Genomic DNA, 57671 nt, shown 5'->3' with positions numbered 1-57671 from the left:
GCCCACATGATCAGCTTTCGCCGCAGGAACAACCACATCGTGTCCGCCTCCTAGGGTCCCGTAAGCGATGTAGCTTGAACGATAGCGGTGTCCAGGTGCGTGCATCGCGGTGCTTGAGCAGTGGCCTCGATGCGGAGCATCGTGGGCGCTGGGCAAGTGCCGCGAGGTGCGTGTCTGTGCGCCGATAGCGTCAAGTTACATCGCTTACGGGACCCTAGGTCCGTATCTCTCGAAGACTAGTGCCCTCGGGGCAAACGGGATCAGAGCCAGCCGCGGCGTTTGAAGATCAGGTGTAGACCACCACACACCATCGCCATCAGGCCGATCGCGAAGGGATAGCCGAACTGCCAGTGCAGTTCGGGCATCGAGTCGAAGTTCATCCCGTAGACGGTGCCGATCAACGTCGGCGCGAACAGAATGGCGGCCCAGGCGGAGATCCGCTTCACCTCTTCGTTCTGGTCGTTGCTGGCGACCGTGAGGCTCTTCATCTCCTCGTTCTGCTGCTGGGCGACCAGCGTCGCGTTCACCGTCAGAATGTCGCGCAGCAGTTCGCGGAACGCGTCCACCCGCTCGACCACCTGGGTGACGTGGTCGGCAACGTCGCGCAGGGAGCGCTGCAGTTCCTCGTCCACGCCGTACTTGTCGAAGCCGGCCCGCAGCGAGTCGAGCATGCCGATCAACGGCCGGGTCGCGCGCTGGAACTCGATCACCTCGCGGGACAGTTCGTAGATGCGCCGCGACACCTTCGGGTCGCCGCGGAACACCTCGGTCTCGATCTCGTCGATGTCGTTCTCGAGCCCGGCGACCACCGGCGCGTACCCGTCGACGACCTTGTCCATGATCGCGTAGAGGACCGCCTCGGTACCCCGGCGGAGCAGCTCGGGATCGCGTTCCACCCGGCGTCGTACGGCGGCCAGGTTCGGCGCCTCGGCATGCCGGACCGTCACCACGAAGTCCGGGCCGACGAACAGGTGCACCTCGCCGAACTCGACCTCCTCGGTCGCGTCCCGGTACCGCGCGGCCTTCAGGACCACGAACAGGGTGTCGCCGTACCGCTCGAGCTTCGGCCGCTGGTGGGCCTGGATCGCGTCCTCGATGGCCAGCTCGTGCAGGTCGAACTCCTGCGCCAGCGAGTTGAGCTCACGCCGGTCCGGCCGGTACAGGCCGATCCAGGCAAGGCTTTGCGGTGACTCGTGCAGCACCTGGTAGGTGTCGGCCAGCGACTCCGGCGACGCGACCCGGCTGCCGTCGCAGTAGATCGCGCTGTCCACCACGCTGTGGCCCTTGGGTTTCGGACCCGCGGGCAGCGACGGCAGCTGCTCGGCGGAGACGGGAACGGCCGGCCCACCGGCGTACCGGCGCGCGGCGGCGCGAAGCGAAGGGGTGCGGCTGAACGCACGAAGAGTGCGCAGGCGAAGGTCGGACATGACGAGTCCTCCAAGTGCGAGGTGCGGAAGAAGTGGGCGTCAGCTGCCCGACCTCCGCGACTCGTACGTCGCGCACCGCGCTGCAGGTCGTCCGACGCGATCCGCGCGGGAAGACCTGACCTGACAGAGGATTCAGCGCCTCAAGGTCGAGCGAGATCGGTATGTCTGGAGGGTTCGCCGGTCATCGCGCGCCTCACCTCCCAGATCTCGCAAGCCTTGTTCTGACAACTTCAGAAGGATAACACTGGAGTTATCGCCGATGATGTGCGATTCGTTACGCCGAGGTTTCTCCCACCCGTCCACCGGGTACTGCGCCACCCCCGGTCGCTGCCGCGATCAAGCGCCACAACAGAACGTCCGAAGAACCGAGGGCTATGACCCTCGGTTCTTCGGACGCAAGCCAAGGTGTGGGGTCAGGCTTTCGCGGGCAGAGTGGCCGGCTTGAAGGACGGACGGGTGGCCTCGTAGGCGGTGATGTCGTCGGCGTGCGACAAGGTGATGCCGACGTCGTCGAGGCCGTTCAGCAGCCGGTAGCGGGTGTAGTCGTCGATCTCGAAGGGCGCCGAGACGTCACCGGCCGAGATCGTCTTGTGCTCCAGGTCCACCGTGACCTTGGTGCCCGGGTCGTTCTCGACCTCGGTCCACAACTGCTCGACCACGTCCTGCTCCACTAGCGCCGCCAGCAGTCCGGCCTTGCCGGAGTTGCCCCGGAAGATGTCGCCGAACCGCGACGACACGACCACCCGGAACCCGTAGTCCAGCAGGGCCCAGACCGCGTGCTCACGCGAGGACCCGGTGCCGAAGTCCGGCCCGGCCACGAGCACCGAGACGCCCTCGTACTGCGGCTGGTTCAGGACGAAGGCGGGATCGTTGCGCCAGGCGGCGAACAGGCCGTCCTCGAAGCCGGTGCGGGTGACCCGCTTCAGGTAGACCGCCGGGATGATCTGGTCGGTGTCGACGTTGCTGCGCCGCAGCGGGGCCGCGGTGCCGATGTGCTGGGTGAAGGCTTCCATGATTCCTTTGTCCTCAGACGTTCTCGGGTACGGCGACCGTGCTGGTGTCACGGACCGGCGGCAGATCGGCCGGCGCAGCGAGGGTTCCGGTGACGGCAGTGGCGGCGGCGACCAGAGGCGACACCAGGTGGGTGCGGCCACCCTTGCCCTGGCGGCCTTCGAAGTTCCGGTTGGAGGTCGAGGCACTGCGCTCCCCCGGGGCCAGCTGGTCCGGGTTCATCCCCAGGCACATCGAGCACCCGGCGCCACGCCACTCGGCGCCCGCGTCCTTGAAGATCACGTCCAGGCCCTCGGCCTCGGCCTGCAGCAGGACCCGGCCCGAGCCCGGCACCACGAGCATCCTGGTGCCGTCGGCAACCTTCCGGCCGGCCAGCACTCCGGCGGCCGCGCGCAGGTCCTCGATCCGGCCGTTGGTGCAGGAGCCGAGGAACACCGTGTCGACGCGCACCTCGCGCAGCGGCGTACCGGCGGTGAGGCCCATGTACTCCAGTGCGCGCGCCGCGGCGATCTTGTCGTTCTCGTTGTCGAAGTCGTCTGGCGAGGGGACGTTCGCGGACAGCGGCACACCCTGGCCCGGGTTGGTTCCCCAGGTGACGAACGGCGCGACGTCCTCGGCCCGCAGTACGACCTCACGGTCGAAGGTGGCGTCCTCGTCGGTCGCCAGGCTCTTCCAGTACTCGACCGCGGCCTCCCAGTCGACGCCCTGCGGCGCGTGCGGCTTGTCCTTCAGGTACGTGAAGGTCGTCTCGTCCGGCGCGATCATGCCGGCCTTCGCGCCCCACTCGATCGACATGTTGCAGATCGTCATCCGGGCTTCCATCGACAGCGCGCGGATCGCCTCACCGCGGTACTCCACGATGTAGCCCTGGCCGCCACCGGTGCCGACCTGTGCGATCAGCGAGAGCACCAGGTCCTTGGCCGAGACACCATCGGGCAGTACTCCGTCGACGGTGACGGCCATCGTCTTCGGCCGGGCCTGCATCAGCGTCTGGGTGGCGAGCACGTGCTCGACCTCGCTGGTGCCGATGCCGAAGGCGATCGCGCCGAACGCGCCGTGGGTGGAGGTGTGGCTGTCACCGCAGACCACGGTCATCCCGGGCTGGGTCAGGCCGAGCTGCGGGCCGATCACGTGCACGACGCCCTGGTCCGGGTCGCCGAGGGTGTGGATCCGGATGCCGAACTCCTCGGCGTTCTTGCGCAGCGTGTCCACCTGGGTCCGTGACACCAGGTCGGCGATCGGCTTGTCGACGTCAAGGGTCGGGACGTTGTGGTCCTCGGTGGCGATCGTCAGGTCCGGGCGGCGCACCTGCCGTCCGGCCAGCCGGAGGCCGTCGAACGCTTGCGGGCTGGTCACCTCGTGCACCAGGTGAAGATCGATGTAGAGGAGGTCGGGCTCTCCGTCGGCATGGCGCACGACGTGCGCATCCCAGACCTTTTCCGACAACGTCCTACCCATCAGACTTCTCCTCCTTGAGACTTGTCCTCGCCCCACCGGCCCCGGTCAGGGGTTTGTGGTGTGCTTCACTCTCGCCAACATTGCGCCGGAACCTGCCCGATCAGCGACTTGCGTTCCACGATTCGAGACGGCAATATCGTCTCATGGACAACTCTAGCGGAGTCGGCGTTCTCGACAAAGCAGCTCTCGTTCTGTCCGCACTCGAGTCCGGGCCGGCGACCCTGGCCGGACTCGTGGCGGCGACGGGACTGGCCCGGCCGACGGCTCACCGGCTCGCCGTCGCGCTCGAGCACCACCGGCTGGTGGGACGCGACATGCAGGGCCGGTTCGTGCTCGGCCCCCGCCTGAGCGAGTTGGCCTCCGCGGCCGGTGAGGACCGGCTGCTGGCAACCGCCGGTCCGGTGCTGGCCCGGCTGCGCGACATCACAGGCGAATCGGCCCAGTTGTTCCGGCGCCAGGGCGAGTACCGCGTCTGCGTGGCTGCCGCCGAGCGTCCGTCCGGTCTGCGCGACACCGTGCCCGTCGGCAGCCAGCTCACCATGGCCGCCGGGTCGGCAGCGCAGATACTGCTGGCCTGGGAGGACCCGGAGCGGATGCACCGCGGCCTCCACAACGCGACCTTCAACGCGGCAGCCCTGGCCGGCGTACGGCGCCGCGGCTGGGCGCACTCGGTCGGCGAACGGGAGCAGGGCGTCGCCTCGGTCTCCGCGCCGGTCCGCTCCCCCTCCGGCAAGGTGATTGCCGCCGTCTCCGTCTCCGGCCCGATCGAGCGCCTCTCCCGCCAGCCCGGCCGGATGCACGCCCCGGCCGTGATGGCCGCCGCCGAGCGCCTCTCCGAAGCCCTCCGCCGCGCTTCCGAGTAGTCAGGGCAAATGGGTCAGCGGCCACAGCCGACCCGTACTGCTGTCGATCAGGGCCGCATGGTCGGCGGTCGTCTCCAGCGGCAGTACGTCGTACACGGCGGCCGCGAGGATCGGCAGGACTACCAGCGGGACACGTGGAGCGATGGTGCAATGCGGGACCCAGAGGCCGGGTCGGTAGTGCCGGTGCAGGTCCGCTCCGGTCTCGTTGAGCGCGGAGACTGCTCGCTCCTGACGCTGTAATACGTCTGCGCTGACAGCGGGGACCAGCCAGGCGCGGCCGCGTCGGAAGCTTCCGAGCCCGTCGAAGTGGAGATTGACGGGTCCGTCGTCGGGCAGGGATTCGACGGCTTTCCGAACCTCGTCGTGCTGCCATTCCCGCAGCACGGCCAGCGACAGGTGCGGCACGTGCCGGCCGTGGGTGTGGGACTTCAGCGTCGGTACGCCGAGGTCCTCCAGCCGGTCCCACAGACCCCGCAGGATCCGGTCGGATCGCCGGTCGAAGAGCAGACACACGGCGAGTGCCATACGACCACGGTAGGCCGGGCTGTTGTGCACCGGCCGCGCCGGGATGACCATGACGGTATGGAACGGGACTGGTTTGCGGTCGGCTGGAAGATGCTGGTCGTCCGCGGGGTGATCGGCATGGTGTTCGGCATCCTGGCGATCGTCTGGCCGCTCGAGACGGCCACCGCGCTGGCACTGCTGTGGGGCTTCTGGGCGCTGTTCGACGGCATCGGGCTGCTGGCGGCGGCGTTCCGGCCGGAGGCGCGCGGGAGCCGGATCTGGCTGGTGCTGATGGGGGTGATCGCCCTCGTCGCCGCGTTCTTCGCGATCTTCAGCCCGGGGGTCGCCGCGAAAGCGCTGACCTGGATCCTCGGCATCTGGCTGATCGTGCGCGGCGTGTTCGAGGTGGTCGGCGCCTTCACCCGGAAGCTGACCACAACACCCCGCTGGCTGATTCTGCTCAGCGCGGCCTTCTCTGTCCTGCTGGGCATCCTGTTCGTCGCCAACCCCGGCGCGGCCGTCGTCGGCATCGCGGTGTTCCTCGGTGTCGTCGCCCTGATGTGGGGTGCGGTCTTCGTCCTCGGCGGCTTGGCCGCGCGGCGTGAACTCAACCGCTCGGAGACCAGCAGCGCCTCGCTCGGCCCGCAGTGAATGCTGTGGTGTTGCGGGTTGTCTTCGCGGATGACAACTTCCTGGTGCGTGAAGGCATCTCCGCGCTGCTCACCGAGGCCGAGGAGGTCGAACTCGTCGACGTGGTCACCGATCCGGTGGCTCTGCTGGAGTCCGTGGCCCGGCACCGGCCGGATGCCGTCCTGACCGACATCAGGATGCCCCCGACCTTCACGACCGAGGGCATCGACGCCGCCAAGCGGATCCGGGCCGACCACCCGTCGATCGGGGTCGTCGTGCTGTCGCAGTACGTCGAGGAGGACTACGCGTTCGACCTGCTGTCCGAGGGCGCCGCCGGCCTGGGGTACCTGCTGAAGGAACGGGTGTCGCAGCGCGACGAGCTGCTGCGAGCCCTGTACGACGTTGCGCGCGGCGGCTCCGTCCTCGATTCCAGGGTCGTCGAGGGCCTGCTGGCGCGAAAGGCGCAGGAATCACGGTCCCCCTTGCCCGGCCTGACCGAACGGGAGCGCGAGGTGCTCCAGGAACTCGCCGCCGGCCGGAGCAACGAGGCGACGGCCAAAGCCCTGTTCATGAGCACCCGGGCGGTCGAGAAGCACATCAGCTCGCTGTTCCAGAAACTCGGCCTCGCCGACGAGTCCGACGTGAACCGTCGCGTCATGGCCGTCCTCGCCTTCCTCGAGGCGACCGGCGGGCCGGCCGGCCGCTGACGTCGGCGGGGGTCAGCCGCACCAGGCCGGGCGGACAGCACCATGTCGCGGCGATGCCTTGTCCCCCACGATGGCTGTCAGGAGGTGAGCACGTGGGCGAGATACGCGTTCTGATCGTCGATGACCAGGAGCCGTTCCGCCGGGCGATCGCTGCCGTCGTGTCGGAGACCGACGGTTTCGTCGTCGTCGCGTCCACCTCGTCCGGCGAGGAGGCGCTGCTCGCGGTCACGCGGCTGCGCCCGAGCCTTGTGCTCATGGACGTCAACCTGCCCGGCATCGACGGCATCGAGGCCACCCGGCGGATCACCCGGGACGCCGATCCGCCGGTCGTAGTACTGCTCTCGACCTATGACCAGGACGAGTTCGACCTCTCCGGCTGTGGAGCTGCGTCGTACCTGGCCAAGGCCTCGTTCGGTCCGGACCTGCTCAGTGCCGCGTGGGCTCGCCGGCATCGTCCGGAATGCTGACCGACAGCAGGCCCGCCTCATCGAGCGACAGCCGTCCGCCCGCAGCCTCGACCCGGTCGACGATCGCCTGTACGTCGATCTGGTCGCGGGCGTGGCCGCGGATCTGCACGACCAGCTCGGCTGCCACGACCCGGAGGTCGATCCGGGCCGCCATGGAGCCGGCGCGCACCGCCTCGACACAGGCGAAGTACGCCGCCGCCTCGACTCTGGCCGGGAACCGCCGGTCAGCCGACGGCTCGAAGTGCACAGTGACGGCCTGACCGTTCCGCGCCAGATGGGAGCTGAGCGCGCGGGCCAGCCCGGCCCGGGCCAGCTGAGTCGGGAACAGCCCTTGCGTCAGTACGCGCAACGACTCGAGTGCCGCGTTCGTCTCGTCAACGAGCTGCTCGAGCTCGTCCGTCGCCGCGCTCCCCGACCTCGCCACGCTGAGGTGGCTCAACCGCTCGGGCATCGGCTGGAGATGGGACAGCACGTCCCGGGAGATCGCGGACTCCAGTCGGCGGCGAGCGGCGTCGTCGGCCGCGATGATCCTTCGCCGGGACTCGGCCAGCGCCTCGGTGGTCTGATCGAGGGCAGCCACGTGCCCCGCCAGTTCGGTCTCCATCGCAGCGTTGCGGAACGCCAGCGCGGTCTGGTCGGCCAGATCGTGCAGCAGGCGCTCGTCCGCGGGCCGGAGCCCGTGCCCCTTCGGCATCGTCACGCCGATGCTGCCGAGGGTGTCGCCACCCTGCCGGACCGGCACCTGGTAGTCCGGTGCTCCGTCGTCCGGGCCGGGCCAGACGTCGGAGATTCCGGCCAGGCCGGGAACCTGCAGAACCGCGGTGGAGGACCGCGCCGACACCGCGCGCCCGGCCGCTTCCGCGACAGCAGGAAGTAGCGCGTTCGGTGACGGCGGCTCCGTGAGGCGACGGCTGAACTCGGAGAGTGCCTCGTAGGGCAACGCCCTGGCTCCGTAGGCCAGCCGGTTGGCCAACCGGACGACCCGTTGGCGGAGCGGCTGGAACGCGAGCGCGACCAGCGCGGTGGCGAGCAGCGACAACCAGAATCCACTCGTCCGGGTGTGCAGCAGGGCTGCGACCGCGAGGACGAGACCGGTGTAGCCGATCCCGGCAAAGATGGTGCCCAGGGCAAGGACAACGGCCCGGTTGATGATCAGGTCGAGGTCGAACAGCCGGTAGCGCAGTACCGCGACGGCGAACAGCAACGGTAGGCAGAGGTAGGAGACGAACAACGGAAGGCTCGAGATCCAGGTCTGCCGTCCGCCGTTGAACAGCTGGGCGACGATCAGGAAGACGAAGCTCAGGGCAACGAATACCGCCGACAGCGCGATCAGCCGCAACTGCTGCCGCTGCACTCCCCGGCTACGACGCAGCCGGAGGACCATGGACACCATCGCGGCGACCAGACCAGCGGCGATGAAGGGCAGACCCAGCACGGACAACAGACTGCCGAGCGGCCCGACCTCCTGCCGGTCGATGTCGAACTCGGTCGGCGACAGGGTGAGCAGGCTTCCGGCGTAACCGACGTACCCCACCAAGGCCACGACGGCCGCGGCGCGCCAACGGCGGGACAGGAGCCGGCCGTCCGGCGCAACCAGGAAGAGGATCGCCAGCGCAGCCAGTGAAAGCTGTCCACCCAACAGGGCGGCGATCCAGCCTGAGATTCCGCCGAGGCTCCGCGACCCCGGCCCGTCGGCCGTGACCACCCACACGCCGTAAGCCTCGGTCAGCAACGAGATCGACGAGAGGAAGCCGATCAGGCAGAGCAGCCAGCCGATCGGGTGCCACGCCCACCGTGCCACGATCAGCGCGCCCATCGCCGAGCATCCCACGACCGCGGCGGTGACGAACGGGAAACCGTGCACGGCAACGGCTTCCTCGGACAGCAGCGGCCGGTAGGCGGAGGTGACCCAGACATCGGCGCCGGCGATCAGCACGGTGAGTGCCGTCAGCACCCAGGCCACTCGCGCGTACATGTCAGTCCCCCGGCCGGGGCGCGCCCGGCAGTCGCGCTGCGACCAGGGTGCCGCGCAAGGGTGTCGTCTCGATGGTCAGCGTTCCGCCTGCCGACTCGACCCGGTCCCGCATGTTGGCCAGACCTGCGCCGGCATGCGCTGCCCCGAGATCGAACCCGGCACCGTCGTCCTGGACAGTCACCTCGAGGATTGTGGGGCCGCCCCGCAGGTCCAGGCGGATCGCCGTCGCCGAGGAGTGCTTGGCCGAGTTCTGCAGCGCCTCCAGCGCACAGAAGTACGCCGCGGCCTCGACGCCCGCCGGGTACCGGCCGATGTCGGCCGCGACCAGTTCGGCCGGCAGCGGGCTCCAGGCGACCGCCGTCCGAAGCGCGACCGCAAGCCCTTCGTCGACGAGCAGGCTCGGGTAGATGCCCCGCGACAGGCTGGTGATCGCCTCGATGGCCGCGGTGGCCGCCTGGCATTGCTCCGCGAGCAGCCGATCGGCCCGCTCGGGCGACCGGCCGGCCAAGGTGTGGGCAAGCCTCAGGTTCACCGCGAGCGCGACCAGATGCTGCTGAGCGCCGTCATGGATGTCGCGCTCGAGCCGTTTCCGCTCGGCGTCCTGCGCGTCGACGAGTCGTTGCCTCGACCTTCGCAGTTCCGCTGCGAGCCTGGACAGCTCCGCGAGCCGATGAACCAGCTCGGCCCGCAACCGCGCGCCACGCAGTACCAGCCCGGCCTGGTTGGCCAACCCTGCGAAGAGTCGTTCCTCGACCGGCGTCAGCGGTACGTTCTCGTGTTCCTGTACGACCAGCACACCCAGCAACTCTCCGGCCTGGCGCACCGACAACTGCCGCCGACCGGGCAACTCGCGGGCCGTCGCTCCGTCAGCGGGCCAGGTTGCGGCGAGCCTCAACCGGCCGTCGACCATCAGCCACACCTGCGCTGCCCTGGCACCCGTCCCGGCGGCCAGTACTTCGGCCATCCGGGCCGGCAGGTCATCCGTCGCCGGGCCACCGGTCACCGCCGGCGAGAACCGGCTGAGGACCTCATACGGCGACTGCGAGCCACCGTGCACCAATCGCGACATGACGACCTCGAGGCGTGACTGCACCCGCCCGAGGGACAGGGCGACCACCGCAGTCGCCAGCACCGAGAGTCCCGCGTGCGGCGACGACGTGTGGCCGATGAGGGCGCCACCGCCGAGAACGATGACGACGTAGACCAGCACCACGAACACCACGAGCCCGCCCAACACCAGCAGAGCAGCGAGTTGTTCACGGCGGGTCCGCCGTCGCCCCCACAACTTCACCTCTGCAGTCTGCGCCCACCGGCGTCGGGATGGGAGTGCCCGAACCCCCGGGGTGGGGTCAGCCGCACGATCGTCCGCTGATTGCCCACGGGCAGCGCCCCGACGGCGTGCGCCCAGCCCGATGGGATCAGGCCGCCGGAACGCCTTTGCTGGGATCACGCCACTCGACCGGGGGGCGAACCAGGCACAGGGAGAATCACATGTCTGCCACCACCACCATTGCGCCGGCGACGGCCGCGGCCCGGGCCGAGGGCATCAGCAAGTTCTACGGCACGGGCGACGCGACCATCGCCGCACTCAAGGACGTCAGTGTCAGCCTCGACGCCGGCATGTTCACCGCGATCATGGGGCCGTCCGGCTCGGGCAAGTCGACCTTGCTGCACATGCTCGCCGGCCTCGACCGGCCGACGTCCGGCGAGGTGTTCCTCGGGGACACCCAGATCACCTCGCTGAACGACAAAGCGCTCACGCTGTTGCGCCGGGACCAGATCGGCTTCATCTTCCAGTCGTTCAACCTGCTGCCCACGATGAGCGCCGCGGAGAACATCGTCCTGCCGATCCGCATCGCCGGCCGCAAGCCGGACGACATCTGGGTCAAGTCGATCGTCGACAAGCTGGGGCTCGCCGACCGGCTGAGCCATCGCCCGACCGAATTGTCCGGCGGGCAGCAGCAACGGGTCGCCGCGGCCCGTGCGCTCGCCTCGCGTCCGCAGATCGTCTTCGCGGACGAGCCCACCGGTGCGCTCGACTCCGCCTCGGGAACCGAACTACTCGGCTTCCTGCGCAAGGCCGTCAAGGAGCTCGGCCAGACGGTCGTCATGGTCACCCACGACCCGACCGCCGCCAGCTACGCCGACCGGGTCCTGTTCCTGGCCGACGGGCACGTCGTCGACGAGATGTTCGAGCCGACGGCCGACGCCGTTCTCGACTTCATGAAGCATCTAGGAGCCTGAACCATGTTCACCGCAACGCTGCGCGGCATGCTCGCGCACAAGGTGCGACTCGCCTTGACCGTGGCCTCGATCGCACTCGGGGTCGCGTTCCTGGCCGGCACCCTCGTCCTGACCGACACCATGCGTCTGGCCTTCGACCAGCTGTTCGGCAAGGTCTCCGCCGGCACCGACGCGGTCGTCCGCGCCGAGGCCGCCTACAGCCAGTCCGAAGGCATCAGCACCAGCCGGGCCCCGATCCCCGCCTCTGTCCTCACCCAGGTACGCCAGGCCGACGGGGTCCGCACCGCCGAGGGCTCCGTGAGCGGCTACGCGCTGCTGACCGACAACAGCGGCCGGGCCGTGCTGACCAGCGGCGGAGCGCCCACCATGGGCTACAGCCTGCCGGCCGATCCCGCGCTGCGAGGTGACGTCAAGCTCCTCACCGGCGCCGCGCCCTCGGGCGCGCACCAGGTGGCGATCGACGCCACCAGCGCCGAGGAACACCACATCGCGCTCGGCTCCACGATCAAGGTGCTGTTCCGCGGTCCGACCCAGGAGTTCACCGTCGTCGGCACCGTCGGTTTCGGCGGCGAGAAGAACCTCGGTGGTACCACTGGGGCGTACTTCGACTCCGCCACCGCGCAGCAGGTGCTGGGAGCGCCCGGCCTGTTCGACTCGATCAGCGTCAGCGCCGACCCCGGAGTGGCACCAGCCGACCTGGCGCAGAAGATCAACACGGTGCTGCCCGACGGCGCCGAGGCAGTCACCGGTGCGACCGTGGTGAAGGAGTCCGCGGACGCGGTGAACAAGGACCTGAAGGTCGTCACCGTGATGTTCATGATCTTCGCCGGCATCGCCTTGTTCGTCGGCTCGTTCATCATCTGGAACACCTTCACCATGACGATCACCCAGCGGTCCCGGGAGATCGCCCTGCTGCGGGCCATCGGCGCCACCCGGCGCCAGGTGAACCGGAGCCTGGTGCTCGAGGCGCTGCTGCTCGGCCTCGTCGCGTCGGCCGTCGGTATCGGTCTCGGCCTCCTCGTCGCCAAGGGCCTCAACCTGCTGATGGGCGCGGTCGGCTTCAGCCTGCCCAGTACGTCGATGCAGGTGGAGCCCCGCACCATCGTGGTATCTCTGCTGGTCGGCACCGTGGTCACCGTCTTGGCGGCACTCGTCCCGGCCCACCGGGCGACGAAGGTGCTGCCGGTAGAGGCTCTGCGTGAGGCAGTGCCAGGCGCCGGCAACCCGACGAAGAAGCGGGTGATCAGCGGGGCCGTCGTCACCGTCATCGGTCTGACCGGACTGTTCATGACCTTGTACGCCGACCTGAGCATGAAGCTGTTCGGCCCCAGCCTGCTGGCCATCATCGTCGGTGTCCTCATGCTGCTGCCGGCTGCCGCCCGTCCACTGGCGTCACTGATCGGCGTACCGCTGCGGATGCGTGGCCTGCCAGGCGAGCTGGCCCGGCAGAACGCGATGCGCAATCCCCGCCGTACGTCGTCCACGGCCGCCGCGCTGATGGTCGGCCTGACCCTGGTCGTCAGCATGGGCGTGTTCGCCTCGTCGCTGAAGGCCTCGTTCGGGGACATCATCGGGGATTCGACCAACGCCGCCCTGTTCGTCACCCCTTCGAGTTCCCAGGGCCCGGGCTTCAGCCCGGAGGCGATCAAGGCAGTCCAGGGCGTGTCCGGGGTCGACAAGGTCTCCGCCAGCGGCTGGGGTCAAGCCCGGTTCAACGGCGCGGACTCGAGCTACTCCGCCGTCGACCCGGCCACCGCGACGGCAGGGCTGAACCTGCGGTTGTCGGCCGGCTCCGTGTCCGACCTCGGCACCACCGGGATCGTGGTGGCACAGTCCGCCGCGACGACGCACGGGTGGAAGGTCGGCGACAGCATCGGGACCGAGTTCGCCGAGACCGGCAAGCACACCATGAAGATCGTCGGCATCTACGACAGCAAGGGCTGGATCAGCGACGACTTCGTCATCAGCATCGCCGCTCAGACCGCCGCGGCCGGCCCGCAACTGATCAACTCCGGCCTGGTCACGCTCCTGCCCGGCGCCGACCGGTCGACCGTTCAGAAGGCCATCACCGCGGCCCTGGCCGACCACCCCGACGCAAAGGTGCTCGATCGCAAGGGGTTCGAGAAGGAGGCCGGCGGCTTCATCGACAAGCTGCTCACCTTCGTCACGGTGATGTTGCTGCTGGCGGTCATCATCGCTCTGCTGGGCATCGTCAACACCCTGGTGCTGTCGGTCTTCGAGCGGACCCGTGAGCTGGGCCTGCTCCGGGCGGTCGGCATGACGCGGGCCCAGGTCCGGGCGATGGTGCGCTGGGAGTCCGTGGTCATCTCCCTGATCGGTGCGCTGTCCGGCGCCGCCCTCGGCATCGGCTTGGGGCTCGCGCTGTCGCAGGCACTCGCGGACGAGGGCATCAAGGCCATCTCGATCCCCGGCCTGCAGGTAGCGCTCTACGTGGTGCTGGCCGCGGTCGCAGGGGTTCTGGCCGCCGTCGGACCGGCCAGGTCCGCCGCCAAGGTCGATGTCCTGAAGGCGGTGGTGGCGGACTGAGATCCGGTTGAGCGGAAACAGACGAAGGCCCGGACCGTGAGGTCCGGGCCTTCGTATTCTCTGGTAGCCCCGACGGGATTCGAACCCGCGCTACCGCCTTGAGAGGGCGGCGTGCTAGGCCGCTACACAACGGGGCCAGAGGTTGTTGCTCGGTCCTTGCGGGCCGGGCAACGAGGATGAACTGTACCGACTTTCATCGGTGCGGTCCAATCGCTCGCTGGGGTACTAGGACTCGAACCTAGACTAACTGAACCAGAATCAGACGGGCTGCCAATTACCCCATACCCCAAGGCATTTCTCTGCGATTGTGCTTGCGTTTCCGCCCTCACAACCTGGCCCGCTGAGCCTACCCGAGCATCCCGTCAGATTCCAAAACGGGGTCCCGCCCGGGCGTTGTCACTCCCGTCACACCAGCCTCTTCCCTGGCCCGCTGCCCGGTCCGGTGCCGGGCACCGGCGACGCCACCAGCGGCAGGTCGCAGGTCGTCGCCAGACGCATCTTGCGGGCCATCAGCAACGCGATCACACCGAAGGCCGCGAACTTCACCACGTCGACCGCCACGAGCGACCAGGGCGCGTCCGTGGCACCCAGGCTGTCGCCCACGCTGTTGGTCAGAGCCGCGAAGATGAAGGTGACCACGTTGTTGGCCGCGTGCGCCGCGATCGACGCCTCCAGACCGCCCGTCCGGATCACCAGCAGGCCCGCCACCAGACCGAAGGCGAAGCGGTCGAGGAACAACGCCGGGCTCTCCCACGGCCAGATCCCGTGCGCCATCGTGAAGAGCACAGTGGTGACGAGCACCGCCACCAGCGAGTTCCGCACCAGCGCGCCGACGGCCTGCAGCAGATAGCCGCGGAAGAAGTACTCCTCCCCCGCGGCCTGGAAGGTGGACGTCAGCAGGGTCACGGCGATCACGGCCGCCGCGTCCTTCGCGACACCGCTGCCGCCGTCGTCCAGCAGGTCGACGCCGCCGACCTGGATGACGCCCAGCATCACCAGCTCGAGCGCCACCGCGGCGACGCCGAACCAGGCGAGCGCACGCCAGCGCAGCCGGCCGACCACCGACGAGAGCAGCCCGGGCGACTGGCGGTTCAGCTTCTGGGCGACCAGCATGCTCAGCGGGATCAGCACGATCAGCGACAGGTTGGTCGCGAGCAGGCCGAACCAGGAGACCGTGCCCTCCGGATCGTCCCGGATCCCCATCTGGATCGAGAGGATCACAACGCTCGCGAACATCCAGCCGGCCAGGATGGTGAACGCGCCGAGGATGACGGTCCACCAGGGCGTCACCTGGTTCCGCAGCAACCGGTGGTACGGCTGCGGCCCCAGGTCCCCGAGGTCGACGGTGGACCCGGGCCGCGGCGTCGCGTCGTACGACATCGGGTCAGTCCGCCGGCAGCGCGGCGCGGGCCTGCTCCAGCCTGCGGAGCGAGCGCTCCCGGCCGAGCAGTTCCAGCGACTCGAACAGCGGCGGCGAGATCCGGCGGCCGGAGATCGCCACCCGGACCGGGCCGAACGCGTTCTTCGGCTTCAGCCCGAGCCCTTCGATCAAGGACGCGCGCAGCGCCTGCTCGATCGCCTCCGTCTTCCACTCGCCGAGCTCCGACAGCGCCTTCGAAGTCGCCTCCAGCACCGCGCCGGCGTCACCGGTCAGCACCTTCGCGGCCGCGTCCGGGTCGATCGAGAACGCCTCGTCGGGGATGAACAGGAAGCCGAGCATGTCCGGCGACTCCGACAGCGTGTTCATCCGTTCCTGCACCAGCGGCACCGCCGCGTGCAGTACTGCGAGCTGCTCCTCCGAGGGCTCGGCCGGCAGCAAGCCGGCCTGCGCCAGGAACGGCACCACCCGGGCGGCGAACTCCGACGGATCCAGCATCCGCATGTGCGACGCGTTGATCGCCTCGCACTTCTTCGGGTCGAACCGGGCCGCGTTCGCGTTCACCTTGCGGATGTCGAACGCCTTGACCATCTCGTCCATGGTGAAGACGTCGCGGTCGTCGGCGATCGACCAGCCGAGCAGAGCCAGGTAGTTCAGCAGGCCCTCGGGCAGGAAGCCGCGCTCCATGTACTCACCGAGGCCGGAGCCCGGGTCGCGCTTGGACAGCTTCTTGTTGCCCTCGCCCATCACGAACGGCAGGTGCCCGAACCGCGGGGTCTTCCCGGAGCCGATACCGATCTCCGCGAGCGCCTCGTAGAGCGCGATCTGCCGTGGCGTCGAGGGCAGCAGGTCCTCGCCCCGCAGTACGTGGGTGATCTCCATCAGCGCGTCGTCGACCGGGTTCACCAGCGGGTACAGCGGGTAGCCGTTGGCCCGGACGAGCACGTAGTCGCCCAGGTTCTCCGGCAGGAAGGTGATCTCGCCGCGGACCAGGTCGTCGAACACGATCGGCCGGTCGGGCATCCGCAGCCGGACCACCGGGCGCCGGCCCTCGTCGATATAGGCCTGCACCTGTTCAGGAGTCAGCGTGCGGCAGTGGCCGTCGTACCCGCTGTGCTGGCCCGCGGTACGGGCTGCTTCGCGACGCTGCTCGAGCTCTTCCTGCGAGCAGTAGCAGTGGTACGCCTTGCCCGCGGCGAGGAGCTTCGCCACCACGTCGGCGTAGATGTCCATCCGCTCGGACTGCAGGTACGGGCTGTACTCGCCGCCGATCTCGGGGCCCTCGTCCCAGTTCAGGCCGAGCCAGCGCAACGAGTCGAGCGTGTACTGCAGCGCCTCGGGCGAGTTGCGTGCGGTGTCCGTGTCCTCGATCCGCAGCACCAGCTTGCCACCGTAGTGCCGGGCGAAGGCCCAGTTGAACAAGGCACTCCGGATGTTGCCGACGTGCATGTTGCCGGTCGGCGACGGCGGGAAGCGCACTCGCACCTGGTCGGGTTCCAAGCCACCGAGGACGTCGTCGTCGGTCGGGGCAGGCCTGTCAGTCACGCACGATCACCTTGTTCGTCAGAGTTCCGATTCCCTCGATGCTGATCGCGACCTCGTCGCCGGGCAGCATCGGGCCGACACCCGCGGGGGTGCCGGTGAGCACCACGTCGCCGGGCAGCAACGTGGTGAAGGAGGTGATGTAGGCCAGCACCTCCGGGATGTCGAAGATGAACTGCGAGGTCCGGCCGTCCTGCTTCGGCTCGCCGTTCAGCGTGGTGGTCACCCGGACGTCGGAGACGTCGAGCTCGGTGGTGATCCACGGGCCTAGCGGGCAGAACGTGTCGTACCCCTTGGCCCGGGCCCACTGGCCGTCGGTCTTCTGCAGGTCCCGCGCGGTGACGTCGTTGGCGACGGTGTACCCGAAGATCACCTCGTTCACGCGTTCCTTGGGCAGGTCGCGGCAGATGCGGCCGATCACGATCGCCAGCTCGCCCTCGAAGTGCAGGTCGTTCGTCTGCTCCGGGTAGACGATGCCGTCCCGCGGGCCGATCACCGAGGTGTTCGGCTTGAGGAAGATCAGCGGCTCCTTCGGCACCTCGTTGCCGAGCTCCTCCGCGTGTGCCTGGTAGTTGCGCCCGACGCAGACAACCTTGCTGCGCGGGATCACCGGGGCCAGCAACCGGACGTCGGCCAGTTGCAGCTGCTCGCCGGTGAACTGGACCGGCCGGTAGAGCGGGTCCGAGTCGAGCACGGCGACGGTTCCGACGAGCCCCTCGGGGTCGTCGGTCTCGACGACGCCGTACTTCGGCTCGTCGTCGACGGAGAATCTGGCGATACGCACTTCAGGCCTTTGCTCAGGTCAGAGGATGAACGGCCCCGAGCCTACCGCCGGACCGGGGTGAGACAGTTACATGGTGACGACGACGATCCGCCTGGCCCGGCCCGACGAGTACGACGAGGTCGGCGAGCTGACCGCAGACGCCTACGCGAGCGACGGCTTCATCCCCGAGGGCTCCGACTACCGACTGACCCTCCGCAACGCCGCCGACCGCGCCGCCAAGGCCGAACTGTGGGTCGCGGTGGACGACACGGAGCTGCTCGGCACCGTTACTTTCTGTACGCCGGGCTCGGTCTACGGCGAGATCGCCGAGACGGGCGAGGGAGAGTTCCGGATGCTCGGCGTCTCTCCCAAGGCCCGCGGCCTCGGCCTCGGGACTGCGCTGAGCCTGCATTGCGTCGAGCGGTCCCGCGAGCTCGGCTACCACCGGGTTGTCCTGTCCAGCGCCACCTACATGACCGGGGCACACCGGATCTACGAACGCCTCGGCTTCACCCGCCTCCCCGAACGCGACTGGTCTCCCCGCCCCGGTGTCGACCTGTACGCCTTCGCCCTGGACCTGTGAGCCCTGGACCTGTGAGCCGTGGACCTGTGAGCCCTGGCCGCGTGCCCGCTCCACCCCAGACCGACGTCGTCACCCTCGAGCCCGCCGAGTGGGAGCCGCTCCAGGCCGCCCATGTCGCCCGGGTCGACGCTCTACTCGCAGACCACCTGGAGCGCCGCCGGCGCCGGGAGAAGCACCCGGTGGAGGACTTCCTCTTCACCTACTACCCGACCCGTCCGAACCAGCTCCGCGTCTGGCACCCCGGCCCGGGAATCCGCCTGCGCGGCGCCACGCAGTACGAGGGAAGACGCGGCTACCTGTACTGCGAGGGCGCGGCGCAGCTGGATCCTGCCGAGGTCTCGCGCCGTACCGACTCGATCAGCTGGATCCTGCAGTTGCTAGCGGCAACGGCCGACCGCCAGCCCCAGTTCGGCTGCTTCGGTCTGCACGAGTGGGCCATGGTCTACAAGACCGAGGAAATCCGCCACGACTGGCCGCTCCGGCTCGGCCCCCGCGGCACCGACCAGGTCGTCGAGTCCCACAAGATCGCCTGCTCCCACTTCGACGCCTTCCGCTTCTTCACCACGCCCGCACGCCCGCTGAACGTGCTCCAGCCGACCCGCGAGGCACAACCGGCGCTTGAACAGGGCGGCTGCCTCCACGCCAACATGGACCTCTACAAATGGGCCTCCAAGCTGATGCCCTTCACCCCCAGCGCGCTGCTCCTCGACTGCTTCGAACTGGCCCGAGACATCCGCACCCTCGACATGCAAGCCTCCCCCTACGACTTCGCAGCCCTGGGCTACTCCCCGATCGAGATCGAAACCCCAGCCGGCAAGGCCGCCTATGCAGCCGACCAGCGCTCCTTCGCCCGGCGCGCCCGGCCGCTCCGCCTCCAGTTGGTCGACCTCTGCGACCAACTCTTGCCGGCCTAATCGCTTGTAGTAGCCAGCAGGGCATAGAGCAGCGGGATCCGGGGCGCTTCATCCGGGAGGCGCCACCAGCCCCTGGGGGTTTGGTGCATGGCGTTGAAGCGGGGCCATTGGAGTACTTCGGACTCGCGGAGGCGGGTGATGTGGAAGCCGGTGGCGGCGAGGGCGGTGACTACTTCGCCGAGGCTGTGCATCCACTCGAAGCTGCGTTGGCGGCCGGGAACCTGGTCGCCGGTGTAGGTGACGGTGGAGTCGTGGGCGATCGCGCCACGGCCTTCCAGGTAGTCGTTGCGGATGATCAGGTCGTCGGTGTCACCAGGCAGGGCGACCGGGCCCATCGCGTTCAGCAGCGGGTGGAACTCGACGATGTAGAGGGAGCCGCCGGGCTTCAGGAGTTGGTGGACGACGTCGGCCCACTGGGCGAAGTCGGGGAGGTAGCAGAGCGCGCCCTTGCCGGTGTATACGACGTCGAACTGCCTGCCTTCCAGGGCTTCCACCGCGTCGTACACGTTCGCATGGACGTACTCGATGTCGGCCTTCTGGTTGCCGGCAAGCTTCCGTGCCTCCTCCAGCGATCGCGACGAGAGGTCGAGCCCGACGGTCCGGGCGCCGCGGCGGGCGAAGGCGATGGTCTCGGTGCCGAGATGACACTGGAGATGCAGCACATCGCGCCCATCGAGCGGACCGAGATCCTCCCACTCGTAGTCGCCGAACCAGTACTCCGCAGGCTGGCTGTAGAACCGGCTGGCCGCATGCAACGCCGCCCGCGCATCCCAGTCCGCCTCGTTCGCCGCCACCATTTCCAGCGCTGCCGCGTCCAGCCGCACGATGCCTCCAGTCTCGTCGCCCCAGTTTCGTGACCGGGTTCGAGTCTCCCCTCCGATCGGTTCACCTTGCCTGGATCAAGGCTGACTCTTATTCAAGCTTGTCTCCCAACCTTGAATAAGAGACACTCCTAGGTATGGCTCGAGTGGAGTTGCATCGGTGGCCGGGGCACCCTGACGGGTTCACCCGGGCCGAGCGGCTGGGCGGGTCGTACGAGTTGTACTTCCCGGACGGGTTGGTCGGGCGGGAGTTCGATCTCAGCGACGAGGTGCTGGCGGCGCTCGAGGACGCGGCCGGGGATCTCGCCCGGCTCGACGCGACGGCCGCGGTACTGACCAACAGCGAGGCTTTGGCGCGGTTGTTGCTGCGGGCCGAGGCGGTCGGGTCGTCGCAGATCGAGGGGCTCGTGGTCGGCGCGCGGCGGCTGCTGAAGGCGGAGGCGCTGCGGGACAACGCGCGGCACCACGACGTCACCGCCGAGGAGGTGCTCGGCGCGGTCGACGCGATGACCTGGGTGACCGAGTCCGTGCAGATCGGCGAGAAACTCGAGGTCGAACACCTGCTCGAGGCGCATCGACGACTGATGGCGCACTCGCCGAATCCGGAGTTCGGTGGCGAGGTGCGCTTCCTGCAGAACTGGATCGGCGGCCGCTCCCCCGCCGAGGCGTACTACGTGCCACCGCCTGCGCAACTCATGCCCGAACTGCTCGAGGACCTGATGGCCTTCGTGCGGGACTCCTCCCTTCCCGTGCTGGCGAAAACCGGCATCGCGCACGCGCAGTTCGAGACCATTCACCCCTTTGCCGACGGCAACGGCCGGACCGGGCGCGCGCTGATCCACCTGATCCTGCGGGCCGAGGGGCTCGTCGAACGCACGGTCCCGCCAGTGTCGCTGTCACTCGCCACCCACGCCACGCAGTACGTCGAAGTGCTCACCGCGTTCAGGCACGTGGGCAAGGCGACGAGTCCTCGCGCTCGCGGCGCGGCAAACGACTGGCTGCTGATGTTCGCGACGGCGTGCACCCACGCCACGGCCGAGGCGGCTCGCTTCGAACGCACCGCGGCCGAACTCAAGGCAGCCTGGCGCGAACGGGCCGCCCCGGTGCGTGCGGGATCGGCCGTCGACCTGCTGATCGACACCCTGCCGGCGGCCCCAGTACTCACCCTGGCCGCCGCGGCCGGGCTCATCGGCAGGTCACAGCAGGCCGCCAACCAGGGGCTCACCCGGCTCACGGAAGCCGGCGTGCTCCGCGAGGTCACGGACGGCCGCCGCAACCGGGTCTACGAAGCTCCTGAACTGATCGATGCCTTCACCCTCCTCGAACGCCGTTTCGCCAGCCCGGCGGCGGATACCCGGATCGAGCCGCCTAGCAGACCCGTTCCGTCGATGCCATCACCAACACACCGTCGTAGTTGACTTTCCCTTCCCTCGCGTTGAACAATTCGAACATATGTTCGAAGAGCAAGCAAACGGGGAGTGTGAGGAACTGTGATGCCGGAGCCGTTCGACTGGGACATCCTGCAGCGACCATCGGCGATGGCGATGGTGCGGGGTCAGCTCGGCTTCAGCTGGATGGTGCTGTCCGGGCGGCTCGCGGCCCTGACCGACGAGGAGTACTTCTGGCGGCCGAGCAGCGAGGCCCTGACCGTCGTCCGCCGCGAGTACGCCGGGCGCTTCAGGTCGCTCGGCACCGGCGAGTGGGTCGCGCAGTGGCCGGACGAGCCGGACCACCGGGGACCGCGCACGATCGCCTGGCTGATCGCCCACCTGACCGAGACGTTCTTCGAGCGCTGGGAGTGGACCTTCGGCGAGAGCCGGCAGGGCCGCGCCGACATCACCCTGCACGGCAACGCCCGCGACGCCGTCGCCTGGCTCGCCCACTGGGTCGACGCCTGGCAGCAGTCCATCGCCGACCTCGACGAGCAGCAGGTGATGACCGTCGGCCTGAGCCAAGCCACCGAACTGGACGCCGGTGAGCCCTTCGGCCACGTGATCCTCCGCCTCAACCGCGAACTCATCCACCACGGCTCGGAGATCATGACCCTTCAAGACCTCCACGCTTTGGCCGCCTGATCCGCAGTTCAGCGACGGGAACCACAAGATATGCGACACGCGGCGCGTCGTGCCACAACATCTGGGGGTCGAGGAACTAATCTCTCTTCTACTGGTGGTAGGGGAATCCGGTGGAAATCCGGAGCTGCCCCGCAGCGGTCAGCGGGGAACGTGTCTCCGTGAGCCCGAATACCTGTCACCAGTGCGGATGCCGCCGGCACCCGCTGTCCGAGGCCTCGAGGGCGGGCCGCAGGACGAGACGAACAGCAGAACGTCAGCACGGACGGACCGGGTGGATGGCCGGGGTGTGGTGCGGCGGGTGGGCTGGGCGTTTCGTCGTGCGCTCGTTCGCGGTTTCGGTCGTCAGAGACTCGCGTGGAGAGAGTGCTTGTGACCATCGTTTCGTCAGCTCAGCCGACAACCGGGCAGACCCCCGGGCAGCCGGCGCCGATTCAACACACCGTCGTACGACGCGACGGCAGCACCACCGCCTTCGACCCGACCAAGATCTCGGTGGCTCTCAGCAAGGCCTTCCTGGCCGTCGAGGGCGCCGAGGCTGGGAGCAGCCATCGGGTCAGGGACCTCGTCGCCGACCTCACCGCAAGAGCGGTCGCCGCACTCACCAGCCGCGGTGATGCCCGGCGCAGTGTGCAGGTCGAGGACATCCAGGACCAGGTCGAGCTGGCGCTGATGCGCGCCGGCGAGCACCAGGTCGCCCGGGCCTACGTCCTCTACCGCGAGGAGCGCAGCAAGGCACGCACCCCGGAGAACGCGGCCGAGCTCAGCACGCAACCGCCGGCCATCACCGTCCGCGCTGCCGACGGCAGCACCGCTCCCCTCGACGTGGAACGCCTGCGCCTCATCGTTGCCGAGGCAGCCGCGGGACTCGACTCGGTCGATGCCGACCTGATCCTGAACGAGACCCTCGGCTCCTGCTACGACGGCATCGCACAGCACGAGGTCGAGCTCGCCCTGGTGATGGCCGCCCGCGCGTATGTCGAGACCGAACCGGAGTACAGCTTCGCTGCCAGCAGGTTGCTGCTGGACCAGATCCGCCGCGAAGCGCTAGGCCGGGTGCACGGTGAGCCGCGCCAGGCGAGCCAGGCGGACATGGCCTCGGCGTACGTCGACTACTTCCCGAAGTACATCGAAACCGGGATCGAGGCCGGGCTGCTCGACCCTGAGCTCGCCACGTTCGACCTCGCCAAGCTCGCGGCGGCCATCAAGCCGGAGCGCGATCTGAACTTCGCGTTCCTCGGGCTGCAGACGCTGTACGACCGCTACCTGCTGCACATCGACAAGGTCCGCTTCGAGCTCCCCCAGGCCTTCTTCCTCCGCGTCGCGATGGGGATCGCGCTGAAGGAGGAGAACCGCGAGGACCGCGCGATCGAGTTCTACGAGCTGCTCAGCTCGTTCCGGTTCATGTCGTCCACGCCGACGCTGTTCAACTCCGGCAGCACCCGGCCGCAACTGTCGTCGTGCTTCCTCACCACCGTCGAGGACGACCTGGCCGGCATCTTCACCGGCATCCGCAACAACGCGCTACTCGCGAAGTACTCCGGCGGGCTCGGCAACGACTGGACCCCGATCCGCGGTATCGGGGCGAAGATCCGCGGTACCAACGGCGAGTCCCAGGGCGTCGTGCCATTCCTGAAGATCGCCAACGACACCGCCGTCGCGGTGAATCAGGGGGGTAGGCGCAAGGGCGCGGTCTGCGCGTACCTCGAGACCTGGCACCTGGACATCGAGGAGTTCCTCGACCTGCGCAAGAACACCGGTGACGAGCGCCGGCGGACGCACGACATGAACACCGCGAACTGGGTGCCCGACCTGTTCCTGCAGCGGGTCGAGGCCGGCGGCGACTGGACCTTGTTCTCCCCCGACGAGGCCCCGGACCTGCACGACCTGTACGGCGCCGCCTTCGCCACGGCGTACGAGAACTACGAGCGGGCCGCCGACCGCGGTGAGATCCGGGTGTTCCGCCGGATCAAGGCCGTCGACCTGTGGCGCCGGATGCTGACCGTGCTCTTCGAGACCGGCCACCCGTGGATCACCTTCAAGGACGCGTGCAACCTGCGTTCGCCGCAGCAGCACGACGGCGTGGTGCACTCGTCGAACCTGTGCACCGAGATCACCCTGAACACCACCGTCGACGAGACCGCGGTCTGCAACCTGGGCTCGGTCAATCTGGTCGCCCACCTCAGCGCCACCGGCCTGGATGCCGACCTGCTCCGCGACACCGTGAAGACGGCCGTCCGGATGCTCGACGACGTGATCGACGTGAACTTCTACACCACGCCGGAGTCCGAGCGCGCGAACCAGCGGCACCGCCCGGTCGGCCTCGGCCTGATGGGATTCGCCGACGCGCTCTTCGCGCTGCGCATTCCCTACTCCTCCGACTCGGCCGTCTCCTTCGCCGACAGCTCGATGGAGCAGATCAGCTACCACGCGATCGAGGCGTCGAGCGACCTGGCCGCCGAGCGCGGCAGCTACCAGACGTTCGACGGATCGCTGTGGAGCCTGGGCATCCTGCCGATCGACTCGCTCGAGCTGCTCCGCGAGGCGCGCAACGGCGACCTCATCGTCGACACCGGCCAAACGCTCGACTGGGACGCCCTGCGGGCCAAGGTGCAGCGCGACGGGATGCGGAACTCCAACGTGCTGGCGATCGCGCCGACCGCGACGATCTCCAACATCTGCGGGGTCAGCCAGTCGATCGAGCCGATCTACCGGAACCTGTTCGTGAAGTCGAACATGTCCGGTGAGTTCACCGTCGCCAATCCGTACCTCGTCGCCGACCTCAAGGCACGCGGCCTGTGGGACCAGGTGATGGTGTCGGACCTCAAGTACCACGACGGGATCCTGTCCCAGATCGACCGGGTGCCGGCCGACCTGCGGGAGCTCTACGCGACCGCGTTCGAGCTGGATCCGCTGTGGCTGGTGAAGGCGGCGTCGCGTCGGCAGAAGTGGCTCGACCAGGCCCAGTCACTCAACCTGTACATGTCCGCACCCTCCGGCAAGGCGCTCGACGAGCTCTACCGGTCGGCTTGGCGGTTTGGCCTCAAGACGACTTATTACCTGCGTTCCCAGTCAGCGACCCACGTGGAGAAGTCCACGCTGCAAGGAACCGACGGCCGTCTCAACGCCGTTCCAGTAGCCCTACCAGAACCTACCGCGCCAGTAGCCCTGCCGGCAGCCTTGCCAGAACCCACCGGTGCTGTCTGCTCGATCGACGACCCTGACTGCGAGGCCTGCCAGTGACAACCACCGGACTGGGCGAGATCGCCATCGGAGCATCGCGGGTCGAGGTCGCCGACAAGGCGATGATCAACGCCCGCGCGGACGTGAACCAGTTGCTCCCGCTGAAGTACCAGTGGGCCTGGGACAAGTACCTGGCCGGCTGCAACAACCACTGGATGCCGACCGAGGTGTCGATGCAGGCCGACATCTCCCTCTGGAAGTCCCGGGACGGGCTGACCGAGGACGAGCGGCTGATGCTGAAGCGGAACCTCGGCTTCTTCGCCACCGCCGAGTCCCTGGTCGCGAACAACATCGTGCTCGCGGTCTACCGGCAACTCACCAACCCCGAGTGCCGGCAGTACCTGCTCCGCCAGGCGTTCGAGGAGGCCGTGCACACGCACACCTTCCAGTACATCTGCACTTCGCTCGGCCTGGACGAGGGCGAACTCTTCAACATGTACCGCGAGGTGCCGTCGATCGCGGACAAGGACGCCTGGGCGCTGAAGTACACCCAGCACCTGGAGGATCCCGAGTTCAGGACCGGCACTCCGGAGTCGGACACGGACTTCCTGCGCGACCTGATCGCCTTCTACGTGGTGTTCGAGGGGATGTGGTTCTACACCGGCTTCGCGCAGATCCTGTCGCTCGGCCGGCGCAACAAGATGGTCGGAATCGCCGAGCAGTACCAGTACATCCTGCGCGACGAGTCGATCCACCTGAACTTCGGCATCGACTGCATCAACCAGATCAAGCAGGAGAACCCACACCTGTGGACCGCGCAGTTCCAGGCCGAGGTGCGGCAGATGCTCACCGAGGCGTGTGAGCTGGAGGTCGCCTACGGCCGCGCGACGATGCCGAACGGCATGCTCGGCCTGACCGCCGACCTGTGCCAGCAGTACATGCACTTCATCACCGACCGCCGGGCGGAGCAGATCGGCCTCGCCCCGATCTTCGGCGAGACCCGCAACCCCTTCGGCTGGATGTCCGAGGTGATGGACCTGAAGAAGGAGAAGAACTTCTTCGAGACCCGCGTGATCGAGTACCAGTCCGGCGGCAGCCTCAGCTGGGAGTGATCTCCTGACGTTCATCTGGGACTGATCTCCTGAAATTCTGTTGGTGCGACCAACGATTATGAGTTATCGTTGGTCGCACCAACAAAGGAGACGATCATGATCGAGCCGTTCACCATCGACATCCCGCAGGCCGACCTCGACGACCTGGCCGACCGTCTGGCGAAGACCCGGTGGCCCGACGAGCTCCCCGACGCCGGCTGGGACTACGGCATCCCGCTCGCGCGGATGAAGGAACTCGCCGAGCACTGGCGCACGGCGTACGACTGGCGCAAGCAAGAAGCCCGGCTGAACGAACTGCCGCAGTACACGACCGAGATCGACGGGCAGCGGATCCACTTCGTGCACGTCCGCTCGGCCAACCCCGAGGCGCTGCCGCTGATCCTCACGCACGGCTGGCCGGGCTCGTTCCTCGAGTTCATCGGCGTGATCCGGCCGCTCGCGGAGAACTTCCACCTGGTCATCCCGTCGATCCCCGGCTTCGGGTTCTCCGGCCAGACACACGAACAGGGCTGGGACATCCACCGCGTCGCCCGGGCCTGGGCCGAACTGATGAACCGCCTCGGCTACGACCGGTACGGCGCTCAGGGTGGCGACTTTGGATCGGGGATCGCCCGGGCGCTGGCGGACGTCGCCCCGGACCAAGTGGTCGGCGTCCACGTCACCTACCTGCCGCTGCCTCCGCCGAAGGGGGTCGAGTTCGACCTCGACGAGGAGGACACCCGGCGGGTCGACCGGATCAAGGCGATGATGGCGAACCGCCCGGCGTACCAGGCGTTACAGGCGACCCGGCCGCAGACCATCTCGTACGCGCTGACCGACTCCCCCATCGGCCAGTTGGCCTGGATCGCGGAGAAGTTCACCGAGTGGACCGACCCGGCCTCGGAGATCCCGATCGACCACCTGCTCACCAACGTCACGCTCTACTGGCTGACCGGTACAGCGGGGTCGTCCGCCCGGCTGACCAAGGAGTCGGCCGTGACCACACCTCCGGTCTGCGCGGCACCTCTCGCAGTGGCGGTGCTGCCGCACGACATCACCCTGGCGATCCGGCCGCACGTCGAGCACTCGTACCAGGTGGCACAGTGGACCGAGTTCGAGCACGGCGGTCATTTCGCCGCCCTCGAGGTCCCCGACCTGTTCGCCGCCGACGTGACGAGGTTCTTCCAACTGCTGCAGAGCTAGAGCACAGTTGCCCACATGACGATCGAAGAGGCCGATCCTTCGGCCGCGGCCCGGGTTCTGTTCGGCAACTGGACCGGGCGCTCGACAGTGCCGTCGCACTCGCTGTACCCGCACCAGTGGAGCTGGGACTCCGCGTTCATCGCGATCGGCCTGCGTCACCTGTCACCGCAGCGGGCGCAGGTCGAGCTGGAGTCGCTGTTCGAGTCGCAGTGGGCCGACGGCCGGATCCCGCACATCAACTTCTCCCCCTCGGTCCCCCGCGACGCCTACTTCCCAGGCCCCGACTTCTGGCAGGCGAGCACGCCCAGCGGCGTCGAGACGTCCGGGATCGTGCAGCCACCGGTGCACGCGCTCGCTGTCTGGCTCACCCACCAGGCCGACGAGCAGGAGTCCGTACGCCGGAACTTCCTGGCCGGGGCATACCCGAAGCTCGTTGCCTGGCATGCCTATCTCCGCGAGCACCGGGACGTCGGCGGCCGCGGGCTGGTCGCGATCGTGCATCCCTGGGAGTCCGGCATGGACAACAGCCCGGCCTGGGACGGTGCCCTGGCGAGGGTCGAGCCGGCCCCGGCCGGGTCGTTCACCCGACGCGACACCGACCACGCGAAGGACGACGACCGCCCGACCGACCTGGACTACGGGCGCTACGTGCAACTCGCGGCAACCTACCGGGACCACGGATACGACGATGCGGCGACGCCGTTCGCCTTCGCGCTGGAAGACCCGTGCTTCAACGCCCTGCTGATCGCCTCCGAGCACGCGCTGGTGTCGGTCGCCAAGGCCCTTTCGCTTGACCCGGCTCCGCATCTCCAGGCGGCCGCCGAGCTCACCGCTGCCCTGGTCAAGGAACTGTTTGCCGACGGCATCTTCCGGTCGCGGGACCTGGCCGGCGGCGACCTGGTTGCCGCCGACACCATCGCGGGCCTGATCCCATTGCTGGTCGACGGGTTGCCGGTGGCAACGGAACTACTGACCACCGCACGCGGCCCGCGGTTCCGGCTCGGCGAGGTGCGGATGGTGCCGAGCTACGACCTGACAGGTCCCGCGTTCGAACCCGGGCGGTACTGGCGTGGGCCGAGTTGGTTCAACACCGCCTGGCTGATCCACCGCGGCCTGGTCGGCCTCGGCCAGGCGGAACTCGCCGACGCGCTGCGCACCGACGTACTGGAGTTGGCTGCCGCGACCGACTTCGCCGAATACGTGGATCCGTACACGGGTGAGGCTCGGGGCGCTCGCGACTTCAGCTGGACTGCTGCCCTGGCGCTAGACCTTGAGCGGGCTCAGCTGTAGCTGACCTCGAGGACGCCGACGATCTTGTCGAGGCGGGCGGCGACGCGGCCGGCGTCGAAGCCCGCGCCCTCGACGACGACCCGGAGCGTGCACGTCTGCAGGCACAGCTTCAGTTCGCGCACGTCGTACGGGTTCAGCTGGACCGCGATCCGGGCCAGCAGTCCGCGGGTCTCGACCACCTGCGCGGTGAAGACAGTGACCACCCGCTCCGGTACGACGTACGCGGGCGCGGCGTCCGCGGTACGGGGTGCGAGGGTTGCCAGTGCGGTCATCGGGCGACCTCCTTGTGGCGGAGCAGACCGTAGGTGAATCCGTCGACCAGTGCCTCCCACGAGGCTTCGACGATGTTGTGGCCGACCCCGACGGTGAACCAGGATCCTTCGCCGTCGGCAGTCTCGATGAGAACTCTGATTACCGCGTCCGTGCCGTGCCCCTGATCGAGGATCCGGACCTTGTAGTCGACCAGCTCGAACTTGTTCACCACCGGGTAGGCCCGCTCGATCGCGGTCCGCAGTGCGTGGTCGAGCGCGTTCACCGGGCCGTTGCCCTCGCCCGTGACGATCTCGCGCTCGCCGCCCGCGACCAGCTTCACCGTGGACTCCGACACCGCCTCGCCGTCGGCGCGGGACTCGGTGATCACACGCCACGACTCGACGTCGAAGAAGCTCGCCCGGCTGCCGGTGACCTCCTCGGTCAGCAGCAGCTCGAACGACGCGTCCGCGGCCTCGAAGGTGTAGCCGCGCGACTCCATCTCCTTGACCCGCTCGGTGACCCGGCTGACCAGGTCGCGATCGTTGCCGAGGTCGAAGCCGAGCTCGCGGCCCTTCAGCTCGACGCTCGCCCGGCCGGCCATCTCCGAGACGAGCATGCGCATGTCGTTGCCCACCAGGGCCGGATCCGTGTGCTGGTAGAGGTCGGGATCCACCTTGATGGCGCTGGCGTGCAGTCCCGCCTTGTGGGCGAAAGCGGACACCCCGACGTACGGCTGCCGGGTCGACGGCGGCACGTTCGTCACTTCGGCGATCGCGTGGGCGATCCGGAACGACTCGGCTAGCTTGCCGGGCGGGAGGAGCTCCATCCCGCGCTTGAGCTCGAGGTTGGCGACCACCGCGAGCAGATCCGCGTTCCCGGTACGTTCGCCGTACCCGTTGATGGTGCCCTGGACGTGCGTGCAGCCGGCCTCGACAGCGGCGATGGAGTTCGCCACCGCACAGCCGCCGTCGTTGTGGGCGTGGATGCCGAGCCGGGCGCCGGTCGTCTCGAGGACGTCGCGGACGATCTCCTGTAGCTCCCTCGGCAGGGTGCCGCCGTTGGTGTCGCAGAGCGCCACGACATCGGCGCCCGCCTCCGCGGCGACACGTACTACCTCCAGGGCATAAGCGCGGTTGGCCCGGTAGCCGTCGAAGAAGTGCTCGGTGTCGAGGAAGACCCGCTGCCCGTGCTCGCGCAGGTGCTGGACGGTGTCGGCAACCATCTTCAGGTTCTCGTCGAGCGTGGTGCGCAAGGCCCGTTCGACGTGCGCGTCGTGGCTCTTGGCAACCAATGTGACGACTGCGGCGCCGGAGTCGCGCAGCGCGGCCACCTGCTGGTCGTCGGCGGCCGTCGTCTCGGGCTTGCGGGTCGCACCGAAGGCCGCGAAGGTCGCGTGCCGCAGGTGCAGCTCGGTCCGCGCCCGCGCGAAGAACTCGGTGTCCTTCGGCACCGCCCCCGGCCAGCCGCCCTCGATGAAGCCGACGCCCAAGTCGTCCAGGTGCTGCGCGATGGCGATCTTGTCGGCCACGGACAGCGCCAGACCCTCCTGCTGCGCACCGTCGCGCAGAGTCGTGTCGTAGACGTGGAACTCGTCGGATGTACTCACAGGGATCGCCTTCCGGTGGGGGCTGGTCTGGCGCTGGTCTGGCGGTGGTCTGGTCCAGGTCGGGCAAACAAAAAACCTCCCGCAAGGTGCGAGAGGTCTGCGCGCTCAGGTGGTGCTTGCTGAGCGCGCCTAGCTAATGATGACCCGGTAGTTCTTCATGACATTTCGCAGTCTGCCACAGGAAGTCCACGGGGCGGCGAAATGTCTCGAAACGCGAACATCCGGTACGCCGACCAGTACTGCCGCGTCCGTCAGAGTCCAGGATCAACCCGGCAGAAGGGCTGATTCAGGCGGTCAGCGACCAGCCCGGGTCGTCCCAGGCGGTGTAGAAGTCCTCCCGGCTCAGCGGGCGCAGACCCCACTCGTCCCGGTCCAGCGCCTGGTCGGCGAGCATGCCCTCGTCGTCCTCGAGGCGCTGCCACCAGTACCGGGTGATGGTGCCGTCCTCGGCCACGCCGAGCTGGCGGACCACCACCCACTCCCGCTCGTGCCAGACCGCCTCGTACAGCCAGTCGGTGCCGGCCTCGTCGGCGAGCGCGCCGAACGTCCGGGGCGCGGTCCCCCGGTCGAGATCCCTGATCAGCTCCACCGTCGACCGGATCGCACGCCGGGTCTCGGCCGGCCAGTCGCGCCTGTCCGCGAGCTCCGCGTAGTAGGCCTCGACATCCTCCGGGAAGCTGCTCATACCCTCGCCCTCGAGTCGGAATCGGTGCCTCGACCCTATCCAACGCGGCCACCGCCATACGCCGGGCACACCTGAGAAGATGCTGTGAAATCCAGCCCCGCAACGCGGAAGCGCCCGGAGAACATGAGGTTCTCCGGGCGCGTTGTCCGAGTGTTCAGCAGACCTTCGTCATCCAGTTGTGCGGGTCGGCGGTGCGACCGTACTGGACGTCGAGCAGGGCAGTTCGGACGGCGCCCGTGACGGGGCCACCATTGCCGTCGGCCACCTGCACCTCGCCGCCGTTCCACTTCAGCGAGGCGACCGGGGTGATCACCGCGGCCGTGCCGCAGGCGAACACCTCGCGGATCTTGCCGGAGGCGGCACCCTCGCGCCACTCGTCGATCGAGATCTTCCGCTCGGTCACGGTGTAGCCGAGATCGGTGACGAGCTTCAGGATCGAGTCGCGGGTGATGCCCTCGAGGATCGTGCCGGACAGCTCGGGCGTGACGACCGAGTTGTCGTCGAGCACGAAGTACAGGTTCATCCCGCCGAGCTCTTCGATCCACCTCTTCTCGACGGCGTCGAGGAAGGCGACCTGGTCACAGTCCTGCTCGGTGGCCTCGGCCTGGGCGAGCAGTGACGAGGCGTAGTTGCCGCCCGTCTTCGCCGCTCCGGTGCCACCGGGCGCTGCGCGCGTGTACTCCTCGCTCAGCCAGATCCGTACCGGCTTGACGCCCTTCGCGAAGTACGAGCCGGCCGGCGACGTGATCGCGCAGTACGTCACCTGCGCGGACGGGCGGACGCCGAGGAAGGGGTCGGAGCCGAACATGAAGGGCCGCAGGTACAGGGACGTCTCTCCACCTCCGGGGACCCAGGCCTTGTCGATCTCGACCAGCTTGCGCAGCGAGTCCAGGAACGCGTCCTCGGGAAGTTCCGGCAATGCGAGCCGCCGGGCGGACCGGGCGAACCGGGCCGCGTTCGCCTCCGGGCGGAACATGTGGATCGAGTCGTCAGGGTGCCGGTAGGCCTTCATCCCCTCGAAGATCGTCTGGGCGTAGTGGAACACCGAGGTCGCGGGAGACAGCTCCAGCGGTCCGAAGGCGGTGATCCTCGCGTCGTGCCAGCCGTTCTCCTTGTTCCAGGTGGCGATCGCCATGTGGTCGGAGAAGTACTGCCCGAATCCCGGGTTCGCCAGGATCTGGGCGCGCTGGTCGTCGCTGGCCGGTTGGGTGTTTGGCTCAACGGTGAACTGCAGATCGGCGCTCATGCCTGCACCTCGCTAGCGCTCGGTTCTGGCATGAGCGCGGAGGCGGCAGTTCTGTTGGTTCGCTCGCTACGCTCACTCATAGCCGCACCGTACCTCTTGCCGAAGTGGTCATGCGAGCCTCCACTTTCAGCCGGCGGCGCGCTTGGCGATCGCATCACCGATCTCCGCGGTGGTCCGCGCGTGACCGGTGCGCTCCTCGATGTCGGCCGTCACCGCGGCCTCGATCGCGGCCGCGGCCTCGGTCAGTCCGAGGTGGTCGCAGAGCAGCGCGGTGGACAGGATCGCCGCCGTCGGGTCCGCCTTCTGCTGGCCGGCGATGTCCGGGGCGGAGCCGTGCACCGGCTCGAACATGCTCGGCGCGGTCCGGTCCGGATTGATGTTGCCGCTCGCGGCCAGCCCGATGCCACCGCTGATCGCGGCGGCCAGGTCGGTGATGATGTCGCCGAACAGGTTGTCGGTGACGATCACGTCGAACCGCGCCGGGTCGGTGACCATGAAGATCGTCGCCGCGTCCACGTGCAGGTAGTCCACGGTGACGTCCGGGAACTCCGGCGCGATCGCGTCCACGGTCCGCTTCCACAGGTGACCCGCGTGCACGAGCACGTTGTTCTTGTGGACGAGCGTCAGCTTCTTGCGGGGCCGCGCCTGCGCCCGGGCGAACGCGTCGCGCACGACCCGCTCCACGCCGTACGCGGTGTTCACGGAGACCTCGGTGGCGATCTCGGCGGGGGTGCCGACCCGGAGCGCGCCGCCGTTGCCGACGTACGGGCCCTCGGTGCCCTCGCGGACGACGACGAAGTCGACCTCGCCCGGGTTCGCCAGTGGCGAGCCGACCGACGGGTAGACCTTCGACGGGCGGAGGTTCACGTAGTGGTCCAGCGCGAAGCGAAGCTTCAGCAGCAGACCGCGCTCCAGCACGCCGGACGGAACGGTCGGGTCGCCGACGGCGCCGAGCAGGATCGCGTCGTGCTTGCGGATCTCCTCGAGCTCGGCGTCCGGCAGCGTCTCGCCGGTGGCGTGCCAGCGCTTGGCGCCCAGGTCGTACTCCGTGGGCTCGAAGGTGACGCCGTAGTTCGCGCTGACCGCGTCGAGAACCTTCAGGGCCTCCACCGTGACCTCGGGTCCGATCCCGTCGCCACCGACCACCGCGAGCGTGAAGGTCGTCTTCGTGGAGTGCTGTTGCGTGCTCACTTCTTGGGTTCTCCCCCGTTGTCGCGGCGGTTCATGGCCTCTTGGACTGGCTGGTTGTCGGCCTGACGCGGGGCGGGGCGGCGACGGCGGGCGGCCTTGCGCTCGCGTCCGTCGACGACCTTCCAGGTGGCCGGATACATGTCGTACATGCTGCTCTCCCGTTGAACTCGCTGTCGAGAAACGGCCGACGGTGGCGCTACCGGGCGGGAGGTACGCCGGAACCCGCGCCGGGGGGTCGGCCTTAGCGAATCCCGGCGCGGCAGCAAATAAGGCGTACCGCGAACTGCATGATGGGGACGAAGATACTCTGACGTCCGACTAATTCGCCACCATGCGGTCATCATGTCTCGGCATGTGAGATGCCGGTGACACCGCTGGCCCGATGCTGTGCAACTCTCAACCGGTGAGCGCTCCCCCTGAACTACCGCCGCTGGTTTCCGCGGCACTCAGCCTGTCCGGCCGGCGCGGATTCGTCAGTGCGACCCGGAACGAGACCGGCCGACTGCTCGCCACCCTGGCGGCCTCCCGCACCGGAACTCTCGGCGAGGTCGGCACTGGTTGCGGCGTCGGCTCGGCCTGGCTGCGCCACGGCGCTACCGACAGCACGAAGATCGTCACGGCCGAGAGCGACCCGCAACTGGCCAAGGTGGTCGCCGAACTGTTCGCGGACGACGGCCGGATCGAGGTACTCGCGGCGGACTGGACGGCCCTGATCGAGCGCGGCCCGTTCTCCCTGCTGTTCGTCGACGCCCGCGAGGCGAAACTCTCCGCCCGCGACGTCATCGCCGAAGCAGTCGAACCCGGCGGCTTCGTAGTACTGGACGACTTCACCCCGTCGATGGTCTGGCCCCCCATGTACGAGGGCCGCGTCGACACGTTGCGCCAGGAATGGCTCCAGGACAAACGCTTCACCACCGTCGAGGTAATGGTCGCCCCCGACGCCGCAGTACTCCTAGCCACCAAGCGCTGAGTACTCCGCCGCCACGCGGTCTCCTACGTCGCACCCGCGCTGCCAATTAGCCGCGACCCGGGGTGCGTGGGTCATGCAACCAAAGGCAGGCCCGAGCGCGCTCCCGGTGGGAGGGCTCGGGCCCTGGCCGGCCGCCATGCGCCTGCGGGCGGCAGGCCGGTCCTTTTCCAGTCTGACGGAACCCCCGGGTCGACCGCTCACCCGAGGGTGTTGCTGTCAGGCCTCGAGGTCGACCGTGCGGGCCGTGTCCGCCTGGACCACGGTGGCGATGTCGTCGAGGACGGCGGGGCTGATGCTGGAGTCGACGCTGAGCGCGACCAGCGCCTTGCCGCCCTTGCGGTCGCGGCTGACCTGCATGCCCGCGATGTTGATGTCGGACTCGCCGAGGATCCGCCCGACCGCACCCACGATGCCCGGCCGGTCCTCGTAGCTGAGGAAGGCCAGGTGCGCCGAGAGCTCGATCTCCAGGTCGAACCCGTCGATCTCGACCAGCCGCTCGGACTGCTTGACGCCGACCAGCGTGCCGGACACCGACACCTGCCCGCCGTCGGCGAGGGTGCCGCGCAGGGTGATCAGGTTGCGGTGCTCCGGGCTGTCGTGGTCGGTGACCAGCCGGACCTCGAGACCACGCTCGGCCGCGAGCAGCGGCGCGTTCACGTAGGAGACGTTGTCCTCGACGACGTCCGCGAACACACCCTTGAGCGCGGCCAGCTCGAGCACCTTCACGTCGTACTGCGTGATCTCGCCGCGAACCTCGACGTCGAGCTGCTGGGCGACGCCACCGGCCAGCGCGGTGAAGATCCGGCCGAGCTTCTCGGTCAGCGCGATGCCCGGCCGGACGTCCTCGGCGATCACGCCGCCCTGGACGTTGACCGCGTCCGGGACCAGCTCGCCGGACAGCGCGAGGCGGACGGACTTGGCGACGGCGATACCGGCCTTCTCCTGTGCCTCGTCGGTGGAGGCGCCCAGGTGCGGGGTGGCGACGACGTTGTCGAACTCGAACAGCGGGGAGTCCGTGCACGGCTCCTTGGCGAACACGTCCAGCCCGGCCGCCGCCACCCGGCCTTCCTTCAAAGCACTGTGGAGAGCCTGCTCGTCGACGATTCCGCCACGGGCGGCGTTCACGATGATGACCTCGGGCTTCACCTTGTGCAGCTGCTCGTCACCGATCAGGCCGATCGTCTCCGGCGTCTTCGGCAGGTGCACGGAGATGAAGTCGCTGGCGGCCAGCAGCTCGTCGAGGGAGGCGAGCCGGACCCCCATCTGGGCGGCGCGGCCGGCCTGCACGTACGGGTCGTACGCGATCACGTTCATGCCGAAGGCGGCCAGCCGCTGCGCGACCAGGACGCCGATCTTGCCGAGGCCGACGATGCCGACGGTCTTCTCGAACAGCTCGACGCCGCTGAACTTGCTGCGCTTCCACTCGCCGTTCTTCAGCGACAGGTCGGCGGCCGGCACCCGGCGGGCGGCGGCCAGCAGCAGCGCGACGGCGAGCTCGGCGGCGCTGATGATGTTGGAGGTCGGCGCGTTGACGACCATCACGCCGGCCTGGGTCGCGGCCTTCACGTCGACGTTGTCGAGGCCGACGCCGGCGCGGGCGACGACCTTGAGCTTCTTGGCGGCGGCGAGCGCCTCGGCGTCCACCTTGGTGGCGGAGCGGATCAGGATCGCGTCGACGTCGGCGATGGCCGGGATCAGCTCGGCGCGGTCGGCGCCGTTGATCTGCCGGATCTCGAAGTCGGGGCCGAGCGCCTCGACGGTGGCCGGGGACAGTTCTTCGGCGATCAGGACGACGGGTCGGGCTGCGACAGTCATGGAGATATCTCCTGCAGAAGCGGTAGGGGCTCGTAGAGTCAGAGCACCGCGCTGTGCCCGCTGTACTCGATGGTACCCCGTCCCGGTTCCACCCATCCGCCGGGCCACCATCCGGTACGCCGTACCCCCGTGCACCCGGTACGCCGTGCCGCCGTGGTCCGTGGCGATCGCCGAGCCCGGACCGCGCGTGGCTCGAGGGGGCGGGGTCAGTCGGTGTCGCAGTTCTGCGGTTCGCTCACCTGACGGGACAAGTCGACGCGGAGGCGGCCGCCTTCGCGGACCAGCTGGTACCGGTTGTCGAGCCGGTTGCAGGTCTGCCCGGCGGCGCCGTTGCTGTTCGGCGAGAAGAGCACGGTGAAGGTCATCCGGACGTTCGCGCCGCTGACGCCGTTGCGGGTCACCTCGATGATCCTCGCCCCGAACATGAACGACGTCTCATGCCTGTCCATGTCCTGCTGTTCGGTCATCTTGCCGGCGAGCCGCTTCGAGTAGAGCGTCCGGATACTCCGGAAGTCGTGCTTGTTCATGGCCGTCAGGTAGCCCTTGAGCACGGCCAGGGACTCTCCGGCCAGCGGCGTGTTCGCTACCACCAGATCCGGGGTCATCGTGATCTGCGGCCCACGCGCCCGCCGGCAGCTGCCACCCGGCTCCGGCGTGATCCCCTCCGCGCCGGCACCGGAGTACTGGCGGAGCCGAGCGAGCGGGGCGATCGTGGCGTCGGCGACCGTGTTGCCGGTGATCAGGGCGACGACCTGGCCTGACTTGTCGAGCACCGGGGAACCGAGCTTGGTGGGGTTGAGCACCGACGCGAGCGGTCGGGGCTCCTTGGTCGTGCCGACCGGCTGGATCGACTGTCGCCCTGCCGCGATGAATCCGAGGACCGCGAGTTCTGCTCGCGGCGCAGGCACCTCTTGCGCCAGGGTGGCCGCGCGGTCGTCGAGCCTGCCGATCATCCGGAGCAGCGCGACCCCGTCGGAGCTGCTGCCGAGCACGTTGGCCCGGCGTACCCGGCCGTCGGCGGTGAGGAAGGCGACGGACATCGGCTGCTTGATCGCCGAGGCCGCGGTGAGGATCAGGCCGTCGGGCAGCAGTACGCCGGTCGATTCACCGGTCCCCTCGCAGGTCGTCGCGAACACGCGGACGACGCTGGGACCAGCCAGTTCGAGCACCTCGGCCGTGTCCAGTCGCAGGCTGTCCTGACGGATCAGCCAGCCGGCTCCCGCACCGACGACCAGCGCGAACACGATCAGCGGGATCAGGAACCGCCACCGCAGTCTCGGCGGCAGCGGCGGCTCGGACGACTGCACCGGCGTGGGCGCCTGGATCGAGGTCAGCTGGGCGGTCACCCCGGAGGGGACGCGTCGCGGTGGCCTCGGCAGCTCACCCCTGCCGTCCTCCACCATTCTCAGCCCCCTGCTCACCCGCCCGGATCCGGTCCGTCACCGATTGTGTCAAACATACGGACAACGTCCGGGCCACCGAGGCGGTGACCCGGACGTTTCGTCCAGCCGGTACTGCGGTCAGCGGGCGGAGGTGCCCTCCACATAGTCGTCGTCGTGCGACTTGACCCAGGCCATCAGGGAGCGCAGGTCCTTGCCGACCGCCTCGATCGGGTGCTCCTCGCTCTTCTTCCGGAAGGCGGCGAACTCCGGCGCGCCGGCGTCCTGGTCGGCGATGAAGCGGGCCGCGAAGGTGCCGTCGGTGATGTCGCCGAGGACCTCCTTCATCCGCTGCTTCACCGAGGCGTCGATGATCCGCGGGCCGGACACGTAGTCGCCGTACTCGGCGGTGTCGGACACGGACCAGCGCTGCTTGGCGATACCGCCTTCGTAGATCAGGTCGACGATCAGCTTCAGCTCGTGCAGGCACTCGAAGTACGCGACCTCCGGCTGGTAGCCGGCCTCGGTCAGCACCTCGAAGCCGGACTGGATCAGCGCGGAGACACCACCGCAGAGGACGGCCTGCTCGCCGAACAGGTCGGTCTCGGTCTCCTCGGTGAAGGTGGTCTTGATCCCGCCGGCCCGCAGGCCGCCGATGCCCTTGGCGTAGGACAGCGCGAGCTCCCAGGCCTTGCCGGTCGGGTCCTGCTCGACCGCGACGAGCACCGGCACGCCGCGACCCTCGCTGAACTCACGACGGACCAGGTGACCCGGGCCCTTCGGCGCGACCATGAAGACGTCGACGCCGGCCGGGGGCTTGATGTAGCCGAACCGGATGTTGAAGCCGTGACCGAAGACGAGCGCGTCGCCGTCGACCAGGTTCGGCTCGATCGCCTCCTTGTAGAGGGAACGCTGGGCCGGGTCCGGAGCCAGCACGACGATGACGTCGGCCTCCTCGCAGGCCTCGAACGGGGTCAGCACCCGCAGCCCCTGGGCCTCGGCCTTGGCGCGGCTCTTGGACCCCTCCGGCAGGCCGACCCGGACGTCGACGCCGGAGTCGCGCAGGGACAGCGCGTGGGCGTGGCCCTGGCTGCCGAAGCCGAGCACGGCCACGTTACGGCCCTGGATCACCGACAGGTCGGCGTTGTCGTCGTAGAACATTTCAGCTGCCACTGGGAGCTCGTCTCCTTGATTTTCTTGAGAGGGGTCGACTGACGATCGGTACGTCGGTGCCGGCCTGGGTGGTTCGCCCTGACCCTGGCGGGCCGGGGTGATGCGCCGTCAGCCCTGGCGGGCGGGAGCGGCGGGGCGGTGACCCGGCGGCGGCGCCGGCACCGGGTGGGACGGTGGATTGGCCCCGTTCGCGGCCGTCTGGCCCGCGGGCCTGGCCTGGAGCGCGGGCTCGCCCGTCGCCACGTGCGGCGGCGGGACCGGGACGGGGCGCAGGGTGCGGTCGGAGATGGAGCGGCTGCCCCGGCCGATCGCGACCATGCCGGACTGGACCAGCTCGCGGACGCCGAAGGGTTCCAGCACCCGGAGCATGGCCTCGAGCTTCTCGGGGTTGCCGGTCGCCTCGATGGTGATCGCGTCCGGAGCCACGTCGACCACCTTCGCACGGAACAGCTGGACGGTCTCCAGCACCTGTCCCCTGCTGAGGGTGTCGGCCTTCACCTTCACCAGCAGCAGTTCGCGCTGCACGGTCGCGGCGGGCTCGAGCTCGACGATCTTGATCACGTTCACCAGCTTGTTCAGCTGCTTGGTGATCTGCTCCAGCGGCTGCTCGTCCACGCTGACCGCGATGGTCATCCGGGACACCTCCGGGTGCTCGGTCGGACCGACCGCGAGCGAGTCGATGTTGAACCCGCGCCGCGAGATCAGCGCCGCGACGCGAGCCAGCACACCGTGCTTGTTCTCGACCAGGATCGAAAGAGTGTGTTTGCTCATCGACGTCCTCGCTTCGCTCCGGGCGCCGATGAGGCACAAGTTCGACTGTGTTGGATGGTTCCCTCGAGCTGCTCGGTCATCTCTACAGTTCCTCCGAGTCCCAGTTGGGGGCCATGTCGCGGGCGATCTGGATGTCGTCGTTACTGGTGCCGGCGGCAACCATCGGCCAGACCATCGCGTCGCGGTGCACGACGAAGTCGACCACCACCGGCGCGTCGGTGACAGCCATCGCCTTCTCGATGGTGGCGTCCACGGAGTCCTTGTCCGAGCACCGCAGCCCGACGCCGCCCATCGCCTCGGCCAGCTTGGCGAAGTCCGGGATCCGGGCCGAGTGCAGGTCGGTGTTGGAGTAGCGCTTGTCGTAGAACAGCGTCTGCCACTGCCGGACCATGCCGAGCGACTGGTTGTTGATCACCGCGACCTTGATCGGGATGCCCTCCAGCGCACAGGTGACGAGCTCCTGGTTCGTCATCTGGAAGCAGCCGTCGCCGTCGATCGCCCACACCGTCTTGTCCGGCCGGGCCACCTTGGCGCCCATCGCGGCAGGCACGGAGTACCCCATCGTGCCGAGGCCGCCGGAGTTCAGCCAGTGCAGCGGCTTCTCGAACGGCAGGTAGTGCGCGGCCCACATCTGGTGCTGCCCGACGCCGCTGGTGTAGATGGCGTCCGGGCCGGCGATCTGCCCGATCCGCTGGATCACGTACTGCGGGGAGAGGCTGCCGTCCTCCGGCTCGTCGTACCCGACCGGGTACTTCGCCTTCACCGAGTCCAGCAGGTTGCGCCAGCTGGAGTAGTCCGGGGTGTGGGAGTTCGCGATCTCGGTGGTCAGCGCCGCGATCAAGTCGACGATGACCTCCTTGCAGTCACCCACGATCGGCACATCGGCGGCGCGGTTCTTGCCGATCTCGGCCGGGTCGATGTCCGCGTGGATCACCTTCGCCTCGGGGGCGAACGAGGAGAGCTGGCCGGTCACGCGGTCGTCGAACCGCGCGCCGAGACAGATCAGCAGATCAGACCGCTGGAGTGCGCCGACGGCCGAGACCGAGCCGTGCATGCCGGGCATGCCGAAGTGCAGTTGGTGGGTGTCGGGCAGAGCGCCCCGCGCCATCAGGGTGGTGACCACCGGGATGCCGAGCTTCTCGGCGAGCTCCTTCAGCTCGACGTGCGCCTTGGCTCGGATCACGCCGCCCCCGACGTACAGGACGGGCTTCTCGGCGGCGACGATCAGCCGGGCCGCCTCGCGCACCTGCTTGGGGTGCGGGCGGGTCACCGGGCGGTATCCGGGCAGCGAGAGCTCAGTCGGCCACTGGAAGTCCACCTTGGCCTGCATCGCGTCCTTGGTGACGTCGACGAGCACCGGGCCGGGGCGGCCGGTCGAGGCGATATAGAACGCCTCGGCGATCGTGCTGGCGATCTCGTTCGGGTCGTTGACCAGGAAGTTGTGCTTGGTGATCGGCATCGTGATGCCGCGGATGTCCGCCTCCTGGAAGGCGTCCGTGCCGATCGCGGCGCTGGCCACCTGGCCGGTGATCGCGACCAATGGCACCGAGTCCATGTACGCGTCGGCGATCGGCGTCACCAGGTTGGTCGCGCCCGGTCCGGAGGTCGCCATACAGACGCCGGTCTTGCCGGTGGCGGAGGCGTAGCCCTGGGCGGCGTGGCCGGCGCCCTGCTCGTGACGTACCAGGATGTGGCGGATCTGGGTCGAGTCGAGCATCGGGTCGTACGCCGGGAGGATCGCCCCGCCCGGGATGCCGAAGACGGTGTCCACTCCGGCATGTTCCAGTGCGCGGATCAGAGCCTGTGCCCCGGTCAGCTGCTCACTCATGAGTGCCTTCCCTTGTCAGTCACGGTGGTTCTTTTCTTGGGCCGTTCGGCGATCGATCGTCCTCGGCCCTGGGGCCCGGTTGGGTGGCTTCTGGATCACAGAAAGCCTCCCGTACAAAAAGAAAACCCCCTCCGCCGGGTGGGCTGAAGGGGGCGCGCTCGACTCAGGGTCGCGTCAGTCGGCGCGCCGCACAAGTACGAGGAGAATCGATCGCATGCAGTCACCTTTGCCGACTCCCCTCGATCCGGTCAAGCCTGGCGGAGTTCCGTCCCACCAGTTGAGATGCTCGTCTTACTTCTGAACAGTTTAGGACGTCAGATACAGACTGCTCCCTCGGAGGCCGAACCGACCAGCCGGCGGTACTTGCCGAGTACGCCCTTGGTGATGGCCGGCTCCTTCGGGGACCAGCCCTCGCGGCGCCGCTCCAGCTCCTCCGGTTCCACGTGCAGCTCGAGGGTCCGGTTCTTCACGTCGAGGGTGATCCGGTCGCCATCGCGGACGAAGGCGATCGGGCCGCCGTCCACCGCTTCCGGGGCGACATGTCCGACGCAGAGTCCCGTCGTACCGCCGGAGAAGCGGCCGTCGGTCAGCAGCAGGACGTCCTTGCCGAGGCCCGCGCCCTTGATCGCGCCGGTGACCGCGAGCATCTCGCGCATCCCCGGGCCGCCTTTCGGACCCTCGTACCGGATCACCACCACGTCACCGGCCTTCAGCGAGCCGTCCTCGACCGCGTCCATCGCGCCCCGCTCGCCGTCGAACACCCGCGCGGTCCCCTCGAACACGTCGCTGTCGAAGCCCGCGCTCTTCACCACGGCGCCTTCCGGCGCGAGCGTGCCCTTGAGGATGGTGATGCCGCCGGTGCCGTGGATCGGCCGGTCCAGCGCGCGGATGATCGTGCCGTCGACATCGGGCGGCGCGATGTCGGCCAGGTTCTCCGCGAGCGTCTTGCCCGTCACGGTCAGGCAGTCGCCGTGCAGCAGATCGGCGTCGAGCAAGGCCCGCATCACCACCGGGATCCCGCCGACGCGGTCGACATCCGTCATCACGTACCGGCCGAACGGCTTCAGGTCGCCCAGGTGCGGGACCTTGTCGCCGATCCGGTTGAAGTCGTCGAGGGCCAGATCCACCTCGGCCTCACGAGCGATCGCCAGCAGATGCAGTACCGCGTTGGTGGAGCCACCCAGCGCCATCACCACGGCGATCGCGTTCTCGAACGCTTCCTTGGTGAGGATCTGTCGGGCCGTGATCCCGTTCGCCAGCAGATTCACCACCGCCTCGCCCGACTTGCGGGCAAACCCGTCGCGACGGCGATCCACCGCAGGCGGAGCAGCCGAGCCCGGCAACGACATACCGAGTGCCTCAGCCGCTGAGGCCATCGTGTTCGCCGTGTACATCCCACCGCAGGCACCCTCACCAGGGCAGATCGCGCGCTCGACGGCGTCCACGTCCTCGCGGCTGATCAACCCTCGCGCGCAAGCACCGACAGCCTCGAAGGCGTCGATGATCGTGACGTCCTTGTCGCCGAGCCTCCCCGGCATGATCGACCCGGCGTACAGGAAGACCGACGCGAGATCGAGCCGGGCCGCTGCCATCAGCATGCCGGGCAGCGACTTGTCACAGCCGGCCAGCAGTACGGAGCCGTCGAGCCGCTCGGCCTCCATCACCGTCTCCACCGAGTCGGCGATGATCTCGCGGCTCACCAGCGAGTAGTGCATCCCGACGTGGCCCATCGAGATGCCGTCGGACACGCTGATCGTGCCGAACTCCAGCGGATACCCACTCGCCGCGTGCACGCCGTCCTTGACGGCCTTGGCGAGCCGGTCGAGGGACAGGTTGCAAGGGGTGATCTCGTTCCAGCTGGAAGCCACCCCGATCTGCGGCTTCAGCCAGTCGTCGTCCCCCATCCCGACCGCCCGGAGCATCCCCCGGGACGCTGTGGCCTCGAGCCCGTCCGTGACGGTCCGGCTCCTCGGCTTGATGTCGGGCGTGGTCTGCGTGGCATCGGTCGACATGGTCCTCACTCTAGGACCCGGACACGGTTCTGGAACCTGACCCCGGGTAGCGAGGAAGCCACCCGGGGTCAGGAAACCTGCTGGGCGTCCTGGAACCGGCTGGGTGTCAGGAGACGCGTTCGGGGGCCGGGGTCTCGCGCGCCGGCGGCTGCGGGGTGGGGCCACCCTCGAGCTGGATGTCCGGGATGATCCGGTCCAGCCAGCGCGGGAGCCACCACGCCTTGTCGCCGAGCAGCGTCATCACCGACGGGACGAGCACCATCCGCACGATGCTGGCGTCGATGAGCACCGCGACCGCCATACCGACCGCGAGCATCTTCACGGTCGGGTCGTCATCGAGGACGAAGCTCAGGAAGACGACGACCATGATCGCCGCCGCCGTCGTGATCACGCGGGCCGTCGCGCCGATCCCGATCGCCACCGCGCGATGGCTGTCCTTGGTCGCGATCCACGCCTCATGGACCCGGGACAGCAGGAACACCTCGTAGTCCATCGACAGCCCGAACACGATGGCGAACATCAGCATCGGCACGAAGGACGGGATCGGAACCTTCTCCTCGATCCCCACCAGCGAGGATCCCCAGCCCCACTGGAAGACGGCGACGATGACGCCGTACGCGGCACCGACCGACAGCAGGTTGAGGATCGCGGCCTTGACCCCGATCAGGATCGACCGGAAGGCGACCGTGAGCAGCAGGAAGGCCAGCAGTACGACGGCGCCGATCAGCCACAGCATCCGCCCGGCCACCTTCTCGGTGAAGTCGACGTACCCCGCGGTGGTGCCGACGACGTAGGTCTTCTCCTGCTGACCCGCCAACACGTCGTCCCGGATCCGGTTGACCAGGTCCTCGGTGTCCGCCGACGACGGTGAGGTGGTCGGGATGACGTTGATGATCGCCGTGGTGCCGGCGCTGTTCGTACTGGGTGGCTGTACGGCGGCCACACCCGCCTGCTTCTGCAGGGTGGATGCAAGGTTGGTCAACAGGGTCTGTTTGTCGGTCGAACTCTCACTCGGAAGCGTCACGACCACCGTCAGCGGGCCGTTGGCGCCCGGACCGAATCCCTCGGCCACCAGGTCGTACGCCTTGCGGCTCGAATCGGCGGCCGGGTCGGTGCCGGCATCGAGTTGACCCAGGTTCATCGACAGCAGCGGGATGGCCAGGACGAGCAGGACGAGCGTGGCGACAATGCCGTAGGGCCACGGCTTGTCGCTCACCCGGCGTCCCCATCGGGCGAAGGCGCTCTGCTCGTGCTTCGCGTCGCGTCGCTCCCGCTCCTCCGCCCGGTGCTCCGCGACTGCGACCTCGTCCGGGAGCTCGGCTTCAACCGCGCGCTCTGCCACCAGGTGCTGCCGGTCCGCGCGGTTGAGGACCAGCAGCTTCGCCAGGCCGAGCATGGCCGGGATGAGGGTGAGGGCGGCGAGGACGGTGACTGCGACCACGATGGCTGACGAGAGCCCGAGGGCGCCGACGAACGGCACGCCCGAGACGTACAGCCCGAGGATCGCGATGACCACCGTTCCGCCGGCGACCAGGATCGCGGCGCCTGAGGTCGATTCCGCCCGGCCGACCGATTCCTCGACCGTCATACCGTCGTCCAACTGTTCACGGTGGCGGGACACCAGGAAGAGCCCGTAGTCGATCGCGACTCCCAGGCCGAGCAGGGTGGCAACCGTCGGTGCCGAGACCGGGAAGTCCTTCACGGCGGCGAGCAGGCCGAGGATGGCGAGTCCCCCGCCGACGCTGAAGACCGCGGAGACCAGTGGCAACCCGGCCGCCACGATGGACCGGAACATCAAGAACAGCAGCAACAATGCGAGCCCGAGGCCGATCGCCTCCGAGAGCGCGTCATCCGCCTGCTTCCCGATCTGCCCGGCGCCGCCGCCGTACTCCACCTCGAGGCCGGCGGCCCTGGCCGGTTGGACGGCCGCGTCCAGCGAGTCGAGGTACGTCGCGTCGAGCGACGCCGGCACGACCGAGAACGAGACGGGAGCGTTGACGACGGCCCCATCTTTGGAGATGTACGCCGTCTGCGAGGTCGCCAGCGGATCGGTGGCCGCGACGACATCGGGGAGTTTGGCAACGGCCGCCATCGACGTCTTGACCGCGTCGGCCTGATCCGAGACCTTGCCGGACTTCGCGTGGAAGACGATGGAGCCGGAGTAACCGCCCTGGTTCGAGAAGTCCTTGTTCAGCACGCTCAGGCCGGCCGAGGACTCGCTGCCCGGGACCGTGTAGTCGTTGACATAGGTGCCACCGAACGCCGAGCGGAGGACGAACAGCCCCGCGACAAGCACCACCCAGCCGCCGATGACGAACCAGTGACGACGAGCGGCCCCCCGGCCGAGACGATCGAGCAATGCGTGCATACGGCACCTTCCCCCCGGGTGCCCGGACGCAGGCCGGGCCGCACCCACAACTGACGGTAAGTGCGCCTCCAACCTCGCCACAACCCCCGAGGCGCAGCCCGACTCCCCACGCTACAAGGCGACCACGTTCCGTCACCACCTATCAGTCGAGCCGAACCCCAGCCAACAGTCTTGTCGCTCCGGGCTTGCTCAGCCGCCGGCGACGCTGGGGAGGATGAGGAGTTCGTCGCCGTCGGTCAGGGTGGTGCCGAGGCCGTCGAGGTCGCGGACGTTGTCGTTGCCGAGGAAGACGTTGACGTGTCGCCGGAGGGCGCCTTGTTCGTCGGTCAGGCGTCGGCGCAGCGCTGGATGTTCCTGCTCCAGCGCGGCGAACACCGCGCCGACCGTGGTCTCCGCCTCTGCCGACGTGACCTCGACCCGCTCGACGCCACCTGCGAACGGCCTCAGCACCGTCGGCAACTTCACCACCACTGCCATCGATCCACCTCTCTTCAAGTTCCGCCACGACCCGCCGCGCTGATCCAGCCGCGGCGGGCGACCCGCAGTACCGGGGGGTCAGAGGACGGCGGCGCGAACGGTCAGTACGTCGGGCAGGTGGCGGGCCACCTCGGTCCAGGTGTCGCCGGCATCGGCGCTCGCGTAGACGCACCCGTCGCGGGTCCCGAGGTAGACGCCCGCCGGGTCCGCTTGGTCGACGCACAGCGCGTCGCGCAGCACCGGCGCGTACGCCGGGACCTCGGGCAGGCCGTTTGTCAGGGCCTCCCAGGTCGATCCGGCGTCGCGGGACCGGTACACGTGGCACTTCCCGTCGGCGGGGATCCGGTTCGCGTCCGCGACCAGCGGGAAGACGTAGACCGTGTCGGGCTCGTGCGGGTGCACCACGATCGGGAACCCGAAGTCCGACGGCAGCCCGTCCGCGATCGACTTCCAGATCGTGCCACCGTCGTCGGACCGGTAGACGCCGTGGTGGTTCTGCGCGAACATCCGCTCGGGCACCGCCGGGTGCCCCGCGAGCTTGTGCACGCACTGGCCGAACTCGGGGTCCGGGTCGGGCATGAAGTGCGCCTTGATCCCGTGGTTCGCGGGCTCCCACGAGTCACCGCCGTCGGAGGTCCGGTAGACCCCGCCGGTCGACATCGCGACGCTCATCCGGGCGGGATCCGTGGGGTGCGGGAGCACGGTGTGGATGGCCTGCCCGCCGAACCCCGCGCCCCAGTCCTTGCGGTGCGGGTGATCCCACAGGCCGCTGACCAGCTCGAACCTCACTCCCCCGTCGGTCGACTTCCACAACGACGACGGCTGCGCCCCGGCGTAGACGACTCCCGGCTGGTCGGCCGGCGCCGGCTGGATCTGCCAGACGCGTTCGAGCGATGCGTCGGCCTCCGCGGGGAAGCCGATCGAGCCCTGCGGGGGCTCGTCCCAGGTCCTGCCGAGGTCGTCACTGTGGAAGACGGCCGGTCCCCAGTGCTCGCTGGTGCCGCCGGTGAACAGGCGCGGCCGGTCGCCGCGGGTGTCGATGCCGACGGAGTAGATGCCCTGCATCTCGAACTGTGGCCCGTCGAGCGTCCACTTCCGGCGCTCGGCGTCGCTCCGTCCGATCCAGAGCCCTTTCTTGGTCCCGATCAGCAGTACGGCCTCGGACATCGTCGTCCCTCCAGATGGTTTGACGCGCATGGTTTCAACGCGGCGGCCCCGCCACGATGTTGATCAGTGGTTCACCCTTGGCATAGCGCTCCAGCTGGGCGCGGACCAGCCTCGCCACCCGCGGCTCGAACGCTGTCGAGGCGCCGCCGCGGTGCGGGTTGATCAGCACGTTCGGAGCAGCCCACAGCGGATGCCCGGCGGGCAGCGGCTCGGGATCCGTCACGTCCAGGGCCGCGTGGATCCGCTCGGTGGTCAGTTCGCCGAGCAACGCGTCGGTGTCCACGACGACTCCGCGCGCGACGTTGACGAGCAGCGCGCCGTCCTTGAGCTGGGCGAGGAACTTGGCGTCGACCATCCCGCGCGTCTCGTCGGTCGCCGGCGTCAGCAGCACCACGACGTCGGCCCGCGGCAGCAACCTCGGCAGGTCGGTGGTGGGGTGAACGCCGTCCCGCGCCCGCCGCGCCACTCGGATCACGTCGCACTCGAACCCGTCGAGCCGCCGCTCCAACGCCTCCCCGATCGACCCGTAGCCGAGGATCAGCACGGTCCGGTCGGCGAGCGAGTCGTCGAGCTCCCGGTACGACGAAGGCCACTCGCCGCGCTCCTGGTTCTTCACCGCACGCGGCAGCCGCCGGTACGTCGCCAAGATCAGCCCGACCGCCAACTCCGCGGTGGACGCGTCGTGGACGCCCCGGGCATTGCACAAGGTGACTCCCTCGCGCAGGTGCGGCAGCAGGTTCTCGAACCCGGCCGTCTGGGTCTGCACGACCTTGAGCGCGGGCATGTCCCGGATGACCTCGACCACGTCGGACGAGCCCATGTAGTTGGGCACGTAGAACTCGACCGAGTCCAGCGAGTCCGGCCGGTCACCACCCACGTAGTAGTCCGGGTCGAACCCTGCCGGCAGACCACCGAGGAAGCTGTCCGGGTCCTGCCACGGCAGCCACGTCTTCACCACGTCAACCATGATCGGCAACCTACTCGCACCTCCGGACAGATTTCGAGCCGCTCACCCGGTACGTCGGAGCCGGCGCCGGGCGCTCGACATCCGGTCGGGAGAAATCTTTTCGCGGCGTAGAACCACTGGACCGAGTGGTCCTAAAGTGGCCTCGAAGGTGGTGAGAATTCCGTGCCGAGGCCGGATTCTCGGAGTACGTTGGATCGGTGCCTACGACATCGGATCTGGCCTCGACTCTCGATCACGATCAGGCGGTAGGACGGTTGCGAGAGTCCTATCAGCGCATCCCGGCCGGTGCACCGGTCCGGCTGGCGAAGCGCAGCTCCAACCTGTTCCGCCCGCGGACCCAGGTGGCCACTCCAGGGCTCGATGTCTCAGGGCTCACCGGTGTGATCAGCGTCGATCCGGTCGGCCGGACGGCCGACGTCCAGGGCATGTGTACGTACGAGGACCTGGTCGCGGCGACCCTCCCCCACGGGTTGATGCCGATGGTCGTGCCGCAGTTGCGCACGATCACGCTCGGCGGCGCGGTCACCGGACTGGGGATCGAGTCGTCGTCGTTCCGCGCCGGCTTGCCGCACGAGTCCGTGCTCGAGCTGGACATCCTGACCGGCGCCGGCGAGATCGTCACCGCGCGCCCGAACGGCGAGCACGCCGACCTGTTCCGGACCTTCCCGAACTCCTACGGCTCGCTCGGCTACGCGACCCGGCTGCGGATCGAGCTCGACCGGATCTCGCCGTACGTCGCGCTGCGGCACGTGCGGCTCGGCCTGGACGAGCTCGGCCCGGCGATCGAGTCGATCGTTGCCGACAGCACCTACGAGGGCGAACCGGTGCACTTCGTCGACGGGGTCGCGTTCAGCCCGGACGAGGCGTATCTGACGTTGGGCCGCAACAGCGACGCCGTAGTACGGACAAGTGACTACACCGGTCAGCAGATCTTCTACCGGTCGATCCAGCAACGAACGACCGACTTCCTCACCGCGAACGACTACCTGTGGAGGTGGGACACCGACTGGTTCTGGTGCTCGCAGGCCTTCGGCGCGCAGAACCCCTATGTACGGCGGATCTGGCCGCGGCGGCTGCGGCGCAGCGACGTCTACCACAAGATCATCGGGTTCGAGAACCGCCATCAGGTTGCCGCGCGCATCAATCGCCGCAAGGGCAACCCGGACCGCGAGCGGGTCGTCCAGGACGTGGAGATCCCGGCGTCGAGGCTGGCCGGGTTCCTGCGCTGGTTCGACGCCGAGGTGGGGATGCGGCCGGTCTGGCTCTGCCCGCTGCGGCTGCGCGGGGACACCGCCTGGCCCTTGTATCCGCTGAAACCGGACGAGACCTACGTCAACGTGGGCTTCTGGGGCACGGTCGCGATCGCCCCGGGCGCCGCCGACGGCGACGTGAACCGCCGGATCGAGGCCGCCGTCGCCGACTTCGACGGGCACAAATCGCTGTACTCCGACGCTTACTACGACCGAGACACCTTCGACCAGCTGTACAACGTCCCGGCCCTCACCGAGGTGAAAGAACGGTACGACCCCGACGCCCGGCTCACCGGGCTCTACGAAAAGGCGGTGACGCGCCGATGACCGCAACGATCACGACGCAGGTTTCCATCGCAGGTGCGCTCACAGCGGTGGCACCTGTCGGTCTTCCCTTCCGGTTCACCGCGTACGACGGCAGCGCGACCGGGCCCGAGGACTCCCCGATCCACATGCACCTCGCGACCGAGCGAGGGCTGTCGTACATCCTGACCGCGCCGGGCGACCTCGGCCTGGTCCGGGCTTACGTACAAGGCGATCTGGAGATCGAGGGCGTCCACCCGGGCAACCCGTACGACCTGATGAAGATGATGCTCAACCAGGTCCACTTCGAGCGACCCACGCCCGCGGAGGCCCTGCGGATCGTCCGCGGCCTCGGCTGGAGCCACCTCAAGCCGCCTCCCCCGCCGCCCCAGGAGCACCTGCCGCGCTGGCGCCGTACCTTCGAAGGTCTACGGCATTCCCGCAGCCGCGACAAGGCCGCGATCCACCACCACTACGACGTGTCGAACACCTTCTACGAGTACATCCTCGGTCCGTCGATGACGTACACGTGCGCGGTGTTCCCCACCGAGGACGCGTCGCTGGAGCAAGCGCAGTACGAGAAGTACGACCTGGTCGCGCGCAAGCTGGACCTCAAGCCGGGGCAGCGCCTGCTCGACGTCGGCTGCGGCTGGGGCGGCATGGTCCGCCACGCGGCCCGCGAGTACGGCGTGAAGGCTCTGGGTGTGACGCTCTCCGCGGCGCAGGCCGAGTGGGCCCAGGAGGCGATCAAGCGCGAGGGTCTGGAGGACCTGGCAGAGGTCCGCTTCTCCGACTATCGCGACGTCTCGGAGCACGACTTCGACGCGATCAGCTCCATCGGCCTCACCGAACACATCGGCGTCCGCAACTACCCGTCGTACTTCGGCTTCCTGCTCGACCACCTACGCCCCGGCGGCCGGCTCCTCAACCACACCATCACCCGCCCGGACAACCGCTACCGCTCCACCGGCGCCTTCATCGACCGCTACATCTTCCCCGACGGCGAGCTCATCGGCTCCGGCCGCATCATCGCCGAAGCCCAGGACGCCGGCTTCGAAGTCCGCCACGAAGAAAACCTCCGCGAGCACTACGCCATGACCCTGACCGGCTGGTCCGAAAACCTGGAATCCAACTGGGACGCCGCAGTCGCGGAGGTCGGCTACCCCACCGCAAAGGTCTGGGGCCTCTACCTAGCAGCCTGCCGAGTCGGCTTCGAACGCAACAACACCCAACTACACCAAATCCTGGCCGTGAAGCTGGACGCCAACGCCAACGCCCACTTTCCCCTCCGCCCCACCTGGCTCAGCTGACCCACACCCAGAAGGCAGGAAGATCACCACGACCTTCCTGCCTTCTGAGCAACCCGTCTGCTCGAAGAGCCGGGGGCGCGTTCTCTACCGCAGTTTGCGCAAGGTCCTCAGTACTCCGTGGAGTCCGTCCTCCTCGGAGCGCACGGTCCGTCGCGATGGAGACCTTTGGCCCTGCGATCCGGGCACTAACGCCCTGCCGCCGCGGCGCCGCGAGCGGGGATCGTGGTTGCGTCGACGATGTTCCGGACCTCGCCCACGCGGCGAAGCGAATCCAGGGTGGTGACAGCAGATGCCGCCCTTCATGTTCGGCTATCCGTGGTTCCTCTGGGGCTGTCCTTGGCCCGACGGCGCAGACGCGCAACACCCCCAGCCGGACCGCCCGGCCCGGACGAGGCTCTCGCGGCGCATCTTCGGCAGGCGACGTGCACAGGACCCGACACCGGAGCCGGCCCGCTCGGAACCAAGCACCGACCTCGCGCCGTGGCCGGGCCTGCGGTTACTGCGGCCGTTGACCGAGGACGAGCTGATCACGTTCGGACGCGAACTCGAAGACGCGCACGACGTCATCGGCCGGCTCCTGACTGAGTGCTGAGCCTGGTGCGCATCCAGCTCGGCAAGGTCCCGCCCGGTCAGTCCAGTGGGGAGCGGTGTCAGGTGTCTCCACCGTGACCAACCCATCGGCCATTGCCTGAGCCGCACCATCGACGTCGCACCAGTCTGCAACCTTTGGCTGCGCGGCGGTGTAGTGGGGAGGTGGAGGGGTTATGGCGTTGTGCTGGCGTAACGGTGGGGGCGGGTGGAGCGTTGGAGGGGTCAGTACTTTGGGGGCAGGTTCGGCTGCGGCGAGGAGATGATGGTGCTTAGGGCAAAGGTCGGGTCTGCTGGACTGGTGGTGGCTGCGTTGTTGGCTGGGTGCTCGGATGGGGGCGGGGATGCTGAGCCGTCTGTGTCTACGTCCAGCCCGACTACTGGGGGTACTACGTCTGAACCCAGTAGTGCTGCATCTAGTAGTCCTGCCAAGACCACCAGTGCGCCGGCGGGGCCGGTGAAGTTGGCTGTGGCTGGGGATGTGGCTACTGGGATTGAGGTGCCTTGGGGGTTGGCGTTTCTGCCGGACAAGAGTGCGCTTGTGGCTGAGCGGGACTCGGGGAAGGTTAAGCGGGTTGCCGGGAGCAGCGTCAGTGACGTCGGGACGGTGCCTGGCGTGGATCCGTCGTCTGAGGGTGGGTTGTTGGGGCTTGCGGTGGATCCGGAGTATCCGCGGCGGCCTTATGTGTATGCCTACTACAGCAGCGGCGATGACAACCGGATCGCCAGGCTGACCTTCAGCAACAACCGGATCAGCAGTCCTCAGGTGATCCTTGACGGGATCCCGGCGGCGGCCATCCACAACGGGGGCCGGCTCAGGTTCGGGCCGGATGGGTTCCTGTACGCCGGGACGGGTGACGGGGCGGATCGGCCGAACTCGCAGGACGACGACTCGCTCGGCGGCAAGATTCTGCGGATCACCACAGACGGCAAGCCGGCGCCCGGCAATCCCGGGAACAGGCTCTGGTTCTCCAAGGGCCACCGCAATGTCCAGGGGCTCGCGTTCGATGGGAACCAGTTGTACGCCGCGGAGTTCGGGCAGAAAGCGTGGGACGAGCTGAACGCGATCACCGCGGGGGCGAACTACGGGTGGCCCGGCGCCGAGGGGGTCAGCAAGATCGACGGGCTGGTGGATCCGATCGCGCAGTGGAAGACCAGTGACGCGTCGCCGTCCGGCATAGCGTTTGCCCAGGGCCACATCTTCATGGCGGGCCTCAGGGGTGAGCGCCTCTGGGCGATCCCTGTTGCCGGTGGCAAGCGAACGGGCGAGCCGGTCGCGTTCTTCACCGGGCAGTACGGCCGGCTTCGTACGGTCGAGGCGGCTCCGGACGGATCGCTGTGGCTGACCACGTCCAACACCGACGGCCGCGGCGACCCCAAGAATGGCGACGACCGGATCCTCCGAGTCACCATCAGCAGATAGACCGCTGGGTCCGGCACCAAGGGGCGGCCGGACCCAGCGGAGTGTCGAACCTAGATCCCGAGCTTGGAGTTGACCAGCTCGCGGACCTTGGCGGCATCGGCCTGGCCGCGCATGTCCTTCATCACCGCGCCGATCAGCGCGCCGGCCGCGGCGGGCTTGCCCGACTGGACCTTCTCCACCACGTCCGGGTTCGCCGCGATCGCCCGGTCGACGGCCTCGCTCAGCGCGGAGTCGTCGGACACCAGCGCAAGACCGCGCGCCTCGATGATCTCGGCCGGCGTGCCCTCGCCCTTCACCAGGCCGTCGAAGACCTGACGCGCGAGCTTGTCGTTCAGCGCACCTTCGTCGACGAGCTTCTGTACTTCGGCGACCTCTTCCGGACCGACGCCGAGATCGCCGAGCTCCTTGGCGCTCTCGTTCGCCGCGCGGGCCAGCTCACCCAGCCACCACTTCTTGGCGGCCGAGGCGTCCACCCCGAGCTCGACGGTCTTCACGATCAGCTCGAGCGCACCGCCGTTGATGACGTCGCGCATCTCCAGATCGGTGAAGCCCCACTCGGTCTGCAGCCGCGCCCGGCGGACCGGCGGGGCCTCGGGCAACGTCGCGCGGATCTCCTCGACCCACTCGCGCGCCGGTGCGACCGGGACCAGGTCCGGCTCCGGGAAGTACCGATAGTCGTCGGCGTCGGACTTCTCCCGGCCCGAGGTGGTGATGCCGGTGTCCTCGTGCCAGTGCCGGGTCTCCTGCAGGATCTTGCCGCCGGTCGACAGGATCGCCGCCTGCCGGGTGATCTCGTAGGTGATCGCGCGCTCGACCGACCGGAACGAGTTCACGTTCTTCGTCTCGGTCCGCGTGCCCAGAGCCGAAGAGCCGTGAGGCTTCAGCGACACGTTCGCGTCGCACCGCAGCGACCCCTGGTCCATCCGTACGTCGGAGACGTCCAGCGCCAGCAGCAGATCCCGCAGCATGCTCACGTACGCACGCGCGACAGCGGCGGCCTTCGCCGGCGGCACCTCGATCGTCTTGGTGACGATCTCGATCAGCGGGATGCCGGCCCGGTTGTAGTCCACCAGGGAGTGCGAGGCGCCGTGGATCCGGCCGGTCGCGCCACCGACGTGGGTGGACTTGCCGGTGTCCTCCTCCATGTGGGCGCGCTCGATCTCGATGCGATAGGTCTCAGTCTCACCGTCGCCGCTGGGGATAGTGACCTCGGTCCACCCGTTGAAGGCGATCGGCTCGTCGTACTGCGACGTCTGGAAGTTCTTCGGCATGTCCGGGTAGAAGTAGTTCTTCCGGGCGAACCGGCACCACTCGGCGATCTCGCAGTTCAGCGCGAGGCCGATCTTGATGGCGGACTCGACCGCGCGCGCGTTCACCACCGGCAGCGCGCCGGGCAGGCCGAGGCAGACCGGACAGGTCTGGGTGTTCGGCGGCGCGCCGAACTCGGTCGGGCAGCCGCAGAACATCTTCGACTTTGTGTTCAGCTCGACATGGACCTCGAGACCCATCACCGGGTCGTACTGCGCCAGCGCCTCGTCGATGGGCAGCACATCGGCAACAACAGTCATCGGGTGACCTCCAGTTCCGGAGCCTTCGACATCAGGACGCCGCCCCACTGGTCGGCCAGGGCGCTCTCCAGCGCGGCCCCCACCTGGTACAGCAGGTCGTCGCGCATCACCGGGGCCATCACGTGGAAGCCGACCGGCATGCCGTCCTCGTCGGCCAGGCCGACCGGGAACGACGCCGCCGCGTTGCCCGCCAGGTTCGACGGGATGGTGCAGAGGTCGTTCTTGTACATGGCGATCGGGTCGTTCACCCGGTCGCCGATCGCGAACGCCGTGGTCGGCGTCGCGGGCGAGACGAGCACGTCGACCTGCTCGTAAGCCCGAGCGAAGTCCCGCGCGATCAGCGTGCGGACCTTCTGCGCCTGGCCGTAGTACGCGTCGTAGTAGCCGCTGGACAGGGCGTGCGTGCCGAGCATGATCCGGCGCTTGACCTCGTCGCCGAACCCGGCCTCGCGGGTCAGGCTCATCACCTTCTCCGCGTCGTTCTCGCCGTCGTCGCCGACCCGCAGGCCGAACCGCATCGCGTCGAACTTGGCCAGGTTGGACGAGGCCTCGCTCGGCAGGATCAGGTAGTACGCCGGCAGCGCGTACTGGAAGTGCGGGCAGGACACCTCGACCACCTCGGCGCCGAGCTTGGTGAGCAGCTCGACCGCCTCGTGGAAGCGGGCCCCGACGCCGGGCTGGTACCCCTCGCCGCCGAGCTCCTTCACCACGCCGATCCGCATCCCGGTGACGTCACCGTTCCGCGCCGCCGCGACCACCGGCGGCACGTCCTGGTTGATCGAGGTGGAGTCCATCGGGTCCCAGCCTGCGATCGCCTCGTGCAGCAGGGCCGCGTCGAGGGTGGTCCGCGCGCACGGGCCTGGGGTGTCCAGGCTGCTCGCCAGCGCGATCAACCCGTACCGCGACGTCCCGCCGTACGTCGGCTTGATGCCGACCGTCCCGGTGAAAGCGGCGGGCTGGCGGATCGAGCCACCGGTGTCGGTCCCGATCGCCAGCGGTGCCTGGTACGCCGAGACCGCGGCCGAGGAACCACCCCCGGAACCACCGGGGATCCGGTTCAGGTCCCACGGGTTGTGCGTCGTGCCATACGCCGAGTTCTCCGTCGACGAGCCCATCGCGAACTCGTCCATGTTCGTCTTGCCGAGGATGACGATGCCGGCCGCCCGCAACCGCTTCACCACGGTCGAGTCGTACGGCGGCTTCCAGCCCTCGAGGATCTTCGAGCCGGCGGTGGTCGGCACACCCTCCTGGGTGAGCACGTCCTTCAGCGCCAGCGGTACGCCGGCCAGCGGGCCGAGCTTCTCCCCCGCGGCCCGGCGCGAGTCGACGTCGGCCGCCTGCGCCAGCGCGCCCTCGGTGTCCACGTGCAGGAACGCGTGTACTGCGGTATCCGTGGCGGCGATCCGGTCCAGGTGCGCCTGGGTGATCTCCGCCGAGCTGGTCTCGCCGCTGCTCATCAGGTCCGCGAGCTCCACCGCGGTCTTTCGGGTCAGATCGCTCATCACGCCTCCTCGCTCAGGATCCGCGGCACCCGGAAACGCTGCTCCTCCGCGGCCGGCGCGCCGGACAGCGCCTGCTCCGGCGTCAGGCACGGAACGTTCACGTCCTCGCGCATCACGTTGCTCAGCGGCAACGCGTGCGAGGTCGGCGGGATGTCCTCGGCGGCCACGTCGCTGACCTGCGCGACCAGGCCGATGATCTGGTCGAGCTGCGGTGCGAGGTGGTCGAGCTCGTCGTCGGAGAGCTCGATCCGCGCCAGTCGCGCGAGGTGCGCGACCTCTTCGCGGGTAATCGATGGCATGAAGGGATCCAATGGTCAACAGCGAGTTACTGAGGTGCGTCGGAAGCGACTCACACCTGCGGACCGGCCCATCCTAGTAGGCCGGTGTGACACCTGTGTTGCCGATTCCCCGGGGCCGAAAATGATGACCAGATGAGAGCCCCGGGCGTGTCAGTTTGTTCCGCTCTGTAACATGGTCCGCGACAGGGCGTAACGTGCGCGGTATTCGGGTGGGAGATGATCGTTCGGTGTTCCTGCTGCGATTGATCATCCCCGATCGGCCCGGTTCGCTGGGCACCGTGGCGACGGCTCTCGGCGAGGTGAACGCCGACATCCACGCGATCGAGATCGTGGAGCACCGGCGCGAGAACGGCACCGCCGTCGACGACATCGTGGTCGACCTGCCGCAGGGCGTCCTGCCCGACCGCCTTGTCTCCGCCTGCAACAGCGTGCCCGACGTCGAAGTGATCTGGTTCTCCCGGTACGGCGCCGGCGGCGGACTGCACATGGACCTCGAAGCCGTCGAGCAGATGACCTCCGCTCCGGCCGAGGCGGTCGACATCCTGGTCGAGCAGGCCCCCGCAGTCCTGCACGCAGACTGGGCCGCATTGCTGGACGGAACCGGCAGCGAGATCAAGGTCGCGCTGGAGACGAGCGCCACGCCTGAGTTCGGCCAGTTGGTCGACCAGTGGCTGCCGCTCGAGAAGGCGACGACGCTGGTTGCTCCGGATCACAAGGGCCTGGCCGAGTCGGTCCTGGTCGCGGCGCCGCTGGAGTCGAACCGCCGGGTGCTGGTGATCGGCCGCCGCGGCGGTCCCGAGTTCCTCGGGTCCGAGGTCGCTCGCCTGAGCTACCTGGCCAGCCTCGCG

49 protein-coding genes, 2 tRNA genes, 1 pseudogene and 1 riboswitch (2 of these 53 cut by a window edge) are annotated in these 57671 nt (G+C 68.6%); of the genes and pseudogenes, 20 read left to right on the top strand and 32 right to left on the bottom strand.

What is annotated here, in order from left to right:
- The 4 genes from EV648_RS31130 to leuC form a co-directional block, all read right to left on the bottom strand.
- Positions 1-38 carry the 5' end (the start) of a hypothetical protein gene (locus EV648_RS31130; RefSeq protein ID WP_132298701.1) on the bottom strand. Its footprint begins 151 nt before the window's first position, so 38 of the gene's 189 nt are visible here — the first part of the coding sequence; the start codon lies at positions 36-38; its stop codon lies off the left edge, out of view.
- 222 nt (positions 39-260) lie between these two features.
- On the bottom strand, positions 261-1427 hold the full coding sequence (gene corA, locus EV648_RS31125) for a magnesium/cobalt transporter CorA (protein WP_132298700.1): 1167 nt from the start codon (positions 1425-1427) through the stop codon (positions 261-263).
- A 413-nt stretch (positions 1428-1840) separates the two neighbouring features.
- Entirely contained in the window at positions 1841-2440 is a 600-nt protein-coding gene (leuD, locus tag EV648_RS31120; protein WP_132298699.1) for a 3-isopropylmalate dehydratase small subunit, read from the bottom strand.
- A gap of 13 nt (positions 2441-2453) precedes the next feature.
- A complete protein-coding gene (gene leuC, locus EV648_RS31115; RefSeq protein WP_132298698.1) occupies positions 2454-3896 on the bottom strand; it encodes a 3-isopropylmalate dehydratase large subunit in 1443 nt (480 codons plus the stop codon).
- A gap of 143 nt (positions 3897-4039) precedes the next feature.
- Here leuC and EV648_RS31110 point away from each other — a divergent pair, with 143 nt between their 5' ends.
- Complete coding sequence (locus EV648_RS31110) at positions 4040-4759, top strand: IclR family transcriptional regulator (protein ID WP_012922430.1); 720 nt, start codon at positions 4040-4042, stop codon at positions 4757-4759.
- On the opposite strand, the gene EV648_RS31105 is transcribed toward EV648_RS31110, so the two are convergent.
- Positions 4760-5284 carry a 2'-5' RNA ligase family protein gene (locus tag EV648_RS31105; RefSeq protein WP_132298697.1) on the bottom strand — a complete coding sequence of 175 codons (525 nt, stop codon included), beginning with the start codon at positions 5282-5284 and terminating at the stop codon, positions 4760-4762.
- Positions 5285-5341: 57 nt separating this feature from the next.
- On the opposite strand from EV648_RS31105, the gene EV648_RS31100 reads away from it, so the two are divergent.
- The 3 genes from EV648_RS31100 to EV648_RS31090 all read left to right on the top strand — a co-directional run bounded on the left by EV648_RS31100 (position 5342) and on the right by EV648_RS31090 (position 7067).
- Positions 5342-5914 (top strand): HdeD family acid-resistance protein, encoded by a 573-nt coding sequence (locus EV648_RS31100; RefSeq protein WP_132298696.1) that lies wholly within the window; start codon positions 5342-5344, stop codon positions 5912-5914.
- Positions 5915-5922: 8 nt separating this feature from the next.
- The gene (locus EV648_RS31095) at positions 5923-6600 is read left to right on the top strand and encodes a response regulator transcription factor (protein WP_241995760.1); all 678 of its coding nucleotides are present in this window, start codon (positions 5923-5925) and stop codon (positions 6598-6600) included.
- 92 nt (positions 6601-6692) lie between these two features.
- A complete protein-coding gene (locus EV648_RS31090; protein ID WP_199234915.1) occupies positions 6693-7067 on the top strand; it encodes a response regulator transcription factor in 375 nt (124 codons plus the stop codon).
- Here the strand turns inward: EV648_RS31090 and EV648_RS31085 are convergent.
- Both EV648_RS31085 and EV648_RS31080 read right to left on the bottom strand, forming a co-directional pair.
- A complete protein-coding gene (locus EV648_RS31085) occupies positions 7027-9042 on the bottom strand; it encodes a hypothetical protein (RefSeq protein WP_132298693.1) in 2016 nt (671 codons plus the stop codon). The two genes, EV648_RS31090 and EV648_RS31085, sit on opposite strands and share 41 nt — an antisense overlap.
- A gap of 1 nt (position 9043) precedes the next feature.
- Entirely contained in the window at positions 9044-10333 is a 1290-nt protein-coding gene (locus EV648_RS31080) for a histidine kinase (RefSeq protein ID WP_132298692.1), read from the bottom strand.
- Between the two features lie 200 nt (positions 10334-10533).
- Here EV648_RS31080 and EV648_RS31075 point away from each other — a divergent pair, with 200 nt between their 5' ends.
- Entirely contained in the window at positions 10534-11286 is a 753-nt protein-coding gene (locus EV648_RS31075; protein WP_132298691.1) for an ABC transporter ATP-binding protein, read from the top strand.
- 3 nt (positions 11287-11289) lie between these two features.
- Positions 11290-13833 (top strand): ABC transporter permease, encoded by a 2544-nt coding sequence (locus tag EV648_RS31070; protein WP_132298690.1) that lies wholly within the window; start codon positions 11290-11292, stop codon positions 13831-13833.
- Positions 13834-13894: 61 nt separating this feature from the next.
- Here EV648_RS31070 and EV648_RS31065 read toward each other — a convergent pair.
- From EV648_RS31065 to EV648_RS31045, 5 genes are all read right to left on the bottom strand, one after another.
- Positions 13895-13970, bottom strand: a tRNA-Glu gene (locus tag EV648_RS31065).
- A gap of 80 nt (positions 13971-14050) precedes the next feature.
- Positions 14051-14122, bottom strand: a tRNA-Gln gene (locus tag EV648_RS31060).
- A 116-nt stretch (positions 14123-14238) separates the two neighbouring features.
- On the bottom strand, positions 14239-15213 hold the full coding sequence (locus EV648_RS31055) for a CPBP family intramembrane glutamic endopeptidase (protein ID WP_132298689.1): 975 nt from the start codon (positions 15211-15213) through the stop codon (positions 14239-14241).
- Positions 15214-15217: 4 nt separating this feature from the next.
- Positions 15218-16756, bottom strand: coding sequence for a glutamate--tRNA ligase (gltX, locus tag EV648_RS31050; protein WP_132298688.1), 1539 nt, complete (start codon positions 16754-16756; stop codon positions 15218-15220).
- The gene (locus EV648_RS31045; protein WP_132298687.1) at positions 16749-17537 is read right to left on the bottom strand and encodes a fumarylacetoacetate hydrolase family protein; all 789 of its coding nucleotides are present in this window, start codon (positions 17535-17537) and stop codon (positions 16749-16751) included. Before EV648_RS31045 ends, gltX begins: the two co-directional genes overlap by 8 nt.
- A gap of 70 nt (positions 17538-17607) precedes the next feature.
- Here EV648_RS31045 and EV648_RS31040 point away from each other — a divergent pair, with 70 nt between their 5' ends.
- Positions 17608-18099: a GNAT family N-acetyltransferase gene (locus tag EV648_RS31040; protein WP_132298686.1), complete on the top strand. Its 492-nt coding sequence runs from the start codon at positions 17608-17610 to the stop codon at positions 18097-18099.
- A gap of 41 nt (positions 18100-18140) precedes the next feature.
- Entirely contained in the window at positions 18141-19013 is an 873-nt protein-coding gene (locus EV648_RS31035; protein WP_132298685.1) for a 3-methyladenine DNA glycosylase, read from the top strand.
- On the opposite strand, the gene EV648_RS31030 is transcribed toward EV648_RS31035, so the two are convergent.
- Positions 19010-19837 (bottom strand): class I SAM-dependent methyltransferase, encoded by an 828-nt coding sequence (locus EV648_RS31030; RefSeq protein WP_199234914.1) that lies wholly within the window; start codon positions 19835-19837, stop codon positions 19010-19012. The two genes, EV648_RS31035 and EV648_RS31030, sit on opposite strands and share 4 nt — an antisense overlap.
- A 134-nt stretch (positions 19838-19971) precedes the next feature.
- Here EV648_RS31030 and EV648_RS31025 point away from each other — a divergent pair, with 134 nt between their 5' ends.
- From EV648_RS31025 to EV648_RS31000, 6 genes are all read left to right on the top strand, one after another.
- The gene (locus EV648_RS31025) at positions 19972-21252 is read left to right on the top strand and encodes a Fic family protein (RefSeq protein WP_241995757.1); all 1281 of its coding nucleotides are present in this window, start codon (positions 19972-19974) and stop codon (positions 21250-21252) included.
- Positions 21253-21327: 75 nt separating this feature from the next.
- Positions 21328-21909 carry a DinB family protein gene (locus tag EV648_RS31020; RefSeq protein WP_132298684.1) on the top strand — a complete coding sequence of 194 codons (582 nt, stop codon included), beginning with the start codon at positions 21328-21330 and terminating at the stop codon, positions 21907-21909.
- A 78-nt stretch (positions 21910-21987) separates the two neighbouring features.
- Positions 21988-22104, top strand: a riboswitch (cobalamin riboswitch).
- 174 nt (positions 22105-22278) lie between these two features.
- A complete protein-coding gene (locus tag EV648_RS31015) occupies positions 22279-25149 on the top strand; it encodes a ribonucleoside-diphosphate reductase subunit alpha (RefSeq protein ID WP_132298683.1) in 2871 nt (956 codons plus the stop codon).
- Entirely contained in the window at positions 25146-26201 is a 1056-nt protein-coding gene (locus EV648_RS31010) for a ribonucleotide-diphosphate reductase subunit beta (protein WP_199234913.1), read from the top strand. The genes EV648_RS31015 and EV648_RS31010 overlap by 4 nt, the downstream gene beginning before the upstream one ends.
- Positions 26202-26297: 96 nt before the next feature.
- Positions 26298-27383: an epoxide hydrolase family protein gene (locus EV648_RS31005; RefSeq protein WP_132298681.1), complete on the top strand. Its 1086-nt coding sequence runs from the start codon at positions 26298-26300 to the stop codon at positions 27381-27383.
- Positions 27384-27398: 15 nt separating this feature from the next.
- The gene (locus EV648_RS31000) at positions 27399-28673 is read left to right on the top strand and encodes a hypothetical protein (RefSeq protein WP_132298680.1); all 1275 of its coding nucleotides are present in this window, start codon (positions 27399-27401) and stop codon (positions 28671-28673) included.
- Here the strand turns inward: EV648_RS31000 and EV648_RS30995 are convergent.
- The 6 genes from EV648_RS30995 to EV648_RS43435 all read right to left on the bottom strand — a co-directional run bounded on the left by EV648_RS30995 (position 28664) and on the right by EV648_RS43435 (position 33802).
- The gene (locus EV648_RS30995) at positions 28664-28945 is read right to left on the bottom strand and encodes a hypothetical protein (protein ID WP_132298679.1); all 282 of its coding nucleotides are present in this window, start codon (positions 28943-28945) and stop codon (positions 28664-28666) included. The genes EV648_RS31000 and EV648_RS30995 overlap by 10 nt on opposite strands.
- Positions 28942-30531, bottom strand: coding sequence for a citramalate synthase (cimA, locus tag EV648_RS30990; RefSeq protein WP_132298678.1), 1590 nt, complete (start codon positions 30529-30531; stop codon positions 28942-28944). Before cimA ends, EV648_RS30995 begins: the two co-directional genes overlap by 4 nt.
- Positions 30532-30817: 286 nt before the next feature.
- On the bottom strand, positions 30818-31216 hold the full coding sequence (locus EV648_RS30985) for a hypothetical protein (protein WP_132298677.1): 399 nt from the start codon (positions 31214-31216) through the stop codon (positions 30818-30820).
- 154 nt (positions 31217-31370) lie between these two features.
- A complete protein-coding gene (locus EV648_RS30980; RefSeq protein WP_132298676.1) occupies positions 31371-32462 on the bottom strand; it encodes a branched-chain amino acid aminotransferase in 1092 nt (363 codons plus the stop codon).
- Between the two features lie 126 nt (positions 32463-32588).
- On the bottom strand, positions 32589-33653 hold the full coding sequence (locus EV648_RS30975) for a 3-isopropylmalate dehydrogenase (RefSeq protein ID WP_132298675.1): 1065 nt from the start codon (positions 33651-33653) through the stop codon (positions 32589-32591).
- Positions 33650-33802 (bottom strand): hypothetical protein, encoded by a 153-nt coding sequence (locus tag EV648_RS43435; protein WP_199234912.1) that lies wholly within the window; start codon positions 33800-33802, stop codon positions 33650-33652. The genes EV648_RS30975 and EV648_RS43435 overlap by 4 nt, the downstream gene beginning before the upstream one ends.
- Positions 33803-34056: 254 nt before the next feature.
- On the opposite strand from EV648_RS43435, the gene EV648_RS30970 reads away from it, so the two are divergent.
- Positions 34057-34623 (top strand): O-methyltransferase, encoded by a 567-nt coding sequence (locus EV648_RS30970; RefSeq protein ID WP_241995754.1) that lies wholly within the window; start codon positions 34057-34059, stop codon positions 34621-34623.
- 216 nt (positions 34624-34839) lie between these two features.
- Here EV648_RS30970 and serA read toward each other — a convergent pair whose 3' ends face one another.
- The 10 genes and pseudogenes from serA to EV648_RS30920 form a co-directional block, all read right to left on the bottom strand.
- Positions 34840-36438 carry a phosphoglycerate dehydrogenase gene (serA, locus tag EV648_RS30965; protein ID WP_132298673.1) on the bottom strand — a complete coding sequence of 533 codons (1599 nt, stop codon included), beginning with the start codon at positions 36436-36438 and terminating at the stop codon, positions 34840-34842.
- A 206-nt stretch (positions 36439-36644) separates the two neighbouring features.
- Complete coding sequence (locus tag EV648_RS30960; RefSeq protein WP_241995752.1) at positions 36645-37784, bottom strand: serine protease; 1140 nt, start codon at positions 37782-37784, stop codon at positions 36645-36647.
- Positions 37785-37958: 174 nt separating this feature from the next.
- Complete coding sequence (ilvC, locus tag EV648_RS30955) at positions 37959-38978, bottom strand: ketol-acid reductoisomerase (RefSeq protein ID WP_132195401.1); 1020 nt, start codon at positions 38976-38978, stop codon at positions 37959-37961.
- Between the two features lie 279 nt (positions 38979-39257).
- Positions 39258-39761 (bottom strand): annotated as a pseudogene (gene ilvN, locus EV648_RS30950) (acetolactate synthase small subunit); the annotation flags it as partial.
- 82 nt (positions 39762-39843) lie between these two features.
- Positions 39844-41589, bottom strand: coding sequence for an acetolactate synthase large subunit (locus EV648_RS30945; RefSeq protein ID WP_132298670.1), 1746 nt, complete (start codon positions 41587-41589; stop codon positions 39844-39846).
- A 314-nt stretch (positions 41590-41903) separates the two neighbouring features.
- Entirely contained in the window at positions 41904-43601 is a 1698-nt protein-coding gene (gene ilvD, locus EV648_RS30940) for a dihydroxy-acid dehydratase (protein WP_132298669.1), read from the bottom strand.
- Between the two features lie 106 nt (positions 43602-43707).
- The gene (locus EV648_RS30935; protein WP_132298668.1) at positions 43708-45969 is read right to left on the bottom strand and encodes an MMPL family transporter; all 2262 of its coding nucleotides are present in this window, start codon (positions 45967-45969) and stop codon (positions 43708-43710) included.
- A 189-nt stretch (positions 45970-46158) separates the two neighbouring features.
- A complete protein-coding gene (locus EV648_RS30930; protein WP_132298667.1) occupies positions 46159-46446 on the bottom strand; it encodes a ubiquitin-like small modifier protein 1 in 288 nt (95 codons plus the stop codon).
- Positions 46447-46524: 78 nt separating this feature from the next.
- On the bottom strand, positions 46525-47613 hold the full coding sequence (locus EV648_RS30925; RefSeq protein ID WP_132298666.1) for an exo-alpha-sialidase: 1089 nt from the start codon (positions 47611-47613) through the stop codon (positions 46525-46527).
- A gap of 34 nt (positions 47614-47647) precedes the next feature.
- A complete protein-coding gene (locus tag EV648_RS30920; protein ID WP_132298665.1) occupies positions 47648-48580 on the bottom strand; it encodes a 2-hydroxyacid dehydrogenase in 933 nt (310 codons plus the stop codon).
- A 197-nt stretch (positions 48581-48777) separates the two neighbouring features.
- On the opposite strand from EV648_RS30920, the gene EV648_RS30915 reads away from it, so the two are divergent.
- The 4 genes from EV648_RS30915 (at position 48778) to EV648_RS30900 (ending at position 53454) form a co-directional block, all read left to right on the top strand.
- The gene (locus tag EV648_RS30915) at positions 48778-50157 is read left to right on the top strand and encodes an FAD-binding oxidoreductase (protein WP_241995750.1); all 1380 of its coding nucleotides are present in this window, start codon (positions 48778-48780) and stop codon (positions 50155-50157) included.
- The gene (locus EV648_RS30910) at positions 50154-51443 is read left to right on the top strand and encodes a cyclopropane-fatty-acyl-phospholipid synthase family protein (protein WP_132298664.1); all 1290 of its coding nucleotides are present in this window, start codon (positions 50154-50156) and stop codon (positions 51441-51443) included. Before EV648_RS30915 ends, EV648_RS30910 begins: the two co-directional genes overlap by 4 nt.
- 289 nt (positions 51444-51732) lie before the next feature.
- The gene (locus tag EV648_RS30905; RefSeq protein WP_132298663.1) at positions 51733-52035 is read left to right on the top strand and encodes a hypothetical protein; all 303 of its coding nucleotides are present in this window, start codon (positions 51733-51735) and stop codon (positions 52033-52035) included.
- A 258-nt stretch (positions 52036-52293) separates the two neighbouring features.
- The gene (locus tag EV648_RS30900; protein WP_370452756.1) at positions 52294-53454 is read left to right on the top strand and encodes a sorbosone dehydrogenase family protein; all 1161 of its coding nucleotides are present in this window, start codon (positions 52294-52296) and stop codon (positions 53452-53454) included.
- A gap of 50 nt (positions 53455-53504) precedes the next feature.
- Here EV648_RS30900 and gatB read toward each other — a convergent pair whose 3' ends face one another.
- The 3 genes from gatB to gatC are packed head-to-tail and all read right to left on the bottom strand — an operon-like array spanning position 53505 to position 56823.
- On the bottom strand, positions 53505-55022 hold the full coding sequence (gene gatB / locus EV648_RS30895; protein ID WP_132298662.1) for an Asp-tRNA(Asn)/Glu-tRNA(Gln) amidotransferase subunit GatB: 1518 nt from the start codon (positions 55020-55022) through the stop codon (positions 53505-53507).
- Positions 55019-56524 (bottom strand): Asp-tRNA(Asn)/Glu-tRNA(Gln) amidotransferase subunit GatA, encoded by a 1506-nt coding sequence (gatA, locus tag EV648_RS30890; protein WP_132298661.1) that lies wholly within the window; start codon positions 56522-56524, stop codon positions 55019-55021. Before gatA ends, gatB begins: the two co-directional genes overlap by 4 nt.
- Positions 56524-56823 (bottom strand): Asp-tRNA(Asn)/Glu-tRNA(Gln) amidotransferase subunit GatC, encoded by a 300-nt coding sequence (gene gatC, locus EV648_RS30885; RefSeq protein ID WP_132195353.1) that lies wholly within the window; start codon positions 56821-56823, stop codon positions 56524-56526. The genes gatA and gatC overlap by 1 nt, the downstream gene beginning before the upstream one ends.
- A 227-nt stretch (positions 56824-57050) precedes the next feature.
- On the opposite strand from gatC, the gene EV648_RS30880 reads away from it, so the two are divergent.
- Positions 57051-57671: the 5' portion of an ACT domain-containing protein gene (locus tag EV648_RS30880; RefSeq protein ID WP_132298660.1), read on the top strand. It continues 24 nt past the right edge of the window; 621 of the gene's 645 nt are visible here — the first part of the coding sequence; its start codon is at positions 57051-57053; its stop codon lies beyond the right edge, outside the window.

This window comes from Kribbella sp. VKM Ac-2568 (genome assembly GCF_004345365.1).
Lineage (GTDB): Bacteria > Actinomycetota > Actinomycetes > Propionibacteriales > Kribbellaceae > Kribbella > Kribbella orskensis.
The sequence above is the reverse complement of the archived record's forward strand: the minus strand, read 5'-3'. Positions and strand labels throughout refer to the sequence as shown.

What these genes read in the sequence shown, in the direction of transcription:
- corA (WP_132298700.1), bottom strand. Translation starts at nt 1,427, where the DNA reads ATGTCCGACCTTCGCCTGCGCACTCTTCGTGCGTTCAGCCGCACCCCT.
- leuD (WP_132298699.1), bottom strand. Translation starts at nt 2,440, where the DNA reads ATGGAAGCCTTCACCCAGCACATCGGCACCGCGGCCCCGCTGCGGCGC.
- leuC (WP_132298698.1), bottom strand. Translation starts at nt 3,896, where the DNA reads ATGGGTAGGACGTTGTCGGAAAAGGTCTGGGATGCGCACGTCGTGCGC.
- EV648_RS31110 (WP_012922430.1), top strand. Translation starts at nt 4,040, where the DNA reads ATGGACAACTCTAGCGGAGTCGGCGTTCTCGACAAAGCAGCTCTCGTT.
- EV648_RS31105 (WP_132298697.1), bottom strand. Translation starts at nt 5,284, where the DNA reads ATGGCACTCGCCGTGTGTCTGCTCTTCGACCGGCGATCCGACCGGATC.
- EV648_RS31100 (WP_132298696.1), top strand. Translation starts at nt 5,342, where the DNA reads ATGGAACGGGACTGGTTTGCGGTCGGCTGGAAGATGCTGGTCGTCCGC.
- EV648_RS31085 (WP_132298693.1), bottom strand. Translation starts at nt 9,042, where the DNA reads ATGTACGCGCGAGTGGCCTGGGTGCTGACGGCACTCACCGTGCTGATC.
- EV648_RS31075 (WP_132298691.1), top strand. Translation starts at nt 10,534, where the DNA reads ATGTCTGCCACCACCACCATTGCGCCGGCGACGGCCGCGGCCCGGGCC.
- EV648_RS31070 (WP_132298690.1), top strand. Translation starts at nt 11,290, where the DNA reads ATGTTCACCGCAACGCTGCGCGGCATGCTCGCGCACAAGGTGCGACTC.
- EV648_RS31055 (WP_132298689.1), bottom strand. Translation starts at nt 15,213, where the DNA reads ATGTCGTACGACGCGACGCCGCGGCCCGGGTCCACCGTCGACCTCGGG.
- EV648_RS31040 (WP_132298686.1), top strand. Translation starts at nt 17,608, where the DNA reads ATGGTGACGACGACGATCCGCCTGGCCCGGCCCGACGAGTACGACGAG.
- EV648_RS31025 (WP_241995757.1), top strand. Translation starts at nt 19,972, where the DNA reads ATGGCTCGAGTGGAGTTGCATCGGTGGCCGGGGCACCCTGACGGGTTC.
- EV648_RS31020 (WP_132298684.1), top strand. Translation starts at nt 21,328, where the DNA reads ATGCCGGAGCCGTTCGACTGGGACATCCTGCAGCGACCATCGGCGATG.
- EV648_RS31005 (WP_132298681.1), top strand. Translation starts at nt 26,298, where the DNA reads ATGATCGAGCCGTTCACCATCGACATCCCGCAGGCCGACCTCGACGAC.
- EV648_RS31000 (WP_132298680.1), top strand. Translation starts at nt 27,399, where the DNA reads ATGACGATCGAAGAGGCCGATCCTTCGGCCGCGGCCCGGGTTCTGTTC.
- EV648_RS30995 (WP_132298679.1), bottom strand. Translation starts at nt 28,945, where the DNA reads ATGACCGCACTGGCAACCCTCGCACCCCGTACCGCGGACGCCGCGCCC.
- EV648_RS30985 (WP_132298677.1), bottom strand. Translation starts at nt 31,216, where the DNA reads ATGAGCAGCTTCCCGGAGGATGTCGAGGCCTACTACGCGGAGCTCGCG.
- EV648_RS30980 (WP_132298676.1), bottom strand. Translation starts at nt 32,462, where the DNA reads ATGAGCGCCGATCTGCAGTTCACCGTTGAGCCAAACACCCAACCGGCC.
- EV648_RS43435 (WP_199234912.1), bottom strand. Translation starts at nt 33,802, where the DNA reads ATGTACGACATGTATCCGGCCACCTGGAAGGTCGTCGACGGACGCGAG.
- serA (WP_132298673.1), bottom strand. Translation starts at nt 36,438, where the DNA reads ATGACTGTCGCAGCCCGACCCGTCGTCCTGATCGCCGAAGAACTGTCC.
- ilvC (WP_132195401.1), bottom strand. Translation starts at nt 38,978, where the DNA reads ATGTTCTACGACGACAACGCCGACCTGTCGGTGATCCAGGGCCGTAAC.
- EV648_RS30945 (WP_132298670.1), bottom strand. Translation starts at nt 41,589, where the DNA reads ATGAGTGAGCAGCTGACCGGGGCACAGGCTCTGATCCGCGCACTGGAA.
- ilvD (WP_132298669.1), bottom strand. Translation starts at nt 43,601, where the DNA reads ATGTCGACCGATGCCACGCAGACCACGCCCGACATCAAGCCGAGGAGC.
- EV648_RS30935 (WP_132298668.1), bottom strand. Translation starts at nt 45,969, where the DNA reads ATGCACGCATTGCTCGATCGTCTCGGCCGGGGGGCCGCTCGTCGTCAC.
- EV648_RS30930 (WP_132298667.1), bottom strand. Translation starts at nt 46,446, where the DNA reads ATGGCAGTGGTGGTGAAGTTGCCGACGGTGCTGAGGCCGTTCGCAGGT.
- EV648_RS30925 (WP_132298666.1), bottom strand. Translation starts at nt 47,613, where the DNA reads ATGTCCGAGGCCGTACTGCTGATCGGGACCAAGAAAGGGCTCTGGATC.
- EV648_RS30920 (WP_132298665.1), bottom strand. Translation starts at nt 48,580, where the DNA reads ATGGTTGACGTGGTGAAGACGTGGCTGCCGTGGCAGGACCCGGACAGC.
- EV648_RS30910 (WP_132298664.1), top strand. Translation starts at nt 50,154, where the DNA reads ATGACCGCAACGATCACGACGCAGGTTTCCATCGCAGGTGCGCTCACA.
- EV648_RS30905 (WP_132298663.1), top strand. Translation starts at nt 51,733, where the DNA reads ATGCCGCCCTTCATGTTCGGCTATCCGTGGTTCCTCTGGGGCTGTCCT.
- EV648_RS30900 (WP_370452756.1), top strand. Translation starts at nt 52,294, where the DNA reads ATGATGGTGCTTAGGGCAAAGGTCGGGTCTGCTGGACTGGTGGTGGCT.
- gatB (WP_132298662.1), bottom strand. Translation starts at nt 55,022, where the DNA reads ATGACTGTTGTTGCCGATGTGCTGCCCATCGACGAGGCGCTGGCGCAG.
- gatA (WP_132298661.1), bottom strand. Translation starts at nt 56,524, where the DNA reads ATGAGCGATCTGACCCGAAAGACCGCGGTGGAGCTCGCGGACCTGATG.
- gatC (WP_132195353.1), bottom strand. Translation starts at nt 56,823, where the DNA reads ATGCCATCGATTACCCGCGAAGAGGTCGCGCACCTCGCGCGACTGGCG.